Source organism: Streptomyces sp. NPDC050560, from assembly GCF_044457285.1.
In the GTDB taxonomy this organism is placed as follows: domain Bacteria; phylum Actinomycetota; class Actinomycetes; order Streptomycetales; family Streptomycetaceae; genus Streptomyces.
The window spans coordinates 57,190-112,059 of record NZ_JBITGT010000013.1; the positions used below are offsets into that span (position 1 = coordinate 57,190).

Genomic DNA, 54,870 nt, shown 5'->3' on the forward strand with positions numbered 1-54,870 from the left:
ATGGCCATGAACAACGCGGTGGGCGCCACCGCCCGGCTGCTCGGCGCGGGACTGCGCGCCCTGCTCGTCCTGACCGTGGTGACCGGCGTCCTTTATCCGCTGGTCGTGACCGGAATCGCCCAGGCCGCCTTCCCCGGCCGCGCCGACGGGTCCGAGATCAGGGACCACGGCAAGGTCGTCGGCTCCTCCCTGATCGGGCAGCGCTACGACCTCCCGCCGAAGAAGGGGCAGGAGACGCCGGACCCCGATCTGCGGTGGTTCCAGCCACGGCCCGCGAACGGCCTCGGCGCGAACAGCGTCAACACCCGGTACAAGCTGCTGCTGTCCGGCGCCACCAACCTGGCCGGGGACAACCCTGGCCTCGTCGCGTCGGTCAGGGCCGCCAGGGCGGCCGTCGTCAGGGACAACTCCACCGCCACCTACAAGGTCGACCCCGACCGGGTCCCCGCCGACGCCGTCACCTCCTCGGGCTCCGGGCTCGACCCGGCGATCTCGCCCGAGTACGCCGACCTCCAGACACACCGGGTCGCGGCCCGCAACCACCTCGCCGTGGCCCAGGTGCGCAGGCTCGTCGACCAGCACACCGACGGCCGGATTCTCGGCTTCGTCGGGGAGCCCACCGTCAACGTCCTCGAACTCAACATCGCCCTCAGGAACCTGGTCGCGGCCCGCTGAGCGCCCGCCGGGCGAGCGCTTCCGGTACGGGGCCGGTTCGGAGGGTCGCCGGGCCGTCGGCGGGGAGTTACGGTGAAAATACGCCGAACAATGCCCTACGGGTCCTTTGGGGGAGCCAATGGAGGCTCTGATAGCGGCGATCATCGCCGTGGCAGCCGTACTGGTGGTGCTTGGCCTCTCCGCGAGCCGGGTGGTGAAGCAGTACGAGCGCGGCATCGTTCTCCGGCTCGGCCGGCTGCGGCCGACGGTCCGCGGCCCCGGCTACACGCTCGTCATCCCCGGGGTCGACCGGCTGCGCAAGGTCAACATGCAGATCGTGACGCTGCCGGTGCCCACCCAGGAGGGCATCACCCGGGACAACGTCACCGTGCGGGTCGACGCCGTCGTCTACTTCAAGGTGGTCGACCCCGCGGCCGCCGTCATCGAGGTCGAGGACTACCGCTTCGCCGTCTCCCAGATGGCGCAGACCTCGCTGCGCTCCATCATCGGCAAGAGCGACCTGGACGATCTGCTCTCCAACAGGGAGAAGCTCAACCAGGGCCTTGAGCTGATGATCGACAGCCCGGCCGTGGGCTGGGGCGTCCAGGTCGACCGGGTGGAGATCAAGGACGTCTCGCTGCCGGAGACCATGAAGCGCTCCATGGCCCGCCAGGCGGAGGCGGACCGGGAGCGCCGCGCCCGGGTCATCAACGCGGACGCCGAGGTCCAGGCGTCGAGGAAGCTCGCCGAGGCCGCCCGGCAGATGGCCGCGACCCCCGCCGCGCTGCAACTGCGGCTGCTGGAGACGGTGGTGGCGGTCGCCGCGGAGAAGAACTCCACGCTGGTGCTGCCGTTCCCGGTCGAACTGCTGCGTTTCCTCGAACACGCCCAGCAGAGCATGGGCGGCCAGGCCGCGCAGCCGCCCGCGGCGACCGCGGGCACGGGCGCCACGACGGGGGCCGACAGCACGGGCGGCGGCGACACCGCGGGCGGCTCGGACGGCGCGGGCGGTACGGCAGGCGGCGCGGGGGGTACGGCGGACGCGGGCGGCTCGGGCAGTACGGACGCGGACGCCACGGGGACCGCTTCCGGTCCTGAGGAGATCACTTCGGGACCCAGGGAGATCACTTCAGGACGGCAGGAGAACGGTTCCGGTGGGGAGGGGGCCGAGGGCGACGCGGCGTCCGCGGCGCGCGGGCGCCCGCACTCGCTGCCCGCCGAGGGGCCGCGCTCCGGCTGAGCACGGGATTGCACGGGCCGATACCGGTACATAGGACATGAGGGCGGCCACCCCGCGGGGTGGCCGCCCTCATGCTGTCCGCCGCCGTCCCCGCCGTCCGGCCGTGCCACGTGCCCGAGTTGTGACGCCCAGGTGACCCTCGGGTGAGGCCCGGGTGGGGGCTCGGTGAGAGATCCGCCGGAGTGGCAGAACGATTCTCCGGGCCCCCAGGAGCGGTGGGCGATTTTCGGCCAGACGAAGTACGGCCCAAGGTCGGTAACTTACGCCCGAGTTCACGTTTGCGGCGGGAACCGAGGGGGCTGACCATGGCTCACGCGTGCTCTGTCTACGCGGATAGCGCTTCGTGCACACGACCTGAACTCGTCCTTGTGTGCGCTTGGGACCCCTCGGAATAGTGGAGTTACCCACGGGTCATGGACGGCGGTTTTTCAACGTCGTTTGTCGGTTCCATGCCCATACGCCTTCCGGCTCCGGGGCCCCCACGCCCCGGTCGCCGACCCCCCACAGGAGGTCGTGAGTTGTCCCACCGACGCATAACCAAGCGCCGTACGGCCATGGCAGGCGCGGGAGTTGCCGCGCTCGTGATCGCCGGTTTCAGCTTCCAGACTGCGAACGCGAGCACGGACGACGCCAGTTCGGCTCCCCGCACCCTCTCCACCGCCCAGGCCGGAAAGCTCGCCTCGTCGCTGACCAAGGACCTCGGCAAGGACGCGGCCGGTTCGTACTACGACGCCAAGAGCAAGCAACTCGTGGTGAACGTGCTCGACTCCTCCGCGGCCAAGACCGCCGAGGCGGCGGGCGCGCAGGCCAGAGTCGTCCAGCACTCCCTCGCGCAGCTCAAGTCCGCGCAGAGCACGCTCAAGCAGAAGGCCACCATCCCGGGCACCTCGTGGGGCGTCGACCCGGTGTCCAACAAGGTGGTCGCCACTGCTGACAGCACCGTCAAGGGCGCCAAGCTCGACCAGTTCAAGAAGGTCGCCAAGAGCCTCGGCAGCACCGTCGAGGTCAAGCAGTCCAAGGGCCAGTTCAAGCCGTACATCGCGGGCGGCGACGAGATCGCCGGCGGCGGCGTGGGCTGCTCGCTCGGGTTCAACGTCACCGTGGACGGCCAGCCGGCCTTCCTCACCGCGGGCCACTGCACCGAGGCCGCCTCCGAGTGGACCGACGCGGACGGCCAGGAGCTGGGCACCAACGTGGCGTCCGAGTTCCCGGGCACCGACTACGGCCTGGTGCAGTACACCTCCGACGCCCCGCACCCGAGCGAGGTCGACCTGTACGACGGCTCCACCCAGGCCATCTCCGGCGCGGGCGAGGCCACGGTCGGCCAGGACGTGACCCGCAGCGGCTTCACCAGCCATGTGCACAGTGGCACGGTCAACGCGCTCGACGCGACGGTCAACTACGACACGGGTGAGACCGTGGAGGGTCTGATCGACACGGACGTCTGCGCGGAGCCCGGCGACAGCGGCGGCTCGCTGTTCTCCGGTGACACCGCGATCGGTCTGACGTCCGGCGGCAGCGGCGACTGCTCCGCCGGTGGGGAGACCTTCTTCCAGCCGGTGACCGACGCGCTGGACGCGCTGGGTGCCGAGATCGGCTGATCGTTCAGGGCCGCGCCCCGGTTCGGGGCGCGCCCGCTCCCGGCATGCCGGGTTCTGAGGATGGGGTCGACTCCCGTTGGGGGGTCGGCCCTGTCCTCTTTTTTGCGGAGGGGGCCGGTTTTTGCGGAGAGAGCCGGTGGGGGCTCCCCGTCCGGCCCAGTGGAATCGCATAGACGTTCGAACGGTGGTTTATGGTGGTGGAGAGGGGGGTGGTGAAGCGCGCGGAGGAGAAGTCGGGAGGTGGGGGTGGCAGGGTTCGTGCATCTGCATACGGCTTCCGGGTTCTCACCGCGCTACGGCGGCTCCCACCCGGAGGCCCTCGCCGAGCGCGCCGCCGAGCGCGGCATGGACGCGCTCGCCCTCACCGACCGCAACACCGTCGCCGGGGCGATCCGCTTCGCCAAGGCGTGTGAGCGCGCCGGGATACGCCCCCTGTTCGGAGTCGAGCTGGCAATCGCCGACGGCCCGGTCGGCCCGGTCGGCCCGGCGGGACGGGCAGGACGGGCGGGGCGGGGCGAGCCCGTGTCGTCGTATCGGGAAAGCGGTGTGTCCACCCGCAGGGCCCCGGTGCGCGGGGGTGCCTTCATCGACGAGTCGACACCCCGGGTGACCTTCCTCGCCCGGGACGGCGCCCGCGGCTGGGCGGGTCTCTGCCGGCTGATCACCGCGGCCCACGAGGGCGTCACGGCGGGCGGCAGCACCGGGGACCTGCCCGTACTGCCGCGCGCGGCGCTGCCCGCCGACGGCCTCACCGTGCTGCTCGGACCCGCGTCCGACGTGGGCCGCGCGCTCGCCGCCGGGCGCCCCGACCGCGCCGCGGGGCTGCTGGCCCGCTGGCGCGAGCTGTACGGGGACGCGCTGCGCCTCGAAGCGGTCTGGCACGGCAGGGACGGCACGGGCCCGGGCTCGCTGCGCCTCGCCGCCCGCACGGTGGGCTTCGCCGCCGAGCAGCGGGTGCGCCCCGTGCTCAGCAACGCCGTACGGTACGCCGACCCGGGGATGGGCCCGGTGGCGGACGTACTGGACGCGGCCCGCAGGCTGGTCCCCGTGGACCCGCGCGGACGGCTGGACGGCGGGGAGCGCTGGCTGAAGGGCCCCGCGGCCATGCGGGAGGCGGCCGACCGGGTGGTGACGGCCGCGGGCTTCCGGCGCGGCGCGGGGGAGCTGCTGGTGGAGCGGACCCTCCAGACGGCCGCGGAGTGCGCGGTGGACCCGCAGGACGACCTCGGGATCGGCTCCGTGCACTTCCCCGAGCCGCACCTCGTCGGCGCGGGCCGCCGCACCGCGCAGCGCGCGCTGGCGTCCAGGGCCGCCGCGGGGATGGTGCTGCTCGGCTACGACCGCCGCCCCTCGGCGCGCGCGTACTGGGAGCGGATGCACCACGAGCTGGACATCATCGCCCACCACCACTTCGCCTCCTACTTCCTGACCGTCGCCGGGGTCGTCGACGACATCAGGGCGATGGGCGTCAGGGTGGCCGCGCGCGGCTCGGGCGCGGGCTCGCTCGTCAACCACCTGCTGGGCATCGCCCACGCCGATCCGGTACGGCACGGGCTGCTGATGGAGCGCTTCCTGTCCAAGCGCCGCTTCGCGCTGCCCGACATCGACATCGACGTGGAGTCGGCGCGCAGGCTCGACGTCTACCGCGCGATCACCGGCAGGTTCGGCGCCGAGCGGGTCGCGACCGTCGCCATGCCGGAGACGTACCGGGTGCGGCACGCGATCCGCGACGTGGGCGCCGCGCTCGGCCTCGACCCCGCGGACATCGACCGGCTCGCCAAGGCGTTCCCGCACATCAGGGCGAGGGACGCGCGCGCCGCGCTGGACGAACTGCCCGAGCTGCGGGACGTCGCCGCCGGGCGCGAGCGCCACGGCAGGCTGTGGGAGCTGGTCGAGGCGCTGGACGCGCTGCCCCGCGGGGTCGCCATGCACCCGTGCGGGGTGCTGCTCTCCGATGCCTCCCTGACCGCTCGCACCCCGACCGTGCCGACCAGCGGCGAGGGCTTCCCGATGTCCCAGTTCGACAAGGAGGACGTGGAGGACCTGGGGCTGCTCAAGCTCGACGTCCTCGGGGTGCGGATGCAGTCCGCGATGGCGCACGCGGTCGCCGAGGTCGACCGGGCCGCGGGCGAGCGCGTCGACCTCGACACGGTGCCCGAGGGCGACACGGAGACATATCGCCTCATCCGGTCGGCCGAGACCCTCGGCTGCTTCCAGATCGAGTCGCCCGGCCAGCGCGACCTCGTCGGACGGCTCCAGCCCGAGACCTTCCACGACCTGGTGGTCGACATATCGCTCTTCAGGCCGGGCCCTGTGGCCGCCGACATGGTGCGGCCCTTCATCGAGGCCAGGCACGGCCGCGCCCCGGCCAGGGTGCCGCACCCCGACCTGGCGGGGGTGCTCGCGGAGACCCACGGGGTGGTGGTCTTCCATGAGCAGATCATCGAGATCGTCGCCCTCATGACCGGCTGCGGCCGCGGCGAGGCCGACCGGGTCAGGCGCGGTCTCTCGGACCCGGAGTCGACGGGCCGGATCGAGGCGTGGTTCCGGCAGCGCGCGCTCGCCCGTGGCTATGACGACAAGTCGGTCGCGGAGACCTGGGAGATCGTGGCGGCCTTCGGCTCGTACGGCTTCTGCAAGGCGCACGCCGTCGCGTTCGCGGTGCCCACCTACCAGTCCGCCTGGCTGAAGGCCCACCACCCGGCCGCCTTCTACGCCGGGCTGCTCACCCATGACCCCGGGATGTACCCCAAGCGGCTGCTGCTCGCGGACGCCAGGCGGCGCGGGGTGCCCGTGCTGCCGCTCGACGTGAACAGGTCCGCGGTCGATCACCGTATCGAACTGGTGTCTGATTGTGATGGCTATGATGGTTCCGAGGGGACGGCGGGTACGGCGGAGGAGCCCGGAGCGCCCCGGGAGGGCGGGAGGCGCTGGGGGCTGCGGCTCGCGCTCGGTGCTGTGTACGGCATCGGGGAGGCGGAGGCCGCCAGGATCGCGGCGGGGCAGCCCTATGTCTCGCTGCGCGACTTCTGGGACCGTGCCCGCCCGGGAAAGCCGGTCGCACAGCGGCTCGCCCAGGTCGGCGCGCTGGACGCGTTCGGCGCCAACCGGCGGGACCTCCAACTGCACCTGGCCGAGCTGCACCGCGGCTCCCGTGGCACGCCCGGCACCCAACTGCCGCTCGCCGGCGGCCGGGACACCGCGCCCGCAGGGCTGCCCGACCTCGACGACACCGAGCGGCTGAGCGCGGAACTCGGGGTGCTCGGCATGGACGCCTCCCGCCATCTGATGGGGGACCACCGGGAGTTCCTGGCGGAACTCGGGGTGGTCACGGCGCGGCGGCTGCGCTCGGCGAAGCACGGCGAGACCGTGCTCGTCGCGGGCGCCAAGGCGGCCACCCAGACCCCGCCGATCCGCTCGGGCAAGCGGGTCGTCTTCACCACCCTCGACGACGGTACGGGCCTGGTGGACCTGGCCTTCTTCGACGACGCGCACGCGGCCTGCGCGCACACCGTCTTCCACTCCTGGCTGCTGCTGGTACGTGGCGTGGTGCAGCGGCGCGGGGCGCGCAGCCTCAGCGTGGTGGGCGCGGCGGCCTGGAACCTGGCGGAGCTGGTGGAACTGCGCGCCGACGGCGGCCTCGACGCGGTCGCCGCCCGCCTCGCCCTGCCCCTTGAGGACACCCCGCGCGACGAGGCCCCCGGGGAGGGCGGAACCGGGGAGGGCGAGGCGGGGGAGGGGCGCACGATCAGGATGTCCACCGGTTACGAGATGCACCCCTGGGCCGATCTGCGCCCGGCGGGAGAGGGGGTCGAGGGGCCCCCGAGAAAGCTGTGGCACTCCAGTCCGGGGAGCGCGGGATGAGCGGCGGGGGGCCACATCTTGCTGCTGGGGCTGCTGGGGCTGCGCACGCCTCGGCGGGGTCGAGGCCCCCGTCACCCCTGTCACCCCTGTCACCCCTGTCGACCCTGGCGGCCGAGGCGGCCCGTGGCGACGCCGGAGGGCGGCCCGGTGTTCCTCGCGGTGGCGAGGGATTTGGCGGTTTCCGCGAGGGCGCCGAGGGACCCGGCCGTCCCCCGGGCGACGGGGGACCCGGAAGCTTCCGCGGTGGCGCCGAGGAGTCCGACGGTGCCGTCATCTGCGTCCGGATCGTGCGCTCGGTGCGCGCCCCCGCACTCCCCGACCCCGACCGGCCGACCCCCCGTACCCAGGACACCGCGCCCCCCGACACTGACCGCCCCGACACGGACTCTCCCGCCGCCGACCGCCCTGATGCCGACTGCCCCGGCCTCGACCCTGCCGACCCCGGCAGTTCCGCCGCCGACCCTGCCCACCCCGACCATCCCCACCTTGACCATCCCCACCTTGACCATCTCCACCCCGGCCACCGCGACCCCGATCATCCCGACCCCGGCCACCCCGACCCCGGCCACCCCGACCCCGGCCGTCGCGACGCCTTGCGTCGCCCCGGCTTCCGGGGGTCGCGTGTCCGGGAGCGCGGCGGGCGGGGGCGGGACCCGGACGCCTGGCGTCCGCTGCTCTCGCTGCTGCACGAGTTCACCCCGGTGGTGGAGGTGCTGCCGCCGGACGCGGCGCTGGCGGACGTGAGCGGCAGCGTGCGCTACTTCGGCCGGGACCCCCTCGGCATCGCCCGGCTGATCAGGGTCCGCGCGCTGGCCTGGCAGGGGCTCGACTGCGCGGTGGGGGTCGCGCCCAATCCCATGCTGGCCAGGATGGCCGCGCGCGACGCAGGTCCGGGCGCGGTGCGCCGGGTGGGGGCGGCGCCCGGCGAGATCGCGGGGTTCCTCGATCCCAAGCCGGTGGCCGCCCTGCACGGGGTGGGCCCCCGCACCGCCCACGCGCTGGGCGCGTACGGCCTGGACACGGTGGGCAAGGTGGCCGGGGCCCCCGAGGGGGTCCTACAGCGGATTCTCGGTGCCAGGGCCGGGCGGCTCGTCCACGAGCGGGCCCGGGGGATCGACCGGGCGGCCGTGGTGCCCCGCGCCCCCGCGCCCTCGGTGGGCGCGCGCCACCGCTTCGTCCGCTACGAGCTGGACGCGGCGATGCGCAGACGGGTGCTCCTCGGGCTCGCCACCGGGATCGGGCGGCGGCTGCGCGACGACGGGCGCGCGGCCCGCGCCCTGACCCTCACCGTGCACTACGCGGACCGCACCACGAGCACCCGTACCCGCGCCCTGCGGGAGCCCACCGCCCACACCCACGCGCTCGCCGATGCCGCCTACGCGCTCCATGACGCGCTGGGGCTCCAGCGGGCCAGGGTGGCGGCGCTCGGGCTGCGGGCCGAGGAGCTGGTGGCGGCGGAGCGCGCCAGTTGCCAGCTCACCTTCGGGCGCGGACAGGAGGGCGCGCTCCGCATCGAACCGGTGGTCGACCGCATCGCGGCGCGCTGGCCCGGAGTGGTGGGCCCCGCGGCGGTCATGGGGCCCGCGGGGGAGCGCCCGGCGCCGGAGGAGGAGGGCGGCGCGTGACGCACGGGCCTCCCCCCGGCGCCCGTACCGCCGCGGCCGCGACCGCTGCTCAGGCCCGGGCGCCCGAGCCGTGCCCGTCGAAGAGGGACCGCAGCCGCCTGCCGTTGACCAGGACGGCCACCATCAGCAGCAGGGCGCCGCAGAAGCCCTGGTCGATCTTCATCCACAGCGGGAAGGTGCCGGGGAGCGCGATGATGACCACGATGGCCGCGACCATGGCGGCCGAGATGACCCGCAGCCTGCGGAACGCGCCCCGGGAGCCCTTGGCCGCCCGTACCGCGCAGGTGTACGTCACGGCGGCGCTGGCCACGACGATCACGCCACGGGTCCAGACGGCGTCGTTGACCAGGGAGTGGTGGTGGCGCAGCAGGATCACGGCGACCAGTGTGAGCACGCTCACGGTGAGGTAGCCGGCGGTCAGCAGCCTGGTGCCGCGGAACGCCGCCTCGCTCTGTGCGGCGGCGGGGTGGGGGCCGCGGGGGTTCATGGGTTCTCCGTTCTCGCCGCCGCCGTGAGCGGGCCAGGGGGCCCGGCGGCGGGCGGGCCCGAAGGCGGCCGTGCCCTCTCGGGCAGGACCGCTTCCATGCTCTGCGCCCGCGCGGCCCGTCCCATCGCCCACCCGGATGAGCCCGTCCCCCACCCCCTCCCGGGGCCGCCACCCCCGTGACCCGTACGGGAACCCCCGAAACGACCCCGTACCCCCTTCCGCGCGAAGGGCCGTCCCGTCCGCGTGGAAGGTGCCGTCCCGCGCGGCTACCGGGGTCCCTCGTCCGCGGCGGCCCGGGTCCACGGGGGCGTGATCCGGCTGCCGTCAGGCAGCTCCGCCTCCAGGCCGACGGAGGTGGTGACCCAGGTGACGGCGGTCTCCGCGGCCGGGTTCGCCGCGCCGAACGCGCACCCGGCGTTGACGATCACCGTGTCGCCCGCGGTGACCGTGGCGGGCTCGCCGTCCAGGGTGACCTCCAGCGTCCCGGCGAGCACGTGCAGCACCTCCTCCCTGCTGACGCGGTGGACCGGCGCCCGTGTTCCCGGCGGGATCTCGCCGCGCCAGGCGCACAGCTCCCCGCTGCCCTGCCCGGGCGTCGCATGGCTGACGAAGCGGGCGCCGTGCATCTCGTGGGTCACGGTGTCCGACGGGCGGATGACGGGCATGGCTGCCTCCCCGATAGATGGTCAAGCTGCTTGACCGTGTGGGGATATGTTCAAGCAGCTTGACCATCTGTGTCAACCTTGGCCCATGGAGAACCGCGAAGCCCTCGGGCTGTCCGCCGCGCTCATCGCCGCCGCAGGGGACCTCACCCGGCGCATTCACTCCGGAGTGGAGGCGCGCGGCTTTTCGGGACTGCGCCCGGCGCACGGCTTTGCCTTCGCGCGCCTCGCCCCGGACGGCGCCACCTCGGGCGAGCTGGCCGTCCATCTCGGGGTCACCAAGCAGGCCGCCAGCCAGCTCGTCGACGACCTCGTGGGCAAGGGGTACGCGGAGCGCCGCCCGCACCCGCGGGACGCACGGGCCAGGCTGGTCGTCCTCACCGAGCGCGGCTGGGCCTGCACCCGCGCCGCGGAGGAGGCCGCCGCCGACGCCGTGCGCCCGTGGGCGGCGGCGCTTGGTGAGGATGCGCTGCGGGAGTTCGGGGCGCGGCTGGCCGGCCTGTCGGCGGGCGCCCCGCTGCGCCCGATCTGGTAGCGGGCCCCGGGCCGCGCCGCCCCGGGGCCCGCGGCGCTACGGTGCCCGTATGGCGGAAGCGGGCGCCGGGATACGGCGGGCAGCGGCGGGGGACGTGGCGGCGGTGGCCGAGGTGACCGCGGCCGCCTACCGGCCGTACGTGCCGGTGATCGGTGTGGAGCCCGCGCCGATGCGCGCCGAGCACGCGGCGGACGTGGCGGCGGGCCTGGTGTGGGTCACGGGGGAGCCGGTCCACGGGGTGCTGGTGCTGGTGGCGCACCGGGACCATCTGCTGCTCGCCAGTGTCGCGGTGCGCCCCGAGGCACACGGCCGGGGCGTCGGCGGGCGGCTGATCGCGTTCGCGCAGGAGCGCGCCCGCGCCCTCGGGCTCCCGGAAGTCAGGCTCTACACCCACGAGCTGATGGGGGAGAACAGGAGCCGCTACCGCCGCCTCGGCTTCGAGGAGACGGGCCGCTCCCGGTCGGGCCCCTACCGGCGCGTGCACTTCCGCAAGCGCGTCGTGGACACCCCGGGCGCCGGTGGCGTCACGGGTGCGGGCGGCGCGCCGCCCGGCGCCGACGGTGCGGCGCCGGACGTGCGCTGAGCGGGCCCGCGCCCCTCACGGGGGCGGCGGGCCGCCCTGGTCAGTGCCTTCTGGCGCGGCCGACGGGGCCCTGGTCGCTCTCCGGCCACCACAGCCGGCGGATGTCGGCGCGGATCTCGACGCGCTCGCGCGGAGCTTCCTCCACTTCCTCGCGCACCCGGCGGGCGGTGCTCCTGACAGGCGTCTTCTGCATGGTGTGGCGCATGACGACCTCCTCGTGTCCACCGGGTTCCGCGCCAGGGCGGAGGTAGACATGTGCGACGAGCGTTTCTCATGGCTTACCCAGATGTCAGTGGGGGAGATCACGATCCGGGCCACGACATGGGGCGAGCTTCTTTTCGAACGTCAAGTGGCGGCCCGCATACACCACAAAAGGTATAAATAGCCCTCAAGGGGTGGGGTGCGGGAGCCCCAGCGCCCCGCCGAACCCGGCGCCGGCGTCCCGCGCCAGCCGTTCGAGCGCGTCCAGCGCCCCCACCGCCGCGCGGGCCGCCGCCGGGTCGCGCTCCGCGAGGCCGCTCGCGGCGAACTCGTCCTCGTCCAGGCGCAGTACGGCGCCGCCGTCCGCCGCGACCCACAGGTCGAGGTCCAGGTCCTCGACCCGCAGCACCCCGCCGTCGAGCACCGCGGGGCGGGTGATGTCGCAGTACCAGCCCTTCGCCGAGCCGTCCGCCGCGTGCACGGCCTTCACCGCGTACCAGCGGTCGCGCCAGTAGTGCTCCGTGAACACGTCACCGGGCTCGAACCGCACGAACCCGAAGTCCCGCACGCCCGGGCCCGCCCACGGCGCCCTTACCGTCACGCGTGTGCCGTCGTCGGCGCCGAGCACCGCCGGGTAGCGGATCTTGGTGCGGCCCGCCTTGACCAGGTGGACCTGGAGGCCGTCACCCGGCCTCGGGGCCGCTGTCCGCGGTGAGTTCCCTGACATGGCGCACCTCCGTCGCCGTCACCCGGTAGCCGAGTCGCGCGTTGACGGCGAGCATCGGGGCGTTCTGCGCGTCGTTGCCGGTGTACGCCTCCGTACAGCCGGCGTCCCGCGCCCTGCGCAGCGAGTCCGCCTTGGCCAGCGCGGCAAGGCCCCGGCCCCTGAACTCCCGCAGGGTGCCCGTCATCGCGCTCAGGTACCGGCCCGCGCCGTCGGTGTACGCGACGCTGAACGCCACCGGCCTGCCCCCCGCCACGGCCACCGAGGTCAGCCCGCGGTCGAGCAGCGGATGGCGCCAGGTGCCGGTGAGCCAGTGCGCGTAGTCGTCGAACTCGGACGCCACGTCGCCCGGTTCGTCGCGCACGGTGGCGGCGTCGAGGTCGAAGAGCGGGCGCGGGTCGGCGGCGAAGTCGGCCGCGGTGCACAGCGACACGCCCGGCGGCAGAGGCCGCTCGGGCAGCGCCGCCGCCGTCAGGTCGAGCCGCAGGAAGTGCGCGGAGCGGGACGGCCGGTAGCCGCGGCGCGCGGCGAACGCCCGGTGCCGGGGCTCGTCGGGCACCCACGCGTACACCCGGGTGACCCCGAGCCCGGCGAGCAGCCGCTCCGCCGCACGGAGCAGGCCGAGGCCCGCGCCGCGCCCCTCGCGCCCGGGGTGCGTGTACACGTTGGCGGTGCCGATGCCCGGCCGCGGGCTCTCGTGCGCCACCGCGACCTGCGCGGTGCCGATGATCTCGCCCGCCTCCTCGGCGACCAGCAGCGTCGCGTGCGCGTCCGGGTGCGCGTGCTCCTGGTCGAACAGCACCGACTCGGGCGTCGCCAGCATGAAGGGCACCGCCGCGCGCCTGACCCGCGCGAAGCCCGCCGCGTCCCCCGGGGTGAATCTCCTTACCCATGTGTCCACGAGGCGGCACGGTACGGCCGTGCGCGCCGGGGCGCCTCCGGTTTTCCCGGTGAGACAATCCCCGCGTGACACTGAGGATCGGCATCGACCACGACAGCGCGACCGCCCCCTATGAGCAACTGCGGGCCCAGATCTCCCGCCGGGCCAGGTCGGGTGAGCTGCCGGTGGGCTACAAGCTGCCCACCGTGCGCGGCCTGGCCGAGGACCTGGGGCTCGCCGCGAACACCGTGGCGAAGGCATACCGCGTCCTGGAGGCGGACGGCGTGATCGAGACCCGCGGGCGGCTCGGCACCTTCGTGGCCGCCGCGGGGGAGGCCGCGGGGCGCGAGGCCGCCGCGGCCGCCCGCGCCTACGCCGAGCGCGCGCACCGGCTCGGCCTGGAGAGCGGGGCGGCGCTCGACGCCGTGCGGGACGCGCTGCGCGCGGTCTACGACGACGTCGGCTGAACCGCGCCCGCGGCGGCGCGGGGCCCCGGCTCCCCAGGGTCGGCCCGGGGTCGCCCCGCGGGTGCCTGCCGCCCCGGCCTCACAGGTACAGGCCGCCCCCGGCGTCGGGGCTCGTCAGGGACGTGGGCGTGGAGCCCCGCCGCAGCGCGTACAGCTCGGCGAGGGTGGCCCCGGCGCGCGGCAGGCCCTCGTCGCGGCCGAGCCACGCCACCGCCTCGGGGTGGGTGAGCGGCCCCACCTCGATACGGGCCAGACAGCGGCCCGGGCGTACCACCGCGGGGTGCAGCCGCTCCAGGTCCTCGTTGGTGGTGACGCCGACGAGGACGTTGCGCCCCTGGCCGAGCAGGCCGTCCGTCAGGTTGAGCAGCCGGGACAGCGCCTGGCCCGCCGTGTGCCTGGCCTCGCCCCTGATCAGCTCGTCGCAGTCCTCCAGGAGCAGCAGCCGCCAGCGGCCGCGTGAGCCGTCGTCCTCCCCGATCGCGATGTCCATCAGATAGCCGACGTCGGAGAACAGCCGCTCGGGGTCGAGCACGCAGTCCACCTGGCACCAGTCGCGCCAGGCGCGCGCCAGGGTGCGCAGCGCCGAGGTCTTGCCCGTGCCCGGCGGGCCGTGCAGCAGGAGCAGCCGGCCCGTGATGTCCTCCGGGGTGGTCTTCATCAGGCCGTCGAGGGCGTCGGCGACGGGCGCCGTGTAGTTCTGCCTGACCTCGGCCCAGGTGCCCGCGGTGATCTGACGCGTCGTACGGTGCGGGCCGCGGCGCGGTGAGACGTACCAGAAGCCCATCGCCACGTTCTCCGGCTGGGGTTCCGGCTCGTCGCGTGCGCCGTCCGTGGCCTCCTTCAGCACCCGCTCGGCCAGTTCCTCGCTGGTCGCCGTCACCGTCACGTCGGCGCCGCGGGTCCAGCGGGAGACCAGCAGGGTCCAGCCGTCGCCCTCGGCGAGCAGGGCGCTGCGGTCGTCGTCGCGCGCGGTGCGCAGCACGGTGGCGCCCGGCGGGGTGAGGGTCGCGCCGATCCTGACCCGGTCGATGTTGACGCTGTGCGAGTAGGGCTGCTCTCCCGTCGTGAAGCGGCCGAGGAACAGGGCGTCCATGACATCCGACGGGTAGTCGCTGTCGTCGACGGTGAGCCTGATCGGCAAGGCGTCGTACGGATTCGGGGACATGCCGACATAATCCGGCACCCGAGGAGCCCCGTGCATCCGGGTTTCCACGACACGCCGCGTTTCGCGGGCCTTTCTTCATCAATATCCCACCGGAATGGGCGAACTGCTTGTGTGTTGTGGCGATTTGCCCGTTCAACGCGCGGAGAAAAGGTTCCCCGAAAGGGGTATCGAGCGGCCTGTCGTGGGCACATCACACGCGGGTGCCGCGCCAACTGCGGTACCGACCATCAGAGTTGCAGCAATTGGTCCTGCTAAGGGAGATTCCGTGAGACGTTCCCGAATTGCGGCATACGTGTCGGCCGCGTTCCTCGCAGCCGCCTGTGCGCTCGGCGGTGCCCAGGCGGCATCGGCATCGAACGACCTCGCCGCCGGAGGCTACGTGGCCCTCGGCGACTCGTACTCCTCCGGCGTGGGGTCCGGCAGCTACACCAGCGAGAGCGGCGACTGCAAGCGCAGCACCCTCGCGTACCCCCAGCTCTGGGCGAGCGCCAACTCGCCCTCGTCCTTCGACTTCGAAGCCTGCTCGGGCGCCCGAACGGGTGATGTTCTGGCGAACCAGCTCGGCGGCCTCGGCGCCGACACCGGCCTGGTCAGCATCAGCATCGGCGGCAACGACGCGGGCTTCTCCGACGTCATGACGACCTGTGTGCTCTCCAGCGACAGCGGCTGCCTCGACCGCATCGACGAGGCCGTCTCGTACGTCGACAACACCCTTCCCGGCGCCCTCGACCAGGTCTACGACGCCATCAGCGCCGGGGCCCCCTCCGCCCATGTCGTGGTGCTCGGCTACCCGCACTTCTACAAGCTGGACGGCGACTGCGTCGTCGGCCTCTCCGAGGCCAAGCGCGCCGCCATCAACAGCGCCTCCGACGAGATGAACAGCGTCACCAAGGCCCGCGCCGCCGCCCACGGCTTCACCTTCGCGGACGTCACGGGGAACTTCTCGGGCCACGAGATCTGCTCGGGCGACGAGTGGCTGCACAGCCTCGACTGGGGTGACATCTCGGACTCGTACCACCCCACCGCCGAGGGCCAGTCGGGCGGCTACCTGCCCGCGCTCAACGGCGCGGTCTGAGCCCGGCCCCGGCCGGGGCCGCGGGGGCCCCGGCCGGCGTGGCGCCGGTCCGGCGCGACGACCAGGTACGTCCCTGGTTGTCCACCCGCGCCGGACCGGCGCCCGCCGCCGTGCTGATACGGTCCCCGCGGACCCGGCGGCCGGAGGCGAAACCATCCGGCACCGCGCCGGCGTCCCGCTCGGCGGCTGTCCGGTGGCTTGATGAGGCCCCGTCAACCTCCTTGTGAAGCTGGTGAATCGTGTGACCGGGATACACGGGTGTCGTTCGGGGGCGCTAGGGTTAACCTGCCCAGGGCTGGGCGCCTCGTTCGGGTGGGGAGTGACATGGAGCAGATAACAGTGCGCAGCAGGCCGCGTGTGCCCGCGATCACTGCGGCGAGCGGTAAGGCGGGCACCCGGCTCGACCGTCATCTCTCGGTGCTCGGCGGTCCGGCGGTGCCCCAGGGCGACGCGGCCGAGGCCACCTCGCTGATGCGGGAGCTGACCACGCGCAGCGCCACCAGGGACCGCGACGTCAAGGCGGGCAGGGTCTCGCTCTTCGCACCGCTGCGGCGGCTGCGCCGCACCCTCTTCGGCGGACGCTGACCGACCCGGGCGTCCGGCGGTCCTCCGCCCGGCGCCCGGGCCCCGGGGCGCTCTCCCGCCGCGCCCCGCTCACCCGACGCGGCCCTCCCCGGGCCGTTCACGTCCGACCGCTCAGGACTCCCACCCCCACCCGTGCGGAGACCGCGAGCGGCCCGGCCGAGACGGCCCACGGGCCCCGGGCGCTCTCCGCACCCCTTCTGGCCACGCCAACCCCCGCCGCCCCCTCCGGCCCCCTCTAGAGCAGCGCGAACTGCCCCTCCGGGCCCTCCTCGTGGTGGTCGAGCACCGACGCGGGGCGACGGGCCCCCGCGGGCACCGGGAGCACCCCGGCGCGCCGCAGCTCCGCCGCGCCGAGCGCGCCGCCGGGAGCGGCGTCGAGGGCCGCGGCAAGCTCTGCGCGCTCCCCTTCGAGGGCCGCGAGCAGCGCCAGCACCGTGATCAGCTCAAGCAGCTCGGACGTCCACGCCTGCGGCCACTCCCGGGGCCTGATCGCGTCGAGCGAGCCCGGCTCGGGCTCCCCCGCACGGCGGGCGAACCAGGCGTCGAGGACGCGCTCCCCGCTCACCCTGAAGTCCCACGCCTCGGCAGGCACCGGCGCGATCCTGCCCTCGTCGAGCAGGAGCGCCTCCTCGTCCGGGTCGTAGCGCAGCTCGACGGGGCGCGCGGGCAGCGGGGCGCGCACATACGGGCGGCGGCCGCCCGGCAGCTTCGGCCGCTCGCCGTCCCGGCGCGCCAGCAGCCACAGCATTCTGCGGCCGAGCGCCGTGCCGCGCTCCCACAGCTCACGGTCCGCGGTCAGCGGCACCAGCGGGCCGCGCTCGCCGTGCCGCGCCGCCGCCAGCGCCCAGCCGAGCACCGCCTCCGGCTGCTGCCGCCCGCCGAGCCCGGCCGCAAGCGCGTCGAGCAGCCCGGGCGCCAGGTTCGCCTCACGGCCGCCCGGCCTGCGGTAGAGCGGCCTGACACGGCCGGGACGGCCCGCGAGCGGGCGCCCGTCAGGCAGCAGCGCGGTCGCAAGCAGCGGCGGCCCCGCGGCCCCCGGCAGCAGCCCGGGCTCCACCGCGAACACCTGTCCAGGACCCGCCACCCGCCACAGCTCGGGGCGGGCCGCGTCGATCAGCCGATGGTCGGGTATCAGCCATTCCTCGTCGAAGGCCCCGTGCAGCACCCGCACCGGCTCGGGGCAGTCCCCCGTCTCCTGCGAGAGCCGCCCGGTGCCGGTGCGCTGCCCCGGCAACTGGGCCGCGGGGGAGTCCGGCGTACGGGCGCGGGTGACGCGGAACAGCTCGGCGCGCCGCGCGGGCTCCGCCGCCAGCAGATACCGCCAACGGGCCCGCAGCGACGCCGCGTCGGGCCCCAGCGGCCAGCCGCGGCCGATGCGCAGCGCGGCCACGGACCAGGGCATCAGGTCCGCGAGCGCGATCGGGGCGGGATGGTCCACGCCCCGCATGCTAACCGCCGCACCCGTGCCGCCGCCGGGGAGTGACGGCGGCGTCACCCGTCCCGGGCGGCGCCGGTTTTTCCCCCGCACCCCGCGCTCAGTCCGCGTCCAGCGTCACGGTGAACTGGAAGCGGTCCCCCCGGTAGCTGATCACCGCCAGGTCCACCACCGCGCCCCGCGCGTCATAGGTGACCCCCGTGTAGTGCAGCACCGGGCTCAGCAGCGGTATCTCCAGCAGTCGCGCGGTCTCCGGGTCCGCGAGTCTCGCCTCCACGGTGTCCGTGATCCGGCTGATGGCGACGCCCGCGCAGTCCCGCAGCACCTTCGTCATCGGATGCCGTTCGAGCGCCGCCACGTCGACCCCGGCGGCGACGTCGGCGCGCACGTAGTTGCGCGCGTGGTTGGTAGGCTCCCCGCTCCGCTCGTCGAAGCGCAGCCTGTGGTACGCGACCACGTCGCCCGGCTCCGCGAAGAGCGCCGCGTGCTCGGCGGGCACCGTGGCCGGGCCATGGCCCAGCAGCCGCGCCGTCATGCCCGACTGCTGGGCCACGATCGCGTCCACGGAGCCGAGCAGCCGCACCGGCGCCGCCCTGCGCGCCCCGGGCTGGATGAAGGTGCCGAGCCGCCTGCGCCGGGTGATCAGGCCCTCGTCCTCCAACTCCTTCAGCGCCTGGCGCATTGTCAGCACACCGACGCCGTAGTGCGCGGCCAGGCGCTCCTCGGTGGGCAGCCGCAGCGGCGCGTCCTGCGGGCGCCCGAGCACGGACGCCCGCAGCGACTGCGACACCTGGTACCACAGCGGCAGCTTCGCGGTCAGCACCAGGGAGTCGGGCGCGAACGCGCCGCCGCCGTCCTGCCCGCCCCCCGGCGGCTCAGCCCCCGGTGAAGTGCCGTTCGAGGCCACGCCACACCCCGTCGTAGTCGCGCTGGAGGTGGCCCGCCGTCACCGCGCGCCCGGTGGTGACCACCGGCCAGCGGGTCTCGAACATGAAGGCGAGCCCGTCCTCGACCTTGCTGGGCGCCAGCTCCACCGTGCTGGCCCGCTCGTAGGTGGCACGGTCGGGGCCGTGCGCGGACATCATCGAGTGCAGCGAGCCGCCGCCCGGCACGAAGCCGCCGCCGGTCTTGGCGTCGTACCCGCCCTCGATCAGGCCCATGTACTCGCTCATCACGTTCCGGTGGAAGTACGGCGGCCGGAACGTGTCCTCGCCGACCAGCCAGCGCGGCGCGAACACCACGAAGTCCACCCCCGCGAGGCCCGGGGTGTCGGAGGGCGCGGTGAGCACCGTGAAGACCGAGGGGTCGGGGTGGTCGTAGCTGATGCTGCCGATCACGTTGAAGCGCCGCAGGTCGTACACGTACGGCACATGGTTGCCGTGCCAGGCGACCACGTCCAGCGGCGAGTGGTCGTACACGGCACGCCAGAGGTTCCCGCAGTACTTGGTCACCACCTCGACCCCGCCCTCGCGGGCCGCGTCGTCGTCCTCCTCGTATGCCGCGACCGGGGCCCTGAAGTCGCGTGCGTTCGCCAGGCCGTTGGCACCGATCGGGCCCAGCTCGGGCAGCCGGAAGGGATGGCCGTAGTTCTCGCAGACATAGCCGCGCGCCGTGCCGTCCAGCGGCTCCACCCGCATCCGCACCCCGCGCGGCACCAGCAGCACCTCGCCGGGGTCGGCCGCGAGCAGCCCGAACTCGGTGCGCACCAGCAGCCCGCCGCGCTCCGGCACGATCAGCAGCTCGCCGTCCGCGTTCCCGAAGACCCGCTCCATCGGCGCGTTGGCGTGGTACAGGTGCACCGCCATGCCGGTACGGGTGGCCGCGTCGCCGTTGCCGCCGAGCGTCCAGAGGCCGGCCAGGAAGTCGGTGCCCTGCGCGGGCTCCGGCAGCGGGTCCCAGCGCATCCGGTTCGGGTCGGGCTCCGCCGTGAACGGGGCGGACGCCAGCGCCCCGTTGTCCGTGCGGGTGAGCGCGGGGTGCGCCGCCGAGGGGCGCACCCGGTAGAGCCAGGAGCGGCGGTTGTCCGCCCGCGGCTGGGTGAACGCGGTGCCGCTCACCTGCTCCGCGTACAGCCCGAGCGGGGCGCGCTGGGGGGAGTTGCGCCCCTCTGGCAGGGCGCCGGGGACCGCCTCCGAGCTGTGCTCGTTGCCGAAGCCGTGCAGATACGTCAGCGCCGCAGCCGTCTTGCGGGGGCTGTACCCCGCGCCGTCCCCGTGCATGGTCGCTCCTTCGCGTCCTGGTGCGCCCCGGGTCGCGGGGCCCGCGTGAGGGTGGTCCGCACCGGTGCCGCGGCGCCACGCCGCCGGTTCCCGACGGCCATTCCTCTGTATCACCATAGGAATGCGGAATCTCCCGCGCAACGGGGCGCCGCAGCGTCTACGCTCCCGAACATGCCCACGCCGCACGGACCGCGCCCCGCGCTTGCCGCCTCGACCCTGCTGCTCTGTGCGCTCACCCTCACCACCGCGGGCTGCGACTCCGGCCGCCACACCGGGCCCGCGAAGCCGTCCCCCACGGTGCCCGGCAAGCTCATCGACACCACCGACGAGGACGGGCACCGGCTGCGCCAGGTCCGCGAGGACGACGCCCCCGAGGTCGACCTCGTGGTCCGCCCCGCAAGCGCGGACGGCTGGGACCTCAGGCTGACCGTCCACCGCTTCCGCTTCTCGCCCGCGGGCGACGACGGCGGGCCCGCGCGCCACGGCCGCGGACAGGCCAGGCTCTACCTCGACGGCCGCAGCCTGGCCCGGCTCCACGGCCCCGGCTACCACCTGCCGAGCCGCCTCGTCAGCCGCGGCACGCACCAGGTGACGGCCAGGCTCTACGCCGACGACAGCACGGTGTGGGCGGTGCGCGGCAAGCCCGTCGAGACCACCGCCGACCTCACCGCGGCCCCGGAGCGCTGACCCGCCCCCCTGGTGGACCGGAAACTACCGGCGCTAATTTGGGTGGCGTCCACCGGTCGCGCAGGGAGCCGAGGAGCCGTATGCCGGAGCAGGAGACCGTCCACCCGGGCCGCGACGCGCTGTTCATCGGCGGCGAGTGGCGCCCCGCGCGCACCGGCGCCACCCTCCCCGTGGTGGACCCCGCCACGGAGCGGGAGATCGCCCGGGTGCCCGCGGGCGGCCCCGACGACGTCGACGACGCGGTACGCGCCGCGCGCGCCGCCCAGCCAGGCTGGGCCGCCACCCCGCCCGCCGAGCGCGCCGCCGCCCTCGGCGCCCTGCGCGACCTGCCCGCGGAGCGGGCCGACACGGTCGCCGCCACCGTCACCGCCGAACTCGGCGCACCGCCCAAGATCGCCCGGAGCGTCCACGCCGACCTGCCGGTACGCGTTCTCGGCAGCTACGCGGAGCTGCTGCCGGGCCACGCCTTCGAGGAGAAGCTGGGCACCTCCACCGTGCTGTACGAGCCCGTGGGCACCGTCGGCGCCGTCACGCCCTGGAACTACCCGCTGCACCAGATCGTCGCCAAGGCCGCGCCCGCGCTCGCCGCCGGCTGCGCCGTCGTACTGAAACCGGCCGAGTACACCCCGCTGGTCGCCCAGCTCTTCGCCCAGGCGGTCGCCGACGCGGGCCTGCCCGGCGGGGTGTTCAACCTGGTCACCGGGTTCGGCCGGGAGGCGGGGGAGCCGCTCGCCGGGCACGAGGGGGTCGACATGGTGTCCTTCACCGGGTCCACCGCCGTCGGCCGCCGGGTGGGCGCCCTCGCGGGCGGCGGCGTCAAGCGCGTCGCCCTCGAACTCGGCGGCAAGTCCGCCAACGTGATCCTGCCGAGCGCCGACCTCGCGCGCGCCGTCAACGTCGGCGTCGCCAACGTGATGTCCAACTCCGGGCAGACCTGTAGCGCCTGGACCAGGATGCTGGTCCACGCGGACCAGTACGACGAGGCCGTCGCGATGGCCGCGGCCGCCGCCGCCAAGTACGGCGAGCGCATCGGGCCGCTGGTCAGCGAGCGGCAGCTCGGCCGGGTGCGCGGCTACATCGCCCAGGGCGTGGCCGAGGGCGCCCGCCTCGTCGCGGGCGGCGCCGAGGCGCCCAGGGCGCGCGGCTACTACGTCCACCCCACCGTCTTCGCCGACGTCACCCCCGGGATGACCATCGCCCGCGAGGAGATCTTCGGCCCGGTCCTGACCGTCCTCAGGTACACCGACGAGGACGACGCGCTGCGCATCGCCAACGCCACCGTGTACGGGCTCGCGGGCGCCGTCTGGGGCGCGGAGCCCGACGCCGTCGCCTTCGCCCGGCGGATGGACACGGGCCAGGTCGACATCAACGGCGGCCGGTTCAACCCGCTCGCGCCGTTCGGCGGCCACCGGCAGTCGGGCGTGGGCCGCGAACTCGGCCCACACGGGCTCGCCGAGTATCTGCAGACGAAGTCCCTCCAGTTCTGAAGGGCCCGGCCCGCGGCCCCGCCGGGGCCCGGCGGCCCCGCCCCCGCCCCCGCCCCCGTCCCCGTACCGAGGAGCCCGACCGTGGTCCGCGCCGCCGTACTGCCCGCCGTCGACTCGCCCCTGGAGATCGTCGACATCGAGCTGCCCGCGCCAGGACCGGGCCAGGCCAGGGTCCGGCTCGCCGCCGCCGGGGTCTGCCACTCCGACCTCTCGCTGGCGAACGGCACCCTGCGGGTGCCGGTGCCCGCCGTGCTCGGCCACGAGGGCGCGGGCACCGTCACCGCCGTCGGCCGGGACGTCACCGGGGTCGGCGAGGGCGACCGGGTCGTCCTCAACTGGGCCCCGTCCTGCGGCGAGTGCCACGCCTGCTCGCGGGGCGAGGTCTGGCTCTGCTCCGACGCCCTCACCGGCGCGGGCCGCGTCCACGCCCGCCTGGCCGACGGCACCGCGCTGCACCCGGGGCTCAACGTGGCCGCCTTCGCCGAGGAGACCGTGGTCCCCGCCTGCTGCCTGCTGCCCGCGCCCGCGGGCGTGCCGCTCACCGAGGCGGCGCTGCTCGGCTGCGCCGTGCTCACCGGCTGGGGCGCCGTGCGGCACGCGGTGGCGCTGCGGCCGGGGGAGTCGGTGGCCGTCTTCGGGGCCGGGGGAGTGGGGCTCTCCGTGCTCCAGGCGGCCAGGGCCGCGGGCGCCGGGCGGATCGTGGCGGTGGACGTGTCCCCGGCCAAGGAGGAGCTGGCGCGGGCCGCGGGCGCCACCGACTTCCTGTGCGCCCGCGACACCACCCCCGGAGAGATACGGGCCCTCACCGGCGGGCGCGGGGCGGACGCCGCCGTGGAGTGCGCGGGCCGCGCGGTCAGCATCCGCGCCGCCTGGGAGTCCACAAGGCGCGGCGGCAGGACGGCCGTGGTGGGCATCGGCGGCAAGGAGGAGAGGGTCTCCTTCCACGCCCTCGAACTGTTCCACTGGAGCAGGACCCTCACCGGATGCGTCTACGGCAACTGCGACCCGGCGCGCGAACTGCCGCTGATCGCCGAGCACATCGCCGCCGGCCGTCTCGACCCCGGGATGCTGGTCACCGACCGGGTCACGCTCGACGCCATCCCCGCCGCCTTCGACCGGATGCTCGCGGGCCGCGGCGGCAGGTCACTCGTGGTCTTCGAGGGCTGACCCGTGGTCTTCGAGAGCTGACGCCCGCGCGCCCCCGGGCCCGCCGCCCGCCGCGCCCGACCCCGCGCCTGGACCCGCCGGGGGCACGGCCGACGCCACCACCGCCCCGGGCCCGCCCCTGGCGCGGGAGCGCGACACCGCCACCCCGGCCAGGCACAGCAGGCCCCCGCAGAGCGTCACCGCGCCCGGCACCTCGTCGAGCGCGAGCCAGGACATCAGCACCACGAGCGCCGGTACCGCGTACGTCGTCGCGCCCATCCGGCTCGCGGTCGTACGGGCCAGGGCGAACGCCCAGGTGGTGAAGGCGAGCGCGGTCGGGAACACGCCGAGGTAGAGCATGTTCAGGGTGGCGGACGCGGGTGCCTGCGCCATGTCGTGCGCGAGCCGGCCGGAGAACGGCAGGCACAGCACCGCGCCCGTGAGGCAGCCGAACGTGGTCACCTGGAGCGGCGTCCCCGAGCCGAGCGCGGGCTTCTGCGACACCACACCGCCGCCGTACGCCAGCGCCGCCAGCAGGCACAGCAGCACCCCGGGCACCGACGCGCCCCCGCCGCCCGACGACGCGAAGCCCACCACCACGGCCCCCGCGAACGACACCCCCATGCCCGCGAGCAGCCGCGGCGGCAGCGGGTCGCCGAGAAACCGGGAGCCGAGCAGGGCCACCACCAGCGGGCCGATGTTCACCACCAGCGCCGCCGTGCCCGCGTCCACCATGCGCTCGCCCCAGTTGAGCGCCACCATGTAGAGCCCGAACCAGAGCGCCCCCGACAGCGCGATCCCCCGCCAGGCGGCACGCGGCGGCAGGCCCTCCCGTTTCACCAGGCAGATCACCCCGAGGGTGAGCGCCCCCGCGGCGAGCCGCCCGAGCGCGAGGGCACCGGGGGAGTAGGCGTCCCCCGCGCTGCGTATGGAGACGAACGCGGAGGCCCAGAGCACCACGGTCACCACGGCGGCTGCCGTCGCGGCCATGGGGCGGGCGGTGGCTGCGGGGGACGGGCGGCGGGGCGCGGCGGGAGCGGGCATGGGGCGACCCTAGGCCGCTCTCGGTGCGGCACGCACCGAAATATCGTGCGCCGGGACCGGGCCGCGTACCACCTGCTCATCCGGGCCCGCAGGGCGGCGGGGAACCAGTCGAAGGCCGGTGTGGGAACGGGCGGAACGGTCGGCCGTCGACGGTCGGCAGAAGGCGCCGGTGCCGCTCGGCGCGTGGGCCGACGCCGTCCGCGGCGTGCTGACGGGCCACCGCCGCAGCGGGCGCGTGCGGATCTGCGCGTGCAGCGCGTCGCCCGGTGCGCCTGGCGAGGTCGCCGATCGCGTAGCGCGTGTCGCCGTTCATGTCCGCCACCCTGCTGTCTCTCTCTTCCCCCCCGCTGGAGACTCAAGCCCGCGGCACCCGCGGCGCCCCGGCGGCGCAACTCAGCCCGTGCGCTCCAGGAGTGCGTACTGCACCGCGAGCCCGTCGAGCAGGGCGGTGAGGCCGGTGGTGAAGGCGCGGTCGTCCACCGCCCCGCGGCGCTCGGCGAGGAGGTGGGCCTGGCCGAGGTGGGGGTAGTCGGCCGGGTCGTAGGCGGCGGCGTCGTCGACGAAGCCGCGGGCGAACGAGCCGATCGCGGAGCCCATGACGAAGTACCGCATCAGCGCGCCGATCGAGGTCGCCTGCGCGGGCGGCCAGCCCGCCGCCACCATCGCGCCGAAGACCGCGTCGGCCAGCCGCAGGCCCGCGGGGCGGCGTCCCGGGCCCGTGGCGAGCAGCGGCACGAGGTGCGGATGGGCGCTCAGCGCCGCCCGGTAGGACACCGCCCAGTCGTGCAGCGCGGTCCGCCAGTCCCTGCCGTCCTCGAACATCGACAGGTCGACCTGGGCGCTGACCGAGTCCGCAACCGCGTCCAGGATCTCGTCCTTGGTGCGGAAGTGGTTGTAGAGCGAGGGCCCGCTGACGCCCAGCTCCGCGGCGAGCCTGCGGGTGGAGACCGCGGGCAGCCCCTCCGCGTCCACCAGGGCACGGGCCGTCGCGACGATGCGGTCGGTGCTCAGCAGCGGCTTGCGCGGTCTGGCCATGCGGCACATAGTAAGGGCTGTTCACCATAAACTAGCGCTGCTAATAAAACGGGGGGCGGCCGCGCGCACGCGCCAGCGAGAGGACCCGCGTGAACCTGGAACCCAGTGACGAGCAGCGCGCCGCCCAGCGGCTCGCGGAGGACTTCGTGGCCCGGGAGGTCGCCCCGTACGCCGCCGAGTGGGACCGCGCCGAGAGCGTGGACCGCTCGCTCGTGCGCAGGCTCGGCGAGACCGGCTTCCTCGGCCTCACCCTCCCCGAGGAGTACGGCGGCTCCGGCGGCGACCACCTCACGTACTGCATGGTGCTTGAGGAGCTGGGGCGTGGCGACTCCGCGGTGCGCGGCATCGTGTCGGTGACGCTCGGCCTCGTCGCCAAGACGGTGGCGGACCGGGGCGACGAGGAGCAGAAGCGCCGCTGGCTGCCGGGGCTCGCCTCCGGCGAACTGCTGGGCTGCTTCGCCCTCACCGAGCCGGGCACCGGCTCCGACGCCGGGAACCTCACCACGCGCGCCGTGCGCAGGGGCGGGGGCGGCGGGGACGGCGGGGAGTACGTCGTGGACGGCACCAAGACGTTCATCACCAACGGCACCTGGGCCGACGTGATCCTGCTGTTCGCGCGCACCGGCGGGGAGCCGGGGCACCGGGGTGTGACCGCCTTCCTCGTGCCCGCCGACACCCCCGGCATCTCGCGCCGCACCCTGCACGGCAAGCTGGGGCTGCGCGGGCAGGCCACCGCGGAGATCGCCTTCGAGGGGGTGCGGGTGCCCGCGTCCGCGCGGCTCGGCCCCGAGGGCAAGGGGTTCTCCGTCGCCATGGCGGCCCTCGCCAAGGGCCGGATGTCGGTGGCGGCGGGCTGCGTCGGCATCGCGCGGGCCGCGCTCGACGCCGCCGTGCGGTACGCGGGCGAGCGCGAGCAGTTCGGCGGGGTGATCGCCCGCCACCAGCTCGTCCAGGAGCTGCTCACCGACATCGCCGTGGACACCGACGCCGCCCGGCTGCTGACCTGGCGGGTGGCCGACCTCGTCGACCGGGGCCGTCCTTTCGCCACCGAGTCCTCGAAGGCCAAGCTCTTCGCCTCCGAGGCCGCGGTGCGGGCCGCGGGCAACGCCCTCCAGGTCTTCGGGGGCTACGGCTACATCGACGAGTACCCGGTCGCCAAGCTGCTGCGGGACGCGCGGGTGATGACGCTGTACGAGGGCACGAGCCAGATCCAGAAGCTCGTCATCGGCCGCGCCCTGACCGGGGTCTCGGCCTTCTGACCCGCCGTGCGCCCGGCCGTGCGCCGCGGTGAGTAGACGCCTGAGTACCCGTACGGATGTGCGTGGGCGCCCGGGCGCGGACCCTGGGCGCATGAGTGAGACTCAGGTCAAGCAGCACGGCACGGCCGCCTTCTACGGCCAGGCCGTCGCCTCGTTCGCGGTCGCCCTGCTGGCCACCGCCATCGGCATCCTCAAGCTCCAGACCGACGCCTGGGTGCGCGGCTTCCTCGGGATCGCCGTCCTCTACCTCGTCACCTCCGCCTTCACCCTCGCCAAGGTCATCAGGGACCGCCAGGAGGCGGGCGCGCTGACCAGCCGGGTCGACCAGGCCAGGGTCGAGAAGCTGCTCGCCGAGCACGACCCCTTCGAGAAGCTCTGAGACGCACGACCCTTCGAGAAGCTCTGAGGCACCGGCGTCCCGCGCGCCCGTCGAGTCCCGCGCCCGTACCGTGGGGGCGCGGCCTTTCCGCCCGACATTCCCTAAGCGCCCGCTCAGGATTCCGGTATCGTGGGGCGTCGAGCGTACGGAAGGGGCCTGGCATGGGTGCGGCACGTCAGAACGCGGGGGACGGCCCCGGGGCCTGGAGCGAGGTCACCCCGCAGGCCGCGCGGCGGCTGCTGGTCGCCGCCGTGGACGCCTTCGCCGAGCGCGGCTACCACGCGACCACCACCCGGGACATCGCGAGCCGGGCCGGGATGAGCCCCGCCGCGCTCTACATCCACTACAAGACCAAGGAAGAGCTGCTCCACCGCATCAGCAGGATCGGGCACGAGCGCGCCGTCGACATCCTGGAGCGCGCGGAGGCGGGCCCGGGGAACGCGTCCGACCGGCTCGCGGACGCCGTACGGTCCTTCGTCGGCTGGCACGCCGCGCACTACACCACGGCGCGCGTGGTGCAGTTCGAGCTGGACGCGCTCGGCCCCGAGGCCCGCGCGCAGATCGTGGCCCTGCGCCGCCGCACCGACGCCTCCGTGCGGCGGGTCATCGAGGACGGGGTGCGCGACGGCGAGTTCGACGTGCCCGACGTGCCGGGCACCACGCTCGCGGTGCTCTCGCTCTGCGTCGACGTGGCCCGCTGGTTCAACGCCGACGGGCGCCGCAGCCCCGACGAGGTCGGCGCCCTCTATGCGGACCTGGTGCTGCGGATGGTCGGAGCCAAGGCCCCCGCGAAACCGCAGGCGTGACCCGGCGGCGCCGCGGCCGCGCGAGCCGCGGCTACCAGTAGTACCGGGTCACCGACTCCGCCACGCACACCGGCTTCGACGCGCCCTCGCGCTCCACCGTCACCACCAGCGTCACCTGCACCGCCTCGGCGCCCTGCGCCTCCACCTCGGCGGCCTCCTTCAGCACCGCCGTCGCCCGCAGCCGGGAGCCGACCGGCACGGGGGAGGGGAAGCGCACCTTGTTCGTGCCGTAGTTGATCCCCATCCGCGCGCCCTCCACCCCGACGATCTGGGGCACCAGCACGGGCAGCAGGGACAGCGTCAGATAGCCGTGGGCCACCGTGGTGCCGAAGGGCCCGGCGGCGGCGCGCCCGGGGTCCACGTGAATCCACTGGTGGTCCCCGGTGGCCTCGGCGAACAGGTCGACGCGGCGCTGGTCGATCTCCAGCCAGTCGCTGTGCCCGAGCTGCCGGCCCGCGGCCGCGCGCAGCTCGGCCGCCGAGGTGAAGAGGTGGGGCTCTGCCATGGTGCGACGGCCTCCCGGGGGTCTTGTCCAAGCGCTTGCTCAGCATGCTGCCGGTGCGGGCCGATGTCAACGCGGGCCCGGTGCGCGGGTACGGTCGCCGGTATGGCGAAGATTCCGGAGCGGGTGCAGGAACTCACCGTCGGGCAACTCGCCCAGCGCAGCGGCGCCGCGGTCTCCGCGCTGCACTTCTACGAGGCCAAGGGCCTCATCACCAGCCGCCGCACCCCCGGCAACCAGCGCCGCTACACCCGTGACACGCTGCGCAGGGTCGCCTTCGTACGGGCCGCGCAGCGCGTCGGCATCCCGCTTGCCACCATCCGCGACGCCCTCGCCGAGCTGCCGGAGGGCCGCACCCCGACCCGCGCCGACTGGGCCGGGCTCTCCGAGCTGTGGCGCGCGGAGCTGGACGCGCGCATCGGCCAGCTCACCCGGCTGCGCGACCACCTCACCGACTGCATCGGCTGCGGCTGCCTCTCGCTGGACACTTGTGTGCTCTCCAACCCCGACGACGTCTTCGGTGAACGCAGGTCGGGCTCCAGCCTCGGCCCCTCGGGGCCCGCGGCGGCGCAGCCGCGCCGGCACGGGGCGCAGTCGCGCTAGCACGGTCAAAACCCCTGTCTCCACCGCTTTCCCCGGTGTCAGATTGGGGAGAGGCCCGGTCCTCGCCGGGCCAAGGGGAACCACGGGAGTCTCACCATGTCCACGCTGCGCGTCACCGCGGAAGTACTGACCATCCACGAACACCCGGGCGCCGACGCCCTGGAGCTTGCCCAGGTCGGGCTCTACCGCGCGGTGGTGGCCAAGGGCGAGTACCGCACGGGTGACGTGGCCGTCTACATCCCCGAGCAGTCGGTGCTGCCCGACGAGCTGATCGAGGAGCTGGGGCTCACCGGCCGCCTCGCGGGCTCCCGGCACAACCGCGTCAGGGCGGTACGGCTGCGCGGCGAGCTGTCCCAGGGCCTCGTCTGCCGGCCCCGGGCGCTCGACGGGGTCGACCTGCGCCGGGCGGTGGCCGACGGCACCGACTTCGCGGAGCGTCTCGGCATCGTCAAGTGGGTGCCGCCGATCCCCACCACGATGAGCGGCGAGGTGGAGCAGGCGCCCGAGCTGCTGCCCTGGGTGGATATCGAGAACATCCAGCGCTTCCCGGGCATCTTCGAGCCCGGCGAGCCCGTGGTGCTCACCGAGAAGCTGCACGGCACGGCCTGTCTGCTCACCTACGTCGCGGACGGCGGCGCGGTGTCCGTGTCGTCGAAGGGCTTCGGCGCCAAGTCGCTCGCGCTCAGGGAGGACCCGCGCAACCTGTACTGGCGCGCGGTCCGCGGCCACGGCGTCCCCGAGGCCGCGGCCGAGCTGGCCGAACGCCTCGGCGCCCGCAGGGTGGGCGTCTTCGGCGAGGTGTACGGCGCGGGCGTGCAGGACCTCGGCTACGGCGTCGACGCCGGGCGCGGCACCCCGGGCTACGCCGTCTTCGACGTGAGCGCGGAGATCGGCGGACAGGTGGTCTGGCTCGACCCCGCCGACCTGCTCGACGGGCGGCTGCCGCTCGTGCCACGCCTCTACGAGGGCCCGTACGACGCCGGCCTCGTGCTGGCGGCGGCCTCGGGACGGGAGACGGTGTCGGGCAACGAGGCGCACCTGCGCGAGGGCGTGGTGATCCGCCCCGTGAAGGAGCGCTACAGCCCGGTGACGGGCGGGCGGGCGATAGCCAAGGCGGTCAGCCCGGCCTACCTGACCCGCAAGGGAGGCACCGAATTCGAGTAGAACGGGCTACGAGTAGAACGGGCTGCCAGGAGAACGGAATACGGAGAGGGCCGAGTGGAGCCGGGCGGAGCCCGGTGGGGCCGTGGGGGACGGGCGCCTCCCCTTGCGCCGCTGCTGGTGCGGCGGGGGCGCGGGGCGCGTTCGTCCCCGGGTCAGGCCGACACCAGCCGGTCGGTCCTGCGGGCCTCGGCGACCGCCCGCGAGGTGAGCACGGGCCGGGGGACCACGATGCCGCAGGCGGAGCAGACCGGCCCTGACGACGGCTCGTGCGCCAGACCGTGCCGCCACACGAGGCGGTCCGTGCCGCAGACCGGGCAGCAGGAGCCGGGCTCGCGCTCAAGTCCCGCTATCAGCCGCCGCAGCACATCGGCGAGCGGTCCGTCGGGGTGGACCTGGGGGTCGTCGCACCAGGCCACTCCGAAGCCGCCCCAGGTCAGCCGGTGCCAGTCGTCGATACTGCCGGGCCGACGCAGCCCGTCGTGCTTCTCGCGCCTGCGGCGCTCCGCGAACTGCGCCTCGTAGGTGAGCCAGACCGCGCGCGCCTCCTCCAGCTCGTCGAGCGCCGCGACCAGGCGCATCGGATCGGGGGAGCGGTCCTCGGGGCCGAGCCCCGCGCGGGTGCACAGATGGTCCCAGGTGGCGCGGTGGCCATAGGGAGCGAATCTCTCCAGGCACTTGCGGAGTGAGTACCGCCGTAGCGCCAGGTCGCACTGCGGATCACGCACCTGTCTCGCGAGACTCCGGAAACCGGCCATCGCCCTGCACCTCCGTCACACCTGAGCCAACCCACGGCGCCGTATAGAACGGACGTCGTCGAATAGACGTATCGGAGTCCGATTCGGCTCCCTCCGCTCCGCGCTCCGTTCACCTCGTGTCCGAAACGGATGCCGCGCCCGGCGCGCCGTGCCCGGCGGGGGACCGACCGGCGAGGGTGCCAGGGCCCCGGAGTGTCCGCCGTGGGCGGAGCCGGTGCCCTCGGTACCCTCCGGTCCACCGCACAGGGCGGACCGCCGCCGGAAGGACCGGAATGCGACATCTTTCACCGCAGTCGGCCACGACTCCAGGGTGCGCCCGTCAGCTCCGCGAAGCGACCGGATCATGGTTGGTCCCCGTACTCACGTTCGGTCTGCTGGTCGTCGCGGGCCACGCGCCGGGCCTCGTACCGGGGCCCGGGCCCGCGTTCTCCTCCGGTTACCCAGGCCCCAGGGGCGGCACACCCGCCCGTCAAGGCGTCCGTCATGCGAACGATTCCCGTCCCGCAGGGCGGGACATCAAGGGACGCCAGGGCCCCCACGGGACCCTCGGCGGCCGGGGCGGCCGGGGCGGCCGGGGCGGCCGGGGCGGCCGGGGCGGCGGGGGCGGCGGGGGCTCACGGGGCGGGACGAACCACCACCACGAGGGCGCCTACGGCTGGTGAGCGGGGGGGGGAGAGAGAGCGGGTGCGGGTTCGCCGCGCGCCCCCGGTGTGCTTCCGCACCACCCCGCGACGGCCGGGCGGCGACCGAAGACCCGCGGGGGCTCAGAGCGCGCTCTCGCCCCGCGCCCACTGCCCCAGCGTCCGCCGCGGATACCTGATCACCACGTCGCCGCGGACCCGGCCCGTGACGGTCACCCGCAGCTCGACGGGCGCGTCGGTGGTGGTCCCCGCGACGCGGTTCTTGATCTCGCCCATGTGCCCGACGACCAGGTCCCCTGTCGCGACCACGATGCCCGGCCTGACCACCAGCACCAGGTCACCGCCGACGCCCACGTCGACGTCCATGTCGAGCGCGTCGTGCTCGATCGCCGCCTCGGTGAAGTCGAGCTTGACGTCGCCGCCCTTCATCCGGATGTCGAGGCGGCGCGGCACGACCCAGGGGCCGGAGCGCTGCACGGTGCCGAAGCGCTGGTTGATCTCCACCACGGCCGGGGAGCCGGCGGCCCGTACGACGGGCAGCGGGGTGACCGGCAGATCGCGGGTCAGCCGCGCCAACTCGCCCATGGTGGTGGCGCGCAGCGCGGCCTCCACCCGCTCGCTCAGCTCCTCCGTGGTCAGCCGGCCGTCCCCCGCGGCGTCGCGCAGGACCTCCACGACCTGGTCCCGATCGGCGTGCGAGGCCCTCAGGTCCGCCGGGTCCACCGCCTCGCCCCGGGCGCCTTCCGTCTCATCTGTCACCCGTCCAGGTTGATCTTCCGCCACGCGAATCGCAAGGCTTCCGCCCCGGGGCGCGGACACCGCGGCGGCCGGTGCGCGAGCCGCGGCGGCGGCAGGGCCGGGGGCCACCCGGACCCCGCTCGCCCCACCCGCCGCCGGGGGCTTCCCCCATGGCCGCCCCGCGGGCCCCGCCCGTAGCTTTCGGGAACGACGGCGCGGCCACGACGGCAGCGCCGGGCACGTTCCGTTTTTAGGGGGAGTCACATGCATGCCTGCGCACGGCTGACGGGTGCCGCGCTGGCCCTCGCGCTCGGTCTCGGCCTCACACCGTCCGTCCTCGCCGCGCCGCGGGCCGACGCCGCCGCGGGCGGGGACGCCGCGGTGCAGCGGGTGCTCGACCGGCTGACCGGCGAGGACGGGGCGCCGGGCGCGCTCGCCCGGGTCGACACCCGGCACGGCTCGACCGTGCTCACCAGCGGCGTCGGGAACCTGGCCACGGGGGAGCCGATGCGCCCCGACAGCACCTTCCGCATCGGCAGCATGACGAAGATGTACGTGGCCACGGTCGTCCTGCAACTCGTGGGCGACGGCCGCGTGGCGCTGGACGCGCCGGTGGAGCGCTACCTGCCGGGCGTGGTGCGCGGCCACGGCAACGACGGCCGCACCATCACCGTGCGCGACCTGCTCCAGCACACCAGCAGGCTGCCCGACTACCTCACGTACCTCACGCCGCAGGACATCCTCGCCGACCGGTACGCCCACCACGACCTCGCCGGTCTGCTCGCGATCGCGCTGGCGCACGAGCCGGTGGAGGTCGACACCCCGAGCGGGTTCACCTACTCCAACACCAATTACGCGGTGCTCTCCCTGCTCGTCGAGAAGGTCACAGGGCGCTCCTACGGCACCGAGATCGGGCGGCGCGTGCTGAAGCCGCTGGGGCTCGGCGCCACGTCCGTGCCCGGGGACACGGCCACGCTCCCGGGACCGCACCCGCGCGGCTATGTGCGCACCGCGCCGGGCGCCGGTCCTTCGGACGCCACGGAACTCAACCCCACCGTGGCCGCGGGGTCGGGCGACATGGTCTCCGACGGCCGGGACATGGCACGGTTCCTCGACGCCCTGCTGGGCGGACGGCTGCTGCGCCCCGCGCAACTCGCCGAGATGAAGGACGGGATGGACACCGGGGACCCGGGCGGCGGCGCCTACGGCCTCGGGCTGGAACACTGGCCGCTGCCGTGCGGTGGCGGCTTCTGGGGGCACGAGGGCGGCATCCTGGGCTTCCAGACGATGAGCGGTGCCACCGAGGACGGCCGCAGGGTCACGGTCATGGCCAACCTCCTCCCCGGCGAGTCCGACGCCCAGGACACCGACGTGCGGGCGGCGGTGACGACCGCGCTGTGCTCCTCCTGACCCGCACCCGCACCCGCACCCACCGCGCCGCCCCGCGGGCCGCGCCCCGCACATCCCGCCTCAGTACAGCAGGTAGTGCCTCCGCACCCGCCTGAACCTGGCCAGTTCGGCGCTCCACGCCCCCACGACCTCGTCCGTGCCGGCGCCCGCGTCAATCATCGTGCGCACCCGGTCGCTGCCGGTGAGCTTGTCGATCCAGTTGTCCGGGCGCCAGGCGAAGCCGCTCCACACCCGCTTCGCCGTCACCAGCAGCCCGATGCCGGTGCGCACCGGGTCGAACGCGGCGCGGTCGTGCACGTGGATCTGCACGCCGCCCACGGTGGTCCCGGCGAACTTGTCGAAGGTGGGCGCGAAGTACGCCTCCCGCAACAGCACACCGGGCAGCCCGAGTTCGTTCGCCGCCTCCGCCCAGGCGCGGTCCACGCCGTCGGCGCCGAGGAGTTCGAAGGGGCGGGTGGTGCCGCGGCCCTCGGAGACGTTGGTGCCCTCGAAGAGGCAGGTGCCCGAGTAGACGAGCGCGGTGTCCACGGTGGGCATGTTGGGGCTCGGCGGCACCCAGGGCAGCCCCGCGGACTCGTAGAAGTCCGAGCGCCGCCAGCCCGTCATCCGCACCGTCCCGAGGCGCACGGGGCGCTTCAGGAACTCCCCGTTGAACAGCAGCGCCAACTCCGCCACCGTCATCCCGTGCGCCTGCGCGATCGGCTTGCGCCCCACGAACGTGGCGAACTCCTCATGCAGCACGGGCCCGTACGCCGCACGCCCGGTGACCGGGTTGGGCCGGTCGAGGACGAGGAACCGCTTGCCCGCGAGCGCCGCCGCCTCCATGCAGTCGTACAGCGTCCAGATGTACGTGTAGAAGCGGGCCCCGGCGTCCTGGATGTCGAAGACGACCGTGTCCACCCCGGACTTGGTGAACACGTCGGCCAGCTTCTGCCCGCTGAGCTGGTACGTGTCGTACACCGGGAGCCCGGTCGCCGGGTCCTTGCCGCCGCCCTCGGAGCCGCCCGCCTGCGAGGTGCCGCGAAAGCCGTGCTCGGGGCCGAACACCGCGACCAGGTCGGCGCGTTCGTCGGCGTGCAGCACGTCGACGATGTGCCGCACGTCCCGGGTGATCCCCGTGGGGTTGGTGACGATGCCGAAGCGCTGCCCGTCGAGCGCCGCGTAGCCGTCCGCGGCCAGCCGCTCGAACCCGGTGCGCAGCGCGCCGCCCCCGCCCGGGCGGCCGTGGCCGCCGCCCGCCGCGGCCGGGGCGGCGCCCACCGCCGTCGCCCCGGCGCCCGCGCCCGCCGCCGCGAGCAGGCTGCGTCGCGACAGGCCCGACAGTCTCGACAGGTTCATGCGCCGACCTCCAGTTCCGTCGTCGCCCACGCCCCGGCCCACTGCCCTGACATGAGCATGGCCCGAACGTTACTGAAGGGGACGGCGCTTGTGGGACACCCGGGACGGCGCGGTGCGGTGGGGCCTCAGGTGAGCGTCGCCTTGAGGATGGCGGCGGCGACGGCGAGGAGCAGTACGCCGAGGGCGCAGAAGACCCACTCCGTGCCCCCGGAGTAGCCCTCGATCACCATCCGGGACGGCCGTGCGCGGTCGTAGCGCACGACGACGTCGGCGCCGGGGCGGAAGCGCCGGCCGACCCAGCTCTTGCCGATCGTGGCCCTGGCCTCCGTCTCCCGGCCGTCGGCGGTGACGAAGCGGACCACGGGGTGGTAACGGACCCCTCCTTTCTGCCCCATGCTCGTCGCCAGGTCGACCACCCGCGCGTACGCAAGGCCGCCGTCCCTGCGCAGGGCGCGGGTGCGCCGCACCAGCGTGACCCCCACCGACAGGAACACCACGCCGAGCGCCAGCGGGATGAGCCCGTAAGCCCATGAGGAGCCCATGCAGAACCACGTTCCTTCCCGGCGCCGCCTGCCGCCGCGCGTCCACGCGGCGGCCCTCCCCGGCTCTCACGCGCCCGGCGGCCCGCGCGGTTGCGCCCCGCGCCCCCACCAGGCGCGGCCTGGGGCGCGCCCGCCCCTTCCCCGGCAAATGACCGACTGCTTAGTCTGTGGAGGCGGGGTGTGCGGCCCTGCGACCATGGCGGGGCCGCGGCCGAGGGCCGCGGCTTCCCGGCGCGTCCCAGGACGAGGAGACCGAGGATGGATCTGAACGGGGCCCGGGTCGTGGTCACCGGCGCCGCGAGCGGCATCGGCGCCGCCCTCGCCCACGGCTTCGCCGCGCGCGGCGCCCGGGTGGTGGTCAACGACCTGGACGAGGACGGCGCCAGGCGCACCGCCGCCGCCTGCGGGGGCACCGCGGTCCCCGGCGACGCCTCCGCCGCGGTGCCCGACGCCCTCGACGCGCTCGGCGGCACCGCCGACGTCTACTGCGCCAACGCGGGCGTCGCGGGGGGCGGCACCGAGGACGCGGACGAGGCGGTGTGGGAGCAGGCGTGGGACGTCAACGTAATGGCCCACGTCCGCGCCGCGCGCGCCCTGCTCCCGGGCTGGCTGGAGCGCGGCCGGGGCCGCTTCGTCTCCACCGTCTCGGCCGCGGGACTGCTCACCATGGTCGGCGCCGCCCCCTACAGCGTCACCAAGCACGGCGCGCTCGCCTTCGCCGAATGGCTCGCCGTCACCTACGGCCACCGCGGCGTCCGGGCGCACGCGGTGTGCCCCCAGGGTGTGCGCACCGCGATGCTCGACGCCGCGGGCAGCGCGGGCGATCTGGTGCTCGCGCCCACCGCGATCGAGCCCGGGGCCGTCGCGGAGGCGGTCTTCGAGGGCATCGCAGAGGAGCGCTTCCTGATCCTGCCGCACCCCGAGGTCGCCGCCTACTACCGGGCGCGCGCCGAGGACACGGAACAGTGGCTCGGCGGTATGAACCGCATCCAGCGGAAGTGGGAGGAGAACGCCCGATGAGCAGCCAGCGCCAGGACGCCGGCGCCGCCCGGCGCGAGCAGCACCACGTCCCGGAGGGCTCCCCGTACGCGGCGAGGCCCTGGCTCGGGCTGCTCAACGACGCCCAGCGGCGCCCGGTCGAGCCCCCGGACACCCTGGTCCACGCCTTCCGCGCGCACGCGGCCGCCGCCCCGGAGCGCACCGCCGTCGCCTACTTCGACGGGCGTCTGGGCTACGCGGAGGCCGACGCGCTCAGCGACTCCGTCGCGGGTCACCTCGCCGCCCGCGGACTCGTCCCGGGCGACCGGGTCGCGGTGGTGCTCCAGAACAGCCCGCACTTCGTCCTCGCCCTGCTCGGGGCCTGGAAGGCGGGGGCCGTGGTGGTCCCGGTGAACCCCATGTACAAGTCGGCCGAGACCGCCCACGTCCTCACCGACGCCGGGGTCACCGCCCTGGTCTGCTCCGACCGCGCCTACGACGACTTCCTGCGCGAGACCGCGCGCGGGACGCCCGTACGGATCGTGCTGACCGCTTGCGAACTCGACCTCCAGACCAGGAACGACCCCCGCGTCCTCGGCTTCGACCGCCGCCCGGCCGCCCCGGGCGCCGACGACCTGATCGCCGTTGCCCGCGCGGGCAACGCCGCGCCCGCCGGCACCGTCCCAGGCCCCGGTGACACCGCGCTGATCAGCTACACCTCGGGCACCAGCGGCCGCCCCAAGGGCGCCACCAACACCCATCGCAACATCATGTACAACGCCGAGCGGCAGCGCACCGGGCACACGCTGCCCGAGGGCTCCGGCTACTTCGCGCTCGCCCCGCTCTTCCACATCACCGGCATGGTCTGCGAGCTGTGCGCCTGCTTCACCGCGGGCGGCACCCTCGTGCTCGCCTACCGCTTCGAGCCCGAAGTCGTCCTCGACGCCTTCGCCGAGCACCGGCCCGCCTACACCGTGGGGCCCGCCACCGCCTTCATGGCGCTCGCCGCCAGGCCAGGGGCCACCCGGGAGCACTTCGCCTCGTTCCGCGTCATCTCCTCGGGCGGGGCGCCGGTGCCGCCCGCGCTGGTGGAGAAGTTCCGCACCGCCCTCGGCCCCTACCTCCACAACGGCTACGGGCTCACCGAGTGCAGCGCGGCCTGCGCCTCCGTGCCGCTGGGCCGCGAGGCGCCCGTCGACCCGGTCTCCGGCACCCTCGCCGTCGGTGTCCCCGGGCCCGACACGGTGGTGCGGATACTCGACGAGGCGGGCCGCGAGGTGCCGCTCGGCGAGCCGGGCGAGATCGTGGTCAGCGGCCCCCAGGTGGCGTCCGGCTACTGGGGCAGGCCCGAGGAGAGCGCGGCGGCGCTGCCCGGCGGCGAGCTGCGCACCGGCGACATCGGCTTCATGGACGCGGACGGCTGGCTCTACGTGGTCGACCGCAAGAAGGACATGATCAACGCCTCCGGCTTCAAGGTCTGGCCCCGGGAGGTCGAGGACGTCCTCTACACCCACCCCGCGGTGCGCGAGGCCGCCGTCGTCGGCGTCCCCGACGGCTACCGCGGCGAGACCGTCAAGGCGTACGTCAGCCTGCGCGAGGGCGCCACGGCCGACCCCGGGGAGCTGGCCGGCTACTGCGAGGAGAGACTGGCCGCCTACAAGTATCCGAGGCTGGTGGAGATCCTGCCCGAGCTGCCGAAGACGACCAGTGGCAAGATCCTGCGACGGGAGCTGCGTGCCGCGGGCTCCCGCCCGCCCGGCGCCCCGTCGGCGCCCGCGCGGGACTGACGGCGGGTACCCGGCGAAAGGCAGGTGGCGGCAGTGGCCAGGACGACGGAGCAGACGCAGAAGACGCAGCAGACAGAGCAGACGCAGCAGACGGAGAAGAACGACGGGCGCGGCGAGCGGGGCGGTGCCGGGGGGCAACCGGTGCCGAGGCGGCTGCTCGCCGCCGCCACCCGGCTCTTCGCCGAGCGCGGCTACGACCGCACCTCGGTGCAGGAGATCGTGGAGGCCGCGGGGGTCACCAAGGGCGCCCTCTACCACTACTTCGGCTCCAAGGAGGACCTCCTCCAGGAGATCTACGCCCGGCTGCTCAGGCTCCAGCAGGAACGTCTCGACAGCTTCGCCGACGCCGACGCGCCGGTCGGGGAGCGGCTGCGGGACGCGGCGGCCGACGTGGTCGTCACCACCATCGAGAACCTGGACGACGCGGCGATCTTCTTCCGCTCCCTCCAGCACCTCGGCCCCGAGCAGTACAAGCAGGTGCGCTCCGAGCGGCGCCGCTACCACGAGCGGTTCCGCGCACTGGTCGAGGAGGGCCAGCGCAGCGGGGTGTTCAGCACCGAGACCCCCGCCGATCTCGTCGTCGACTACCACTTCGGCTCCGTACACCACCTCGCGCTCTGGTACCGGGCCGAAGGACCGCTCACCCCCCGCGAGGTCGCCGACCACCTCGCCGGGCTGCTGATGCGCGCCCTGCGCCCCTGAACCGCGCACCGCCCCCTGAGCGCCCCTGTCCGGCTCCCGCCGGGCCGGTCAGAGCGGCTCCGCCTCGCCCCGCCACCCCCGGCGCGGTGTGAAGCCCAGCAGCTCCCGGCACCGGGTGGTGTCGAACAGCGAGGCGTGCCCGTCGAGCGGGGCGCGCAGCTCCGCGGTGGGGTGGTGCGCGGCGAGCAGGTCCCTGGTGGGGACCGTGGTGGCGGAGTCCGGCGCCGCCACGTTGACCACGTGGTGCCCCTCGACGTCCGCGGTGAGCGCGGCGAGCACGGACCCTGCCGCGTCCTCGGTGTGCAGCCAGCCCCACAGCTCCCTGCGGTTGGCGGCGGGGTCGGCGCACACGTCGGCGAGCCGCTTGCGCAGCCGCTCGCCCGCGCCGACGAAGGGGAAGCGCAGCAGCACGGTGACCGTGCCCCAGCGCCGGGTGGCGTACGCGGCCACGCCCTCCGCCGCCACCTTGGTCAGCCCGTAGGCGTCCACGGTCAGGTCGGGGTGCTCCTCGTCGACCGGGACGTACCGCGGCGACAGGTCGCGCCCCGCCCAGGCGATGCCCACCGCGGCCGCGCTCGACGCGGCCACCACCCGGGGCACGCCCCGCGCGCCCGCCTCGTGGAAGACCGCGTAGGTGCTGGTCACATTGGTGCGCACGGTCTCCTGATCGCTGACGATGCCGGGCGCGGGGACGGCCGCCAGGTGCACCACGCCCCGCGGGCCGCCGGGGCCCGCGGCGGCCGCCCGGTCGAAGGCGGCGGCCACCACGGCGGGGTCCGTGAGGTCGCCGACGACGAAGTCCGCGCACCCGTCGTCCCCGGGCCCGCGCCGCCGGTCGGCGCCCACCACCGTGAGCCCCGCGGCGGCCAGCACCGCCACCGTCGTACGTCCGATGCCGCCCGCGGCGCCGGTCACCAGGACCGTGCCGCCGTCCGCCGCCGCGCCGGGGTTCTGGCTCATCCCTTGACCGCTCCCATCAGACCGTTGACGAAGTACCGCTGTGTGCACAGGAACAGCACGACCACCGGCACCACCATGATCAGTGCCGCGGCCATCAGCGAGTTGTACTGCACGACGTTCTCCGACTGCATGTTCTGGAGGGCGATCGGCAGCGTGTATGTGTGCGGGTCGTTCAGCGAGATCCTGGTCAACTGGTACTCGTTCCAGGCCGGGATGGCGGTCAGCAGCGCGATGGTGATCAGCGCGGGCCTGGCAAGGCCGGAAAGCTCCTGGAGGAGCCCCGCGCCGCCGAAGGAGAGGTCGTCGCCCGCCGAGTGCACCTCCAGCACGTCGGGCAGGTCGTTGGTGCGCGCGGCGGCCTGCACCTTGGTGAGGAAGACGTTGTCCGGCGTGACCGCCTGGACGTCGACCCGGGTCCCGGTCTCCTCGGTGAACTCCGCGGCGGCCTCCCGCAGCGCCTTCACAGGGGACGCGAGCGCGGCGGCCGAGGCGGCCCAGGGGAGCGCGGCGAACCCTTTGCGCCGCCGGGGCGCCCGTTTCACCAGCGACTTCACCTGCGACCAGCCCCCTCGTGGCACGCGATTGTTCCCGCCGCGGCGGTACCGGTATCTAAATCAAGTTGATGTACGATGTCAATGGCCGTCACAGCGGGACCCGTTGACGCGAGAGCGACCGGCCCCGGCCGCACGCCAGGCACCCACCCAGAGCGAGGACGCCCATGACGCCGAGCGACCATGCAAGCGACCGACAGGACCGGCAGGACCGGGCGGCGCCCGCCGCCGCGCGGCAGCCGCCCGAGGTGCTGGCCGCGGCCCCCTGGTCCACACCGCGCGGGGCCCGGGTCACCGCCGTGCGCACCTTCCTGTGCGCGCCCCAGGGCTGCCCGTACGTCATCGTCCGGGTGGAGACCGACCAGCAGGGCCTGACCGGGCTCGGCTGCGCCAGCGACCCGCAGCGCACCCTCGCCGTCCGCTCCGTGGTCGACGACTACCTCGGCCCGATGCTCGTCGGCCGCGACCCCGCCGACATCGAGGACATCCACCGCCTGCTGCTCAACAGCGGCTACTGGCGCGGCGGCTCCATCGCCCACAACGCGCTCGCCGGTATCGACGTCGCCCTGTGGGACATCAAGGGCAAGACCGCCGGGCTGCCGGTGTACCAGCTACTCGGCGGCCGTGCCAGGGTGGCCGCCGACGCCTACACCCACGTCAGCGGCCGGGAGGCGGGCGAGATCGCCGAGCAGGTGCTCGCCGCCGCCGCGCGCGGCTACCGCCACGTCCGCGTCCAGGTCGCCGTGCCCGGCACCGACACCTACGGCACCGCGCCCCGCGACGCCGCCGAGGCCGCGGTCCGCCGGGCGCGCTCCGGCCGCTGGGACCCGCTCGGCTATCTGCGCCATGTGCCCCCGGTGCTCAGGGAGATACGCGAGCGGGTGGGGCCCGGTGTCGAGCTGCTGCACGACGCGCACGAGCGGCTGACCCCCTCCCAGGCCAGGGAGCTGGTGAGGCAGGTCGAGGACGCGCGTCTGTTCTTCCTTGAGGACGCCCTCGCGCCCGAGGACGCCTCGCACTTCGGGCGGCTGCGGGAGGCGGGCTCGGTGCCGCTCGCCGTCGGCGAGCTGTACGACGACGTCCAGCAGTACATGCCGCTGCTCGAAGCCAGGGCGATCGACTTCGCCCGCATCCGCGTCCCCACTCTCGGCGGCCTCACCCCCACCAGGAAACTCGTCGCCGCCTGCGAGCTGTTCGGCGCCCGCACCGCGCCCCACGGGCCCGGCGACGTCAGCCCCGTCGGCATGGCCGCCAACCTGGCCCTCGACATCAGCTCGCCCGCCTTCGGCGTCCAGGAGGCCGCCGCCTTCAAGGAGGCCACCCTTGAGGTCTTCCCCGGCGCCCCGGTGCCGCGCGGCGGCGCGCTGTACCCCTCGGAGGCGCCCGGCCTCGGCGTGGAGTTCGACGAGCGGGCCGCCGCCGCTCACCCGGTGCCCGCGCCCCTCGAACACGACCGCTGGGCCCTGCTGCGCGCCGCCGACGGCAGCGCCATGCGGCCCTGACCCCGCCGAGGCACCGTACGGGGCCCGTAGCGCACACCGCGGCGCGGGCCCCCGCGCCGTTCACGCGAGCAGCAGCGAACCCGGCCGCGCCGAGAGCGTGTTGTCCAGCACCAGGCAGGCCGCGCCGACCGCCGCCACGTTCTCCCCGATCGCCGTCGACGTCACCAGCGTCGGGTGGATGCGCCGCACGAACGGCGAGCGGGTCACCATGGGCTCGATCACCGCCAGCAGCCGGTCGGCGAGCAGCGGCCACACCGGGCCGCCGAACACGATGGTGTCGCTGTCCAGCAGCGTCGCCGCCGCGCACACCCCGCGCCCGATCCGCATCGCCCAGCGGTCGATGATGCCCCCGGCGTCCGGATCGCCCGCCGCCGCGAGACCGGCGAGCCGCTCCAGGCCGCGCTCCGCGTCCTGCGGCCCCGCGGGCGTGCGCTCCGGCCCGAGGACGCCCAGTTCGATGGCCTCCTCGACCAGCGCCCTGGTGGTGCACGCCGCCCCGAGGCCGCCGACCTCGCCGACGTTGCCCGACGAGCCGCGCAGCACCGTGTCGTCCACCACGAGTCCCATGCCGGAGCCGGTGCCGAGGTAGAAGAAGAGGGAGTTGCGGCTCTCCGTCGCCGCGCCCGCCCAGCGCTCCGCGACGATGGCCGCGATCACGTCCTTGTCCAGCAGTACCGGGTACCCGGTCGCCGCCGCGAGACGGTCCCGCAGCGGCACGCTGCCCCAACTCGGCAGCTCGGGCGGGTCGATGACGAGCCCCGCGTCCAGGTCCACGGGCCCGGGCGCCGCGACGCCCACCCCGAGCACCCGCGCCCGCTCCACCCCGGCCCGCTCCACCAGCGAGGTCACCGCCGCCGCCATGTCCGCCGTCACCAGCTCGGTGTCGACGCCGCGCGGCGTGGTCCCGCTGTGCTGCGCGACCACCGTGCCCAGCAGGTCGAGCAGCACATACGTGATCACGGCAGGATCGAGGTGCACTCCCACCGCGTAGCGGGCCCCCGGCGCCACCTGGAGCAGGGTCCTCGGCTTGCCGCTCCCGGTGCTCTGCTTGCCGGACTCACGGGCGAGCCCCTGGTCGAGCAGCCGGCGGCAGATGTTGGACACGGTCTGCGCCGACAGGCCCGTGGACGTGGCGAGTTCCACCCGGCTCAGCCCCTCGGGGTGCCGCCGGATCGCGTCCAGTACGACGGACTCGTTGTAGTCGCCCATCCGCGGCAGATTGGTCCCGCGTCTGATCGACGTCTTCTTCCTGCTGGTCACAGTCCTTCTTCCACTCGCGGGGGCCGTCGTGGGCACTGCGCGGCACCGGGCGTCCCACGGGCTTCCGCCGCGGCGGACGGCGGGCGGGGCGGACGCGGGGGATTCGGGCATCGTAGCCGGTACGCGCCCGGTGCCCCGGCCCGCGCGCGGCGGTGGCACCGGGCGCGGGCCCCGGTCAGCCGAGCTGTTCGAGCAGCACGAGCGACCAGGGGGCCTCCTCGGCCGTCATGGCGTCTCCCCTCCAGGTCGGCGCACTGCGCGCGCGATCCTTGCACCGATGGGTGCCCGCTCATTAAATCAAGTTGATTGACATACGTCGACGCATCAAGAGGTGCCAGCAGCCCGGCGAGCGCCGCGCCGGATGCGGTACGGGCTCACGCCGTGCCGGGGGTCTCCGCCTCCAACTGGGCGCGGGAGTGGGGGCCGTAGACCCCTTCCGGGTCGCCCTTGACGGCGCGCCAGCGCTGGAAGGTGGCCACCGCCTCCGTGACGCCCGCGTCGTAGACCCCGTCGGGCTCGTCCTCGTAGAGCCCGCCGACCCGCCGCAGCCGCTGCTGGAGCAGGGTGACCTCGGGCCCGCTCATGCCCTGGCGGAGCACGGGGGCGCCGCCGTCCGCCGCGTCCGCGGGGCTGCCTGGCGAGGCGTCACGCGGCCCCGTGGAGTCGGTGCTCCCGGGCGGTGGGCGGTCGGGCGCCCGACCGGTGGCCGGGGGAGTGGAGGCGCCGGGGGAGGGGGCGGCGGTCGGCGCGGGGCTGGTCGGTCCCGACGCGGGGGAGGAGGCGGCGTCGGAGGGGGTGGCGGCCGAGTGCCCCGTGCCGGTCGGCAGCATCAGGCTCGGCAGCCCGGTGGGGCGCTCGGGGCCCGCGTGGTCGAAGGCGTCCTCGGCGATCCTGACGGCCCCCAACAGCACCACGGGCACGGCGAGCACGGACACCACAGTCACCACGACCAGCCCCGCCTTGCGGGCGCGCGAACGCGGCCGTGCCTCCGGTTCACCACCCGCGTCACCCGCCGCGCCCGCGTCACCCATCGGACTCTCGCCACGTGCCGTGCCTGCGTCCCCCGCCGCGCTCTCGCCACCGGCCGTACTTTCGACTCCCGCCGCGCCCGGACCCTCCGCCGCATCTGGCTCCCCCGTCGGACCCGGCGCGGAGCCGCCCGCCTCACGGGGACCGCCCGTCCCGCCGGGGCCATCGGCCGTGCCCGGTTCCAGGGCGACGGCGGCGGTGCCGCGTGCGGGCGCGGGGGTGGGACTACCGGGCGCCTCGCCAGGCTCCCCGGGGTTCACATAGGGCCGCAGGAGCAGGGGCGTGAAGTCGGCGGCCTCGGCGACCTCCCCGGCCGCGCAGGCGCAGCCGGGCCTTCCGTCGTCCCGCCGCTCCGCGCCGCACGCGGGGCAGCGCCGCACCGTCACGCCGCGCCGCCCCTCGCAGGGCGGGCGGCGGGTGCCGCAAGTCTCTCGACCGGCCGATCGGGCATGCTGAGTGTCCGTTCCGCGCGGTGCCGGTGGCCGGTCCCGCCCCGCGGCGCCGGACTCCGACACGAGCCGCCCGGGCCCTGGCCGTGCGGCTGCACCGCGCACCGCCCGGCCGACCCGGCGTCCGCTCATCAGATTACCGGCATGTTACGTACGCGTGGCTACTGATACTTGCCGAACTCCCGCCTGGCGAGGGAGCGCTGGTGCACCTCGTCCGGGCCGTCCGCGAGCCGCAGTGTGCGCGCCCCCGCCCACAGCTCGGCCAGCGGAAAGTCCTGGCTCACCCCACCGGCGCCGTGCAGTTGCACCGCCTTGTCGAGGATGTCCACCACCGTGCGCGGTGTCGCGATCTTGATGGCCTGGATCTCCGTGTGGGCGCCCTTGTTGCCGACCGTGTCCATCAGCCAGGCCGTCTTCAGCACCAGCAGCCTCGACTGCTCCACCGCCACCCGCGCGTCCGCCACCCACTCCCGCACCACGCCCTGCGCGGCGAGCGGCTTCCCGAAGGCCGTACGGGACACCGCGCGTCGGCACATCAGCTCGATGGCGCGTTCCGCCACCCCGATCAGCCGCATGCAGTGGTGGATACGGCCGGGGCCGAGCCGCGCCTGCGCGATGGCGAAGCCGCCGCCCTCCTCGCCGACCAGGTTCGACACCGGCACCCGCACCCGGTCGAAGACCAGCTCGGCGTGGCCCCCGTGGCCGTGGTCCTCGAAGCCGTACACCCGCATGGCGCGCCGTACTTCGAGCCCCGGCGCGTCCCTGGGCACCAGGACCATGGACTGCTGGCGGCGGATGTCGGCGCCGTCAGGTGCTGTCTTGCCCATCACGACGAAGACCTTGCAGTCCGGGTTCATGGCGCCGGAGATGAACCACTTGCGGCCGGTGATGACGTAGTCGTCGCCGTCCCGCTCGATCCTGGTGGTGATGTTGGTCGCGTCGGAGGAGGCGACGTCGGGCTCGGTCATCGCGAAGCCGGAGCGGATCTCCCCGGCGAGCAGCGGTTCGAGCCACTGCTTGCGCTGAGCCTCGTCACCGAACTGCGCCAGCAGCTCCATGTTCCCGGTGTCGGGCGCCGCGCAGTTGACCGCGACGGGGCCGAGCAGCGGCGAGCGCCCGGTGATCTCGGCCAGCGGCGCGTACTGGAGGTTGGTGAGCCCGGCGCCGTACGCGCCGTCGCCGGTGTCCGGCAGGAACAGGTTCCACAGGCCCCGGCTCCTGGCCTCGGCCTTCAGCTCCTCGACCACCGGCGGGGTGGTCCACGGGGACCCGGCGCGCTCGCGCTGCTCGCGCGCGACGTCCTCGGCGGGCAGCACATGCTCGTCCATGAAGGCGGTCAGCCGCTCCCGCAGCTCCTCGGTGCGCGCGTCGTAGGTGAAGTCCATGGCGGATCAGCCTTCCTTCAGTCCGCGGAGGGTGGTGGAGCCGTGCTCGATGAAGAGCGGTACGAGGTCGCCGATGTGGTCGAAGCCCGCGCCGACGGTGCTGCCCAGGGTGTACCGGTAGTGGATGCCCTCCAGGATCACCGCCAGCTTGAACCAGGCGAACGCGGTGTACCAGGCGGCGGCCGACACATCACGCCCGGACAGGCGCGCGTACCGCTCGACCAGCTCCTCGGGGGCGGGGTGCCCCGGCGCGGACGCGGTGGTGGTGAGGGGGGAGTCGGCGAGCCCGAGCGGCACGCTGTACATGGCCAGCAGCCCGAGGTCGGTCAGCGGGTCGCCGAGCGTGGACATCTCCCAGTCGAGGACGGCCGTGATCGCGTCGTCGGGCCCGATCAGCACGTTGTCGAGGCGGTAGTCGCCGTGTACGACGGTGGCGGCGGGGGAGCGCGGCAGCCGGCGGCCGAGCGCCGCGTGCAGTTCGTCGAGGCCGGGCAGCTCCCGGGTGCGGGAGGCGTCGAGCTGCTTGCCCCAGCGGCGCAACTGGCGGTCCAGGAAGCCCTCGGGGCGCCCGAAGTCCCCGAGGCCGACCGCCGCGGGCTCCACCGCGTGCAGCTCGACGAGCGTGTCGACCAGCGAGAGCGTCACCGCCCTGGTACGCGCGGGCCCCAGCGCGGCGAGCTGTCCCGCGGTGCGGTACGGGGTGCCCGACACGAACTCCATGACATAGAACGGGGCGCCCAGCACCGCGGCGTCCTCGCACAGCAGCAGTGTCCCCGGCACCGGCACCCGGGTCGGCCGCAGCGCGCTGATCACGCGGTGCTCGCGGCCCATGTCGTGCGCGGTGGCCAGGACATGGCCGAGCGGCGGTCTGCGCACGATCCAGCACCCGTGCCCGTCGGAGACCGCGTAGGTGAGGTTGGAACGGCCGCCCTCGATGACGCGCCCCTGCAACGGCCCGCGCACAAGACCTGGGCGCTCCCGGTCCAGGTGCTCCCGCAGCGCGCCCAGGTCAAGCCCGGGGGTCCGTTCCCCGCCCATACACCCTCCCGACGCCGAATCGTTCCCGCCATCATGCCGACCGGTCGGTATGCCGTCCAGTGTGCAGGCTGCTCCGGAAGGGTCCGAAAGGGGCCGACAGGGACCGTAAAGGCTCGGGCAGGGTCCGGAAGGGACCGGCACGGCTCCACCGGCCGGTGTGCACGCCGCGGGCGCGGCCGTGCCTCACACGACGATGGCCACCGCGCACACCACGAGCGCCAGCGAGCAGCACACCGCCGCCACCCCGAGGGCGCCCGGCAGCACGGCGGGCCGTGTGGACGCGGCAAGGCCGCGCATCCTGCGGTGCGCCACTGTGAGAAACGCCACCCACAGCAGCGCGCCCACCGCACAGGCCGGCACGGTCGCCCAGCCGCCGTGGTCGACGACGGCCTTGGCCGCCAGGATCACGGCCACCGTGAACGACAGCGTGGTGCGCCGCCACGCGAGCCGGGTCCGCTCCGGTTGCAGTCCCGGGTCACGGCCCTGGTCCTTCATCCCGCCCAGCCCGCGATCACGATCACCACCATCGCCACCGCGAGCACCGCCACCGCCACGCTGAGCACCGCGGGGAACCGGGACACCGGCAGGTCCTCGCCGCGCCGTATCGCCCGCTCGCAGCGGACCCAGTGGTTGATGGCGCGCAGCGCCGACAGCACGCCCGCCGCCAGCAGGGTGAGCGCGAGCCCCACCCGCCAGCCCCAGCTCAGGTCCGGCAGGAACTGGTCGACCGCGAAGCCGCCACCGATCAGCGCGAGCGAGGTGCGCAGCCAGGCAAGAAAGGTGCGCTCGTTCGCCAGCGAGAAGCGGTAGTCGGGCGTGTCACCCTCGTCCGCGACCCGCCCCGGGGCGAACCAGAGCCGTACGGATTCCGTCATACCGATCATGCGCGCACCCTAGATCGTGCCGTCGTGACCCTCGTGCACCGCACCCGCCCCGGCCGCCCTGTGGGCGAGCAGCCGGTGGTACGCCGCGAGGCCGTCCGGCACCCACGGCCACTCGCCGAGCCGCGCCGCCAGCTCCTCGTCGGTGAGGAAGGTGTGCCAGGCCACCTCCTCGGCCTGCGGGGACACCGGCGGCTCACAGCGGACCTGGTAGACGTACGACCACCAGCCCTGCGCCACCCCGTCGCCGTCCCCCGGCACGTACAGGAACCTGAAAAGCGGCTCGGGCCGCGGCAGCCCGCGCACCCCCAGCTCCTCCTCGGCCTCCCGCAGCGCCGCGTCGTCGTAGCTCTCGCCCGCGCCCACCACACCCCCGACGAACATGTCGTACCGGGAGGGAAAGACCAGCTTGGCGGGGGTCCTGCGGTGCACGAAGACACGGCCGTCCGCGTTCCTCGCCTCGATGAACACGCACCGGTGCCGCAGCCCGCGCGCGTACACCTCGCCGCGCGGCGCCCGGCCGGTCACCCGGTCGAGTTCGTCGACGACGTCGAGGATCTCCTCTGCGGGGTTACCTTCGGCGCTCATGCCCCCATCCAACCAGGCGCACCCCGCGTGCCCCTCCCGGGCCGCGCTCAGCCCGATTGCAGGTCGGGCACCCGCTCCACCGGGGCCGTGCCCCGCGGCATCGCCGGATGCAGCCCGAGCAGCACGATGCCCGCCACCACCGCGGCGAGACCGCACACCTCCCAGGCCAGCGCGCCCGCGTCGGTGCGCAGCCGGTCGCCGAGGAAGCCCACCCCGCAGGCGATGCCCGCCAGCGGCTGCGCCGCGGTCAGCGCGGGCAGCGACATCCGCAGCGGCGCCGTCTCGAACGCGCTCTGCACCAGCACAAGACCGGTGACCCCGAGCACCAGCACCGCGTACGGCTGCCAGCTCGTCATCAGCTCGGGCCAGCCGCCCGCCGAGAACCGCTGCCCGCTGACCCTGGTCAGCGCGTCCTGCACCCCGTACAGCAGCCCCGCCGCCACCGCCAGCAGCACCGGGCCCGCGGCCAGCGGGGAGCGCTTCGCCCAGGCGGCGAGCGCCAGCGCCCCGCCCACCATCAGGCCGATCATCAGCCAGTGCCGCAGCGGCTCGGTCACCGCGGTGCCCCCGGTGGGCTGCCCCGCCACGATGAACGCGCTCACCCCGCCCGCGAGCAGTACGAGCCCCGCCCAGCCCTGGCGGCCGAGCGACTGTCTCGTCTGCCAGCGCGACAGCGCGAGCGCGAACAGCAGGTTCGTCGCGAGCAGCGGTTCCACCAGGGAGATCTCGCCCTTGCCGAGCGCCAGCGCGCCCAGCACCATCCCGCACACCATCAGCCCGACGCCGCCGAGCCAGCGCGGTATCCGCATCAGGTCGAGGAGCAGCCGCGGGGAGAGGAAGTCGCCCAGCGGTGCCCGCTGCGCCGCGTTCTGCTGGAGCACGAATCCAAAGCCCAGACAGCAGGCGGAGCAGACGGCGAGGAAGAGCACGAGAGCGGACAAGTAACGCACCTCACGACGGCAGGTTCCGGAGCCCGGCGGGGATGTGTACCGAGCCGACCATAGCGGCTGGGCGCGTGGAGCGCCCCATGGGCGGCAAGGAACGACAGGCTTCCGGGGTGACCCGCCCCACACCCGCGCCGGCGATCTGACAGGATTCCGACCCGGCGGTAACTAACCTGGACGGCAGCCATCCGTCCGCCCCCCTCCCGCCGGGGCAGGCGGCGGATGCGGCGACACGGGAGGGCCCATGGCGTACGACGCCGATGTCATCGTGATCGGCGCGGGACTCGCGGGACTCGCGGCGACGGCCGAACTCGCCGCGGCCGGGCGCCGGGTGATCCTGCTCGACCAGGAGCCCGAGCAGTCCCTCGGCGGCCAGGCGCACTGGGCCTTCGGCGGCCTCTTCCTGGTGGACTCGCCCGAGCAGCGCCGTATGCGGATCAGGGACAGCCACGCCCTGGCGCTCCAGGACTGGATGGGGACGGCCGCTTTCGACCGTGACGAAGACCACTGGCCGCGCCGCTGGGCCGAGTCCTACGTCGACTTCGCCGCGGGCGAGAAGCGGCGCTGGCTGCGCGGGCTCGGGGTGCGGCTCTTCCCGGTGGTCGGCTGGGCCGAACGGGGCGGTTACGACGCGCGCGGCCACGGCAACTCGGTGCCGCGCTTCCACATCACCTGGGGCACCGGCCCCGGCCTCGTCGCCCCCTTCGAGCGCCGGGTGCGCGCCGCCGCCGCGCGCGGCCTCGTGGACCTGCGCTTCCGGCACCGGGTCACGGGGCTCGGCCGCACCGGCGGCGCCGTGGACACCGTCACCGGCGAGGTGCTGGAGCCCTCGGACGTGGCGCGCGGCAAGGCCAGCGGGCGCACCGCCACCGGCGCCTTCGCCCTGCGCGCCCAGGCGGTCGTGATCACCTCGGGCGGCATCGGCGGCAACCACGACCTGGTACGCGCGCACTGGCCGAAGCGGCTCGGCACCCCGCCCGCGACCATGGTCAGCGGGGTGCCCGCGCACGTCGACGGGCTGATGCTGGGCATAGCGGAGGACGCCGGGGCCCGGCTGATCAACAGGGACCGGATGTGGCACTACACCGAGGGCCTGGCCAACTGGAACCCCATCTGGCACCGGCACGGCATCCGCATCCTGCCGGGGCCCTCCTCCCTCTGGCTCGACGCCCGCGGCCGGCGGCTGCCGGTGCCGCTCTTCCCCGGCTTCGACACCCTCGGCACCCTCGAACACATCACGCACAGCGGCCACGACCACACCTGGTTCGTGCTGAACGAGCGGATCATCGCCAAGGAGTTCACGCTCAGCGGCTCCGAGCAGAACCCCGACCTCACCGGCAAGTCCGTGCGCGGCGCCCTCGCCCGTGTCCGCGCGGACGTGCCGGGCCCGGTCCGGGCGTTCATGGACCACGGCGCCGACTTCGTCGTGGAGCGCGACCTCGGCGCCCTGGTGCGCGGCATGAACGCGCTCACCGACGAGCCGCTGATCGACGAGGCGGACCTGCGCCGCACCCTGGTCGCGCGCGACCGCGAGCTGGCCAACCCGTACACCAAGGACCTCCAGGTCATGGCGGTCCGCGCCAGCAGGGCCTTCCTCGGCGACCGGCTGGTGCGCACCGCACCCCCGCACCGCGTACTCGACCCGGCGGCGGGGCCCCTGATCGCGGTGCGGCTGAACATCCTCACCCGCAAGACCCTCGGCGGCATGGAGACCGACCTCTCCTCCCGGGTCCTCACCGCCGACGGCGAGCCGCTGCCCGGGGTGTACGCGGCGGGGGAGGCGGCGGGCTTCGGCGGCGGCGGGATGCACGGCTACCGCTCGCTCGAGGGCACCTTCCTCGGCGGCTGCCTGTTCTCCGGCCGCACGGCGGGCCGCGCCGCGGCGGCCGCGGTCGGCTGAGCCCCCGGCCCGTACTCCCGCGGAAAACCCCGGGAGTACGGGGACCGCGCCTGCGAGACTGGCCGGATGAGCGCGCGCCGTGGTGGGGACATACGGGACGAAGAGGCCGAGGCGGCCGAGGCGGACGGGACAGCCGGGGACGCCGGGGCGGCCTCCGGCCCCCTCGACGGCATGGAGCGCTTCCGCCGGGCCGCCGTGGCCTATGTCACGGGCCGCGGGCACCCCGGGGCCCGGGAGGCCGCGGTCGAGCTGGCCGGGCACGGCGGGCTGCGCTCCGTGGTGCTGGTCGAGGGCGCGAGCGACAGGACCGCCCTTGAGGTCGTCGCGGAGCTGCGCGGCAGGACCCTCGCCGCCGAGGGCGTCTGCGTCGTACCGCTCGGCGGCGTCACCAACATCGCGTACGGGCTCGGCCTCTTCGGGCCCGGCGGGCTCGACGTGCCGGTGGCGGGCCTGTGCGACGCGGGCGAGGAGCACTTCTATCTGCGCGGGCTCGAACGGGCCGGTCTCGGCTCCGCGCTGACCCGCGCCGACATGGAGGCGCTCGGCTTCTACGTCTGCGTGGCCGACCTGGAGGACGAGTTGATCAGGGGGCTCGGCGCGGCCCGGGTCGAGGGCGTCATCGACGACCAGGGCGACCTGCGCTCGTTCCGGATCTTCCAGCGCCAGCCCGCCCAGCGCGAGCGCGCCGTCGAGGCGCAGTTGCGCCGCTTCATGGGCACCCGCGGCGGCCGCAAGGTCCACTACGCCCGCTCGCTCGTCGAGGGCCTGGACCCCGACCGCGTGCCCAGGCCACTCGACCGCCTCGTCGCCCGGCTCTGACCGGGCCGCGGGCGCGGGGGCGGAAGTGGGGCCGCACACGGGGCGTGGCGGGCCGGACTCGGAAGTCGTGCGCGGGGCCGCGTGAAGATGACGGAATGCTGACGGAACGACCCCGGCCCTGGCCACCCGCCGCCCCCGGTGGTCGAATCGGTATGTGAAACCAGAACAACCCGGGCCCGCCGACCCGGGCGACGAGGACTCCCCCGGCCGCTCCACCCCGGTGGGCAGGCGCGTGGTGCTCGGCATGGCCGGGCTCGGCGCGCTCACCGTCGCCGCGGCCCAGCCGCTCCAGCACGGCCTGGAAGCCTTCCTCGGCGCCGCCGCCGACCGCGACCCCACCGGCATCACGGGGCTGCTCCCCAACGGCGGCGGCTTCCGCTACTACTCCGTCACCACCTCGGTGCCAAGGAAGGGCGAGCAGGACTACCGGCTCACCGTCGGCGGCCTCGTCGACCACCCCGCCACGTACACCCTCGCCCAGCTCAGGGAGCTGCCGCAGACCCGGCTCGTACGGGACGTGCAGTGCGTCACGGGCTGGCGGGTGCCGGGCACCCCCTTCGAGGGCGTGCGTCTTTCCCGTCTGCTGGCGGCCGCCGGGGTCCGCGACAGCGCCAGGGCGGTCCGGCTCACCTGCTTCGACGGCGCGTACAGCGAGAGCCTGACGCTGTCCCAGGCCCGCCGCGACGACGTGCTGATCGCGCTGCGGATGCAGGACAAGCCGCTCGGCCACGCCCACGGCGGCCCGGTCCGGCTCTATGTGGCGCCCATGTACTTCTACAAGTCGGCGAAGTGGCTCTCCGGCATCACCCTCACCGACGAGGTCAGGCCCGGCTACTGGGAGACCGAGGGCGGCTACGACGTCGACGGCTGGGTCGGGCGCTCGAACGGACGCGACGATGCCCCCACCGCCTGACGCCCCCGCCCCCGCAGCCGCGCCCCGCACCCCCGGGGCGGGCACCGACGTACGCCGCTTCACCCCCGTGGAGCGCTGGGTGCACCGCACCACGGCCGTGCTGATGGGCGTGTGCGTGCTCACCGCGGCCTTCCTCTACCTGCCGCAGCTCGCCGAACTCGTGGGCCGCAGGGCGCTGGTGGTCACCGTGCACGAGTGGTCGGGCATCCTGCTGCCCGTGCCGCTGCTCGCCGGTCTGGTCTCCCGGGCGCTCCGCGCCGACCTGCGGCGGCTGAACCGCTTCGGCCCCCACGACCGCCTCTGGCTGCGGGCCGCGCTGCGCCGCGACCGCGATCCGGGGGCACGCCCCGCGGGGAAGTTCAACGCCGGTCAGAAGACGTACGCGGCCTGGCTCGCCGGAGCCGTGCTCGTGATGGCGGGCACCGGGCTGCTGATGTGGTTCACCGGGCTCGCCCCGCTGGTGCTGCGCACCGGGGCCACCTTCGTCCACGACTGGCTCGCGCTCGCCCTCGGCATCGTGATCGCGGGCCATGTCGCGATGGCGTTCGCCGACCCCGAGGCCCGCAGGGGCATGCGCACCGGCCGGGTCTCGCGGACATGGGCCGAACGCCACCACCGCCTCTGGCGCCCCTGACCCGGCGCGCCGCGATGCGCGGTGGCGGGGGACGCGGCGGGTGTCGGCGGCCGATGCCGCCGCGTTACGTCGTGGGACAGCCTTCTACGCCCCGGCCGGTGCGGCCGTCCTGGCGGCCTGCTCGATCCTCGCGAAGCGGGCCGCGCGGGCTTCCTCGTCGACCGGCTCCTCGTGTTCTGCGCGCAGCCCGGTCCGGCCGTCGACGCCCTCGCGCAGGATGTCGGCGTGCCCGGTATGCCGGATGGTCTCGCCGAGGACATGGACCAGGACGGCGAACAGGTTGGTGTTCAGATAGGGCTCCGGCCACCAGGGCACGTGGCCGGGGGCATCGAGGGCAAGCTCGTCGATCGTCGCGTCCGCGTGCTCCCATGTGCGCCGGTAGAACCCGGTGATCTGATCGCGCGTCTCGTTCCCGGCCGCCCAATGATCGCTGCCGTCGGAGTCCTGCCATCGGCACAGCGGTTCGGGGGAGGGGCGGTCGAAGACCTCGCCGAAGTACCTGGCCTCGACCGTGGCCACGTGTTTGACCAGGCCGATGAGGTTGGTCCCGGTCGCTGTCAGAGGCCGGCGCGCGTCGTATTCTGACACGCCGTCGAGCTTCCAGAGCAGCGCCTCACGGTCCCGCCGCAGTCTCTTGTGCAGGTTGGCTTTCGCGAACTCATCGATCATGCGGCACGAGCCTGCCATGGGCCGCCCATGGCCTCAAGATCCCGGGCCTCAAGATCCCGGCCCCGCCCCCTGGTCCGCACCGGGGGCGGGGCACGGCTTCGTGGCTACGGCCGTTAGATGATCAGTGAGAGCAGCAGCACGATCCCGCCGCCGACCACCGACAGGATCGTCTCCATCAGCGACCAGGTCTTGACGGTCTGCACCACGGAGAGCCCGAAGTACTCCTTGACCAGCCAGAAACCGGCGTCGTTGACATGGCTGAAGAACAGCGAGCCCGAGCCGATCGCCAGCACCAGCAGCGCCACATGGGTGCTGGACATGTCCGCGGCCAGCGGTCCCGCGA

At 74.6% G+C, this 54,870-nt stretch carries 56 protein-coding genes (2 of these 56 cut by a window edge); 28 read left to right on the plus strand and 28 right to left on the minus strand.

Annotated features, from left to right (window positions below; all coding sequences use genetic code 11):
• From kdpB to ACIBIW_RS27595, 6 genes are all read left to right on the plus strand, one after another.
• Position 1: a 1-nt sliver of a potassium-transporting ATPase subunit KdpB gene (kdpB, locus tag ACIBIW_RS27570; protein ID WP_399339761.1), read on the plus strand. 2,126 nt of this gene lie to the left of the window's left edge; a 1-nt sliver of its 2,127-nt coding sequence is all that appears in the window; its start codon lies off the left edge, out of view; only part of the stop codon is in view: it crosses the left edge, with 1 base visible at position 1.
• A gap of 5 nt (positions 2-6) precedes the next feature.
• Entirely contained in the window at positions 7-675 is a 669-nt protein-coding gene (locus tag ACIBIW_RS27575) for a potassium-transporting ATPase subunit C (RefSeq protein ID WP_399339942.1), read from the plus strand.
• A 118-nt stretch (positions 676-793) separates the two neighbouring features.
• Positions 794-1,894 (plus strand): slipin family protein, encoded by a 1,101-nt coding sequence (locus ACIBIW_RS27580; protein ID WP_399339762.1) that lies wholly within the window; start codon positions 794-796, stop codon positions 1,892-1,894.
• 518 nt (positions 1,895-2,412) lie between these two features.
• Complete coding sequence (locus ACIBIW_RS27585; RefSeq protein WP_399339763.1) at positions 2,413-3,495, plus strand: S1 family peptidase; 1,083 nt, start codon at positions 2,413-2,415, stop codon at positions 3,493-3,495.
• 246 nt (positions 3,496-3,741) lie between these two features.
• A complete protein-coding gene (locus ACIBIW_RS27590) occupies positions 3,742-7,359 on the plus strand; it encodes a DNA polymerase III subunit alpha (RefSeq protein ID WP_399339764.1) in 3,618 nt (1,205 codons plus the stop codon).
• A gap of 296 nt (positions 7,360-7,655) precedes the next feature.
• On the plus strand, positions 7,656-8,984 hold the full coding sequence (locus tag ACIBIW_RS27595) for a hypothetical protein (RefSeq protein ID WP_399339765.1): 1,329 nt from the start codon (positions 7,656-7,658) through the stop codon (positions 8,982-8,984).
• Between the two features lie 49 nt (positions 8,985-9,033).
• On the opposite strand, the gene ACIBIW_RS27600 is transcribed toward ACIBIW_RS27595, so the two are convergent.
• The gene (locus ACIBIW_RS27600) at positions 9,034-9,471 is read right to left on the minus strand and encodes a hypothetical protein (RefSeq protein WP_399339766.1); all 438 of its coding nucleotides are present in this window, start codon (positions 9,469-9,471) and stop codon (positions 9,034-9,036) included.
• A gap of 266 nt (positions 9,472-9,737) precedes the next feature.
• Positions 9,738-10,136 carry a cupin domain-containing protein gene (locus ACIBIW_RS27605; protein WP_399339767.1) on the minus strand — a complete coding sequence of 133 codons (399 nt, stop codon included), beginning with the start codon at positions 10,134-10,136 and terminating at the stop codon, positions 9,738-9,740.
• A gap of 85 nt (positions 10,137-10,221) precedes the next feature.
• On the opposite strand from ACIBIW_RS27605, the gene ACIBIW_RS27610 reads away from it, so the two are divergent.
• Both ACIBIW_RS27610 and ACIBIW_RS27615 read left to right on the plus strand, forming a co-directional pair.
• A complete protein-coding gene (locus ACIBIW_RS27610; RefSeq protein ID WP_399339768.1) occupies positions 10,222-10,668 on the plus strand; it encodes a MarR family winged helix-turn-helix transcriptional regulator in 447 nt (148 codons plus the stop codon).
• A 49-nt stretch (positions 10,669-10,717) separates the two neighbouring features.
• Positions 10,718-11,251 (plus strand): GNAT family N-acetyltransferase, encoded by a 534-nt coding sequence (locus ACIBIW_RS27615; RefSeq protein ID WP_399339769.1) that lies wholly within the window; start codon positions 10,718-10,720, stop codon positions 11,249-11,251.
• Positions 11,252-11,291: 40 nt separating this feature from the next.
• Here the strand turns inward: ACIBIW_RS27615 and ACIBIW_RS27620 are convergent, their stop codons facing one another.
• The 3 genes from ACIBIW_RS27620 to ACIBIW_RS27630 form a co-directional block, all read right to left on the minus strand.
• Positions 11,292-11,456, minus strand: a complete 165-nt coding sequence (locus ACIBIW_RS27620; protein WP_399339770.1) for a hypothetical protein — start codon at positions 11,454-11,456, stop codon at positions 11,292-11,294.
• A 183-nt stretch (positions 11,457-11,639) separates the two neighbouring features.
• Positions 11,640-12,179 (minus strand): DUF402 domain-containing protein, encoded by a 540-nt coding sequence (locus ACIBIW_RS27625; RefSeq protein ID WP_399339771.1) that lies wholly within the window; start codon positions 12,177-12,179, stop codon positions 11,640-11,642.
• Positions 12,136-12,999 carry a GNAT family N-acetyltransferase gene (locus tag ACIBIW_RS27630; RefSeq protein WP_399339944.1) on the minus strand — a complete coding sequence of 288 codons (864 nt, stop codon included), beginning with the start codon at positions 12,997-12,999 and terminating at the stop codon, positions 12,136-12,138. The genes ACIBIW_RS27625 and ACIBIW_RS27630 overlap by 44 nt, the downstream gene beginning before the upstream one ends.
• A gap of 143 nt (positions 13,000-13,142) precedes the next feature.
• Between ACIBIW_RS27630 and ACIBIW_RS27635 the strand changes: the two genes are divergently transcribed.
• Entirely contained in the window at positions 13,143-13,523 is a 381-nt protein-coding gene (locus tag ACIBIW_RS27635) for a GntR family transcriptional regulator (RefSeq protein ID WP_399339772.1), read from the plus strand.
• A gap of 79 nt (positions 13,524-13,602) precedes the next feature.
• Here the strand turns inward: ACIBIW_RS27635 and ACIBIW_RS27640 are convergent, their stop codons facing one another.
• Entirely contained in the window at positions 13,603-14,688 is a 1,086-nt protein-coding gene (locus tag ACIBIW_RS27640; protein ID WP_399339773.1) for a DUF5925 domain-containing protein, read from the minus strand.
• A 265-nt stretch (positions 14,689-14,953) separates the two neighbouring features.
• On the opposite strand from ACIBIW_RS27640, the gene ACIBIW_RS27645 reads away from it, so the two are divergent.
• Together ACIBIW_RS27645 and ACIBIW_RS27650 are read left to right on the plus strand one after the other, a co-directional pair.
• Positions 14,954-15,763: an SGNH/GDSL hydrolase family protein gene (locus ACIBIW_RS27645; protein ID WP_399339774.1), complete on the plus strand. Its 810-nt coding sequence runs from the start codon at positions 14,954-14,956 to the stop codon at positions 15,761-15,763.
• Positions 15,764-16,087: 324 nt separating this feature from the next.
• On the plus strand, positions 16,088-16,348 hold the full coding sequence (locus ACIBIW_RS27650; protein ID WP_399339775.1) for a hypothetical protein: 261 nt from the start codon (positions 16,088-16,090) through the stop codon (positions 16,346-16,348).
• Between the two features lie 235 nt (positions 16,349-16,583).
• Here ACIBIW_RS27650 and ACIBIW_RS27655 read toward each other — a convergent pair whose 3' ends face one another.
• The 3 genes from ACIBIW_RS27655 to hmgA all read right to left on the minus strand — a co-directional run bounded on the left by ACIBIW_RS27655 (position 16,584) and on the right by hmgA (position 20,002).
• A complete protein-coding gene (locus ACIBIW_RS27655) occupies positions 16,584-17,795 on the minus strand; it encodes a type ISP restriction/modification enzyme (RefSeq protein ID WP_399339776.1) in 1,212 nt (403 codons plus the stop codon).
• Between the two features lie 88 nt (positions 17,796-17,883).
• Positions 17,884-18,609 carry a GntR family transcriptional regulator gene (locus ACIBIW_RS27660; RefSeq protein ID WP_399339946.1) on the minus strand — a complete coding sequence of 242 codons (726 nt, stop codon included), beginning with the start codon at positions 18,607-18,609 and terminating at the stop codon, positions 17,884-17,886.
• Between the two features lie 49 nt (positions 18,610-18,658).
• Positions 18,659-20,002, minus strand: a complete 1,344-nt coding sequence (gene hmgA / locus ACIBIW_RS27665) for a homogentisate 1,2-dioxygenase (protein ID WP_399339777.1) — start codon at positions 20,000-20,002, stop codon at positions 18,659-18,661.
• Positions 20,003-20,173: 171 nt separating this feature from the next.
• On the opposite strand from hmgA, the gene ACIBIW_RS27670 reads away from it, so the two are divergent.
• The 3 genes from ACIBIW_RS27670 (at position 20,174) to ACIBIW_RS27680 (ending at position 23,343) form a co-directional block, all read left to right on the plus strand.
• Positions 20,174-20,689: a hypothetical protein gene (locus tag ACIBIW_RS27670; protein ID WP_399339778.1), complete on the plus strand. Its 516-nt coding sequence runs from the start codon at positions 20,174-20,176 to the stop codon at positions 20,687-20,689.
• Between the two features lie 80 nt (positions 20,690-20,769).
• A complete protein-coding gene (locus ACIBIW_RS27675) occupies positions 20,770-22,176 on the plus strand; it encodes an aldehyde dehydrogenase family protein (RefSeq protein ID WP_399339779.1) in 1,407 nt (468 codons plus the stop codon).
• Between the two features lie 81 nt (positions 22,177-22,257).
• Entirely contained in the window at positions 22,258-23,343 is a 1,086-nt protein-coding gene (locus ACIBIW_RS27680; RefSeq protein WP_399339780.1) for a zinc-binding dehydrogenase, read from the plus strand.
• Here the strand turns inward: ACIBIW_RS27680 and ACIBIW_RS27685 are convergent.
• On the minus strand, positions 23,320-24,366 hold the full coding sequence (locus tag ACIBIW_RS27685; protein WP_399339781.1) for a DMT family transporter: 1,047 nt from the start codon (positions 24,364-24,366) through the stop codon (positions 23,320-23,322). The genes ACIBIW_RS27680 and ACIBIW_RS27685 overlap by 24 nt on opposite strands.
• A 393-nt stretch (positions 24,367-24,759) precedes the next feature.
• On the minus strand, positions 24,760-25,401 hold the full coding sequence (locus tag ACIBIW_RS27690; protein WP_399339782.1) for a TetR/AcrR family transcriptional regulator: 642 nt from the start codon (positions 25,399-25,401) through the stop codon (positions 24,760-24,762).
• Positions 25,402-25,490: 89 nt separating this feature from the next.
• Here ACIBIW_RS27690 and ACIBIW_RS27695 point away from each other — a divergent pair, with 89 nt between their 5' ends.
• The 3 genes from ACIBIW_RS27695 (at position 25,491) to ACIBIW_RS27705 (ending at position 27,845) form a co-directional block, all read left to right on the plus strand.
• Entirely contained in the window at positions 25,491-26,660 is a 1,170-nt protein-coding gene (locus ACIBIW_RS27695; RefSeq protein ID WP_399339783.1) for an acyl-CoA dehydrogenase family protein, read from the plus strand.
• 91 nt (positions 26,661-26,751) lie between these two features.
• Positions 26,752-27,039, plus strand: coding sequence for a YiaA/YiaB family inner membrane protein (locus ACIBIW_RS27700; protein WP_399339784.1), 288 nt, complete (start codon positions 26,752-26,754; stop codon positions 27,037-27,039).
• Between the two features lie 161 nt (positions 27,040-27,200).
• Complete coding sequence (locus ACIBIW_RS27705; protein ID WP_399339785.1) at positions 27,201-27,845, plus strand: TetR/AcrR family transcriptional regulator; 645 nt, start codon at positions 27,201-27,203, stop codon at positions 27,843-27,845.
• A 31-nt stretch (positions 27,846-27,876) separates the two neighbouring features.
• Here ACIBIW_RS27705 and ACIBIW_RS27710 read toward each other — a convergent pair whose 3' ends face one another.
• A complete protein-coding gene (locus tag ACIBIW_RS27710; protein WP_399339786.1) occupies positions 27,877-28,350 on the minus strand; it encodes a MaoC family dehydratase in 474 nt (157 codons plus the stop codon).
• 102 nt (positions 28,351-28,452) lie between these two features.
• On the opposite strand from ACIBIW_RS27710, the gene soxR reads away from it, so the two are divergent.
• Together soxR and ACIBIW_RS27720 are read left to right on the plus strand one after the other, a co-directional pair.
• Positions 28,453-28,950 carry a redox-sensitive transcriptional activator SoxR gene (gene soxR / locus ACIBIW_RS27715; protein ID WP_399339787.1) on the plus strand — a complete coding sequence of 166 codons (498 nt, stop codon included), beginning with the start codon at positions 28,453-28,455 and terminating at the stop codon, positions 28,948-28,950.
• A gap of 96 nt (positions 28,951-29,046) precedes the next feature.
• A complete protein-coding gene (locus tag ACIBIW_RS27720) occupies positions 29,047-30,114 on the plus strand; it encodes an RNA ligase (ATP) (RefSeq protein WP_399339788.1) in 1,068 nt (355 codons plus the stop codon).
• Positions 30,115-30,266: 152 nt separating this feature from the next.
• Here ACIBIW_RS27720 and ACIBIW_RS27725 read toward each other — a convergent pair whose 3' ends face one another.
• Positions 30,267-30,869, minus strand: coding sequence for a hypothetical protein (locus ACIBIW_RS27725; RefSeq protein ID WP_399339789.1), 603 nt, complete (start codon positions 30,867-30,869; stop codon positions 30,267-30,269).
• Between the two features lie 764 nt (positions 30,870-31,633).
• A complete protein-coding gene (locus ACIBIW_RS27730; RefSeq protein ID WP_399339790.1) occupies positions 31,634-32,269 on the minus strand; it encodes a DUF1707 domain-containing protein in 636 nt (211 codons plus the stop codon).
• A 243-nt stretch (positions 32,270-32,512) separates the two neighbouring features.
• Here ACIBIW_RS27730 and ACIBIW_RS27735 point away from each other — a divergent pair, with 243 nt between their 5' ends.
• A complete protein-coding gene (locus ACIBIW_RS27735; RefSeq protein ID WP_399339791.1) occupies positions 32,513-33,658 on the plus strand; it encodes a serine hydrolase domain-containing protein in 1,146 nt (381 codons plus the stop codon).
• A gap of 60 nt (positions 33,659-33,718) precedes the next feature.
• Here ACIBIW_RS27735 and ACIBIW_RS27740 read toward each other — a convergent pair whose 3' ends face one another.
• Both ACIBIW_RS27740 and ACIBIW_RS27745 read right to left on the minus strand, forming a co-directional pair.
• Positions 33,719-34,996, minus strand: a complete 1,278-nt coding sequence (locus tag ACIBIW_RS27740; protein WP_399339792.1) for an exo-beta-N-acetylmuramidase NamZ domain-containing protein — start codon at positions 34,994-34,996, stop codon at positions 33,719-33,721.
• Between the two features lie 125 nt (positions 34,997-35,121).
• On the minus strand, positions 35,122-35,538 hold the full coding sequence (locus tag ACIBIW_RS27745; protein ID WP_399339793.1) for a DUF3592 domain-containing protein: 417 nt from the start codon (positions 35,536-35,538) through the stop codon (positions 35,122-35,124).
• 258 nt (positions 35,539-35,796) lie between these two features.
• On the opposite strand from ACIBIW_RS27745, the gene ACIBIW_RS27750 reads away from it, so the two are divergent.
• From ACIBIW_RS27750 to ACIBIW_RS27760, 3 genes are all read left to right on the plus strand, one after another.
• A complete protein-coding gene (locus ACIBIW_RS27750; RefSeq protein WP_399339794.1) occupies positions 35,797-36,558 on the plus strand; it encodes an SDR family oxidoreductase in 762 nt (253 codons plus the stop codon).
• On the plus strand, positions 36,555-38,303 hold the full coding sequence (locus tag ACIBIW_RS27755; protein ID WP_399339795.1) for a class I adenylate-forming enzyme family protein: 1,749 nt from the start codon (positions 36,555-36,557) through the stop codon (positions 38,301-38,303). The genes ACIBIW_RS27750 and ACIBIW_RS27755 overlap by 4 nt, the downstream gene beginning before the upstream one ends.
• 141 nt (positions 38,304-38,444) lie before the next feature.
• The gene (locus ACIBIW_RS27760; protein WP_399339948.1) at positions 38,445-39,005 is read left to right on the plus strand and encodes a TetR/AcrR family transcriptional regulator; all 561 of its coding nucleotides are present in this window, start codon (positions 38,445-38,447) and stop codon (positions 39,003-39,005) included.
• 48 nt (positions 39,006-39,053) lie between these two features.
• Here ACIBIW_RS27760 and ACIBIW_RS27765 read toward each other — a convergent pair whose 3' ends face one another.
• Both ACIBIW_RS27765 and ACIBIW_RS27770 read right to left on the minus strand, forming a co-directional pair.
• A complete protein-coding gene (locus ACIBIW_RS27765) occupies positions 39,054-39,965 on the minus strand; it encodes an NAD-dependent epimerase/dehydratase family protein (RefSeq protein WP_399339796.1) in 912 nt (303 codons plus the stop codon).
• Positions 39,962-40,519 (minus strand): hypothetical protein, encoded by a 558-nt coding sequence (locus ACIBIW_RS27770; RefSeq protein WP_399339797.1) that lies wholly within the window; start codon positions 40,517-40,519, stop codon positions 39,962-39,964. The genes ACIBIW_RS27765 and ACIBIW_RS27770 overlap by 4 nt, the downstream gene beginning before the upstream one ends.
• Positions 40,520-40,683: 164 nt before the next feature.
• Here ACIBIW_RS27770 and ACIBIW_RS27775 point away from each other — a divergent pair, with 164 nt between their 5' ends.
• On the plus strand, positions 40,684-42,018 hold the full coding sequence (locus ACIBIW_RS27775; RefSeq protein ID WP_399339798.1) for an enolase C-terminal domain-like protein: 1,335 nt from the start codon (positions 40,684-40,686) through the stop codon (positions 42,016-42,018).
• A gap of 60 nt (positions 42,019-42,078) precedes the next feature.
• Here the strand turns inward: ACIBIW_RS27775 and ACIBIW_RS27780 are convergent, their stop codons facing one another.
• The 8 genes from ACIBIW_RS27780 to ACIBIW_RS27815 all read right to left on the minus strand — a co-directional run bounded on the left by ACIBIW_RS27780 (position 42,079) and on the right by ACIBIW_RS27815 (position 49,589).
• The gene (locus tag ACIBIW_RS27780; protein ID WP_399339950.1) at positions 42,079-43,227 is read right to left on the minus strand and encodes an ROK family transcriptional regulator; all 1,149 of its coding nucleotides are present in this window, start codon (positions 43,225-43,227) and stop codon (positions 42,079-42,081) included.
• A 425-nt stretch (positions 43,228-43,652) separates the two neighbouring features.
• A complete protein-coding gene (locus ACIBIW_RS27785) occupies positions 43,653-44,225 on the minus strand; it encodes a peptidoglycan-binding protein (protein WP_399339799.1) in 573 nt (190 codons plus the stop codon).
• Positions 44,226-44,917: 692 nt separating this feature from the next.
• A complete protein-coding gene (locus ACIBIW_RS27790) occupies positions 44,918-46,141 on the minus strand; it encodes an acyl-CoA dehydrogenase family protein (protein ID WP_399339800.1) in 1,224 nt (407 codons plus the stop codon).
• A gap of 6 nt (positions 46,142-46,147) precedes the next feature.
• Positions 46,148-47,179 carry a phosphotransferase family protein gene (locus tag ACIBIW_RS27795; RefSeq protein ID WP_399339801.1) on the minus strand — a complete coding sequence of 344 codons (1,032 nt, stop codon included), beginning with the start codon at positions 47,177-47,179 and terminating at the stop codon, positions 46,148-46,150.
• Positions 47,180-47,362: 183 nt separating this feature from the next.
• Entirely contained in the window at positions 47,363-47,674 is a 312-nt protein-coding gene (locus ACIBIW_RS27800) for a DUF202 domain-containing protein (RefSeq protein ID WP_399339802.1), read from the minus strand.
• Positions 47,671-48,063 (minus strand): YidH family protein, encoded by a 393-nt coding sequence (locus ACIBIW_RS27805; RefSeq protein WP_399339803.1) that lies wholly within the window; start codon positions 48,061-48,063, stop codon positions 47,671-47,673. The genes ACIBIW_RS27800 and ACIBIW_RS27805 overlap by 4 nt, the downstream gene beginning before the upstream one ends.
• A gap of 9 nt (positions 48,064-48,072) precedes the next feature.
• Entirely contained in the window at positions 48,073-48,648 is a 576-nt protein-coding gene (locus ACIBIW_RS27810) for an NUDIX hydrolase (protein ID WP_399339804.1), read from the minus strand.
• A gap of 47 nt (positions 48,649-48,695) precedes the next feature.
• Positions 48,696-49,589, minus strand: coding sequence for a DMT family transporter (locus ACIBIW_RS27815; RefSeq protein ID WP_399339805.1), 894 nt, complete (start codon positions 49,587-49,589; stop codon positions 48,696-48,698).
• 247 nt (positions 49,590-49,836) lie between these two features.
• Here ACIBIW_RS27815 and ACIBIW_RS27820 point away from each other — a divergent pair, with 247 nt between their 5' ends.
• The 4 genes from ACIBIW_RS27820 to ACIBIW_RS27835 all read left to right on the plus strand — a co-directional run bounded on the left by ACIBIW_RS27820 (position 49,837) and on the right by ACIBIW_RS27835 (position 53,858).
• On the plus strand, positions 49,837-51,492 hold the full coding sequence (locus ACIBIW_RS27820) for an FAD-binding dehydrogenase (RefSeq protein ID WP_399339806.1): 1,656 nt from the start codon (positions 49,837-49,839) through the stop codon (positions 51,490-51,492).
• A 171-nt stretch (positions 51,493-51,663) separates the two neighbouring features.
• Positions 51,664-52,311 (plus strand): TOPRIM nucleotidyl transferase/hydrolase domain-containing protein, encoded by a 648-nt coding sequence (locus ACIBIW_RS27825; RefSeq protein ID WP_399339951.1) that lies wholly within the window; start codon positions 51,664-51,666, stop codon positions 52,309-52,311.
• Between the two features lie 154 nt (positions 52,312-52,465).
• The gene (locus ACIBIW_RS27830) at positions 52,466-53,224 is read left to right on the plus strand and encodes a molybdopterin-dependent oxidoreductase (RefSeq protein ID WP_399339807.1); all 759 of its coding nucleotides are present in this window, start codon (positions 52,466-52,468) and stop codon (positions 53,222-53,224) included.
• A complete protein-coding gene (locus ACIBIW_RS27835; RefSeq protein ID WP_399339808.1) occupies positions 53,208-53,858 on the plus strand; it encodes a cytochrome b/b6 domain-containing protein in 651 nt (216 codons plus the stop codon). The genes ACIBIW_RS27830 and ACIBIW_RS27835 overlap by 17 nt, the downstream gene beginning before the upstream one ends.
• An 84-nt stretch (positions 53,859-53,942) precedes the next feature.
• On the opposite strand, the gene ACIBIW_RS27840 is transcribed toward ACIBIW_RS27835, so the two are convergent.
• Both ACIBIW_RS27840 and ACIBIW_RS27845 read right to left on the minus strand, forming a co-directional pair.
• A complete protein-coding gene (locus tag ACIBIW_RS27840) occupies positions 53,943-54,527 on the minus strand; it encodes a DinB family protein (protein ID WP_399339809.1) in 585 nt (194 codons plus the stop codon).
• A 113-nt stretch (positions 54,528-54,640) separates the two neighbouring features.
• Positions 54,641-54,870, minus strand: the 3' end of a protein-coding gene (locus ACIBIW_RS27845; protein ID WP_399339810.1) for a gluconate:H+ symporter. It continues 1,168 nt past the right edge of the window; only the last 230 of its 1,398 coding nucleotides appear in the window; its start codon lies beyond the right edge, outside the window — the gene reads right to left on this strand; its stop codon occupies positions 54,641-54,643.

Bases quoted from the DNA above. Each gene is read 5' to 3' on its own strand.
- ACIBIW_RS27575 (WP_399339942.1), top strand. From the start codon at position 7: ATGAACAACGCGGTGGGCGCCACCGCCCGGCTGCTCGGCGCGGGACTG.
- ACIBIW_RS27580 (WP_399339762.1), top strand. From the start codon at position 794: ATGGAGGCTCTGATAGCGGCGATCATCGCCGTGGCAGCCGTACTGGTG.
- ACIBIW_RS27600 (WP_399339766.1), bottom strand. From the start codon at position 9,471: ATGAACCCCCGCGGCCCCCACCCCGCCGCCGCACAGAGCGAGGCGGCG.
- ACIBIW_RS27605 (WP_399339767.1), bottom strand. From the start codon at position 10,136: ATGCCCGTCATCCGCCCGTCGGACACCGTGACCCACGAGATGCACGGC.
- ACIBIW_RS27610 (WP_399339768.1), top strand. From the start codon at position 10,222: ATGGAGAACCGCGAAGCCCTCGGGCTGTCCGCCGCGCTCATCGCCGCC.
- ACIBIW_RS27615 (WP_399339769.1), top strand. From the start codon at position 10,718: ATGGCGGAAGCGGGCGCCGGGATACGGCGGGCAGCGGCGGGGGACGTG.
- ACIBIW_RS27620 (WP_399339770.1), bottom strand. From the start codon at position 11,456: ATGCGCCACACCATGCAGAAGACGCCTGTCAGGAGCACCGCCCGCCGG.
- ACIBIW_RS27625 (WP_399339771.1), bottom strand. From the start codon at position 12,179: ATGTCAGGGAACTCACCGCGGACAGCGGCCCCGAGGCCGGGTGACGGC.
- ACIBIW_RS27630 (WP_399339944.1), bottom strand. From the start codon at position 12,999: ATGCTGGCGACGCCCGAGTCGGTGCTGTTCGACCAGGAGCACGCGCAC.
- ACIBIW_RS27640 (WP_399339773.1), bottom strand. From the start codon at position 14,688: ATGTCCCCGAATCCGTACGACGCCTTGCCGATCAGGCTCACCGTCGAC.
- ACIBIW_RS27650 (WP_399339775.1), top strand. From the start codon at position 16,088: ATGGAGCAGATAACAGTGCGCAGCAGGCCGCGTGTGCCCGCGATCACT.
- ACIBIW_RS27655 (WP_399339776.1), bottom strand. From the start codon at position 17,795: ATGCGGGGCGTGGACCATCCCGCCCCGATCGCGCTCGCGGACCTGATG.
- hmgA (WP_399339777.1), bottom strand. From the start codon at position 20,002: ATGCACGGGGACGGCGCGGGGTACAGCCCCCGCAAGACGGCTGCGGCG.
- ACIBIW_RS27670 (WP_399339778.1), top strand. From the start codon at position 20,174: ATGCCCACGCCGCACGGACCGCGCCCCGCGCTTGCCGCCTCGACCCTG.
- ACIBIW_RS27675 (WP_399339779.1), top strand. From the start codon at position 20,770: ATGCCGGAGCAGGAGACCGTCCACCCGGGCCGCGACGCGCTGTTCATC.
- ACIBIW_RS27685 (WP_399339781.1), bottom strand. From the start codon at position 24,366: ATGCCCGCTCCCGCCGCGCCCCGCCGCCCGTCCCCCGCAGCCACCGCC.
- ACIBIW_RS27690 (WP_399339782.1), bottom strand. From the start codon at position 25,401: ATGGCCAGACCGCGCAAGCCGCTGCTGAGCACCGACCGCATCGTCGCG.
- ACIBIW_RS27700 (WP_399339784.1), top strand. From the start codon at position 26,752: ATGAGTGAGACTCAGGTCAAGCAGCACGGCACGGCCGCCTTCTACGGC.
- ACIBIW_RS27705 (WP_399339785.1), top strand. From the start codon at position 27,201: ATGGGTGCGGCACGTCAGAACGCGGGGGACGGCCCCGGGGCCTGGAGC.
- ACIBIW_RS27710 (WP_399339786.1), bottom strand. From the start codon at position 28,350: ATGGCAGAGCCCCACCTCTTCACCTCGGCGGCCGAGCTGCGCGCGGCC.
- soxR (WP_399339787.1), top strand. From the start codon at position 28,453: ATGGCGAAGATTCCGGAGCGGGTGCAGGAACTCACCGTCGGGCAACTC.
- ACIBIW_RS27720 (WP_399339788.1), top strand. From the start codon at position 29,047: ATGTCCACGCTGCGCGTCACCGCGGAAGTACTGACCATCCACGAACAC.
- ACIBIW_RS27725 (WP_399339789.1), bottom strand. From the start codon at position 30,869: ATGGCCGGTTTCCGGAGTCTCGCGAGACAGGTGCGTGATCCGCAGTGC.
- ACIBIW_RS27735 (WP_399339791.1), top strand. From the start codon at position 32,513: ATGCATGCCTGCGCACGGCTGACGGGTGCCGCGCTGGCCCTCGCGCTC.
- ACIBIW_RS27740 (WP_399339792.1), bottom strand. From the start codon at position 34,996: ATGAACCTGTCGAGACTGTCGGGCCTGTCGCGACGCAGCCTGCTCGCG.
- ACIBIW_RS27745 (WP_399339793.1), bottom strand. From the start codon at position 35,538: ATGGGCTCCTCATGGGCTTACGGGCTCATCCCGCTGGCGCTCGGCGTG.
- ACIBIW_RS27750 (WP_399339794.1), top strand. From the start codon at position 35,797: ATGGATCTGAACGGGGCCCGGGTCGTGGTCACCGGCGCCGCGAGCGGC.
- ACIBIW_RS27755 (WP_399339795.1), top strand. From the start codon at position 36,555: ATGAGCAGCCAGCGCCAGGACGCCGGCGCCGCCCGGCGCGAGCAGCAC.
- ACIBIW_RS27765 (WP_399339796.1), bottom strand. From the start codon at position 39,965: ATGAGCCAGAACCCCGGCGCGGCGGCGGACGGCGGCACGGTCCTGGTG.
- ACIBIW_RS27775 (WP_399339798.1), top strand. From the start codon at position 40,684: ATGACGCCGAGCGACCATGCAAGCGACCGACAGGACCGGCAGGACCGG.
- ACIBIW_RS27780 (WP_399339950.1), bottom strand. From the start codon at position 43,227: ATGGGCGACTACAACGAGTCCGTCGTACTGGACGCGATCCGGCGGCAC.
- ACIBIW_RS27790 (WP_399339800.1), bottom strand. From the start codon at position 46,141: ATGGACTTCACCTACGACGCGCGCACCGAGGAGCTGCGGGAGCGGCTG.
- ACIBIW_RS27795 (WP_399339801.1), bottom strand. From the start codon at position 47,179: ATGGGCGGGGAACGGACCCCCGGGCTTGACCTGGGCGCGCTGCGGGAG.
- ACIBIW_RS27800 (WP_399339802.1), bottom strand. From the start codon at position 47,674: ATGAAGGACCAGGGCCGTGACCCGGGACTGCAACCGGAGCGGACCCGG.
- ACIBIW_RS27805 (WP_399339803.1), bottom strand. From the start codon at position 48,063: ATGATCGGTATGACGGAATCCGTACGGCTCTGGTTCGCCCCGGGGCGG.
- ACIBIW_RS27810 (WP_399339804.1), bottom strand. From the start codon at position 48,648: ATGAGCGCCGAAGGTAACCCCGCAGAGGAGATCCTCGACGTCGTCGAC.
- ACIBIW_RS27820 (WP_399339806.1), top strand. From the start codon at position 49,837: ATGGCGTACGACGCCGATGTCATCGTGATCGGCGCGGGACTCGCGGGA.
- ACIBIW_RS27825 (WP_399339951.1), top strand. From the start codon at position 51,664: ATGGAGCGCTTCCGCCGGGCCGCCGTGGCCTATGTCACGGGCCGCGGG.
- ACIBIW_RS27835 (WP_399339808.1), top strand. From the start codon at position 53,208: ATGCCCCCACCGCCTGACGCCCCCGCCCCCGCAGCCGCGCCCCGCACC.
- ACIBIW_RS27840 (WP_399339809.1), bottom strand. From the start codon at position 54,527: ATGATCGATGAGTTCGCGAAAGCCAACCTGCACAAGAGACTGCGGCGG.